At 64.2% G+C, this 57671-nt stretch carries 48 protein-coding genes and 1 pseudogene (2 of these 49 only partly in view); 30 read left to right on the top strand and 19 right to left on the bottom strand.

What is annotated here, in order from left to right; translation table 11 throughout:
- Positions 1-841, top strand: partial view of an aminopeptidase P family protein gene (locus OM977_RS17595; protein ID WP_264355175.1) — the 3' portion only. 416 nt of this gene lie to the left of the window's left edge; only the last 841 of its 1257 coding nucleotides appear in the window; its start codon lies off the left edge, out of view; it ends in the stop codon at positions 839-841.
- An 82-nt stretch (positions 842-923) separates the two neighbouring features.
- Positions 924-1763: an IclR family transcriptional regulator gene (locus OM977_RS17590; RefSeq protein ID WP_264355174.1), complete on the top strand. Its 840-nt coding sequence runs from the start codon at positions 924-926 to the stop codon at positions 1761-1763.
- Positions 1764-1772: 9 nt separating this feature from the next.
- Here OM977_RS17590 and OM977_RS17585 read toward each other — a convergent pair whose 3' ends face one another.
- Complete coding sequence (locus OM977_RS17585) at positions 1773-3302, bottom strand: PucR family transcriptional regulator (protein ID WP_264355173.1); 1530 nt, start codon at positions 3300-3302, stop codon at positions 1773-1775.
- 107 nt (positions 3303-3409) lie between these two features.
- Here OM977_RS17585 and OM977_RS17580 point away from each other — a divergent pair, with 107 nt between their 5' ends.
- A complete protein-coding gene (locus OM977_RS17580; RefSeq protein WP_264355172.1) occupies positions 3410-4948 on the top strand; it encodes a purine-cytosine permease family protein in 1539 nt (512 codons plus the stop codon).
- Between the two features lie 135 nt (positions 4949-5083).
- Positions 5084-5887, top strand: a complete 804-nt coding sequence (locus OM977_RS17575; RefSeq protein WP_264355171.1) for a creatininase — start codon at positions 5084-5086, stop codon at positions 5885-5887.
- Positions 5888-6515: 628 nt separating this feature from the next.
- Here the strand turns inward: OM977_RS17575 and OM977_RS17570 are convergent.
- Entirely contained in the window at positions 6516-6659 is a 144-nt protein-coding gene (locus OM977_RS17570; RefSeq protein WP_264355170.1) for a hypothetical protein, read from the bottom strand.
- Between the two features lie 177 nt (positions 6660-6836).
- Between OM977_RS17570 and OM977_RS17565 the strand changes: the two genes are divergently transcribed.
- From OM977_RS17565 to OM977_RS17535, 7 genes are all read left to right on the top strand, one after another.
- Entirely contained in the window at positions 6837-7841 is a 1005-nt protein-coding gene (locus tag OM977_RS17565; protein ID WP_264355169.1) for a LacI family DNA-binding transcriptional regulator, read from the top strand.
- 151 nt (positions 7842-7992) lie between these two features.
- Entirely contained in the window at positions 7993-8988 is a 996-nt protein-coding gene (locus OM977_RS17560) for a LacI family DNA-binding transcriptional regulator (protein ID WP_264355168.1), read from the top strand.
- Positions 8989-9076: 88 nt separating this feature from the next.
- Positions 9077-10381 carry an ABC transporter substrate-binding protein gene (locus tag OM977_RS17555; RefSeq protein WP_264355167.1) on the top strand — a complete coding sequence of 435 codons (1305 nt, stop codon included), beginning with the start codon at positions 9077-9079 and terminating at the stop codon, positions 10379-10381.
- Entirely contained in the window at positions 10378-11334 is a 957-nt protein-coding gene (locus tag OM977_RS17550) for a carbohydrate ABC transporter permease (protein ID WP_264355166.1), read from the top strand. The genes OM977_RS17555 and OM977_RS17550 overlap by 4 nt, the downstream gene beginning before the upstream one ends.
- On the top strand, positions 11327-12217 hold the full coding sequence (locus OM977_RS17545) for a carbohydrate ABC transporter permease (RefSeq protein ID WP_264355165.1): 891 nt from the start codon (positions 11327-11329) through the stop codon (positions 12215-12217). The genes OM977_RS17550 and OM977_RS17545 overlap by 8 nt, the downstream gene beginning before the upstream one ends.
- Positions 12218-12248: 31 nt before the next feature.
- On the top strand, positions 12249-13613 hold the full coding sequence (locus tag OM977_RS17540) for a glycoside hydrolase family 172 protein (RefSeq protein WP_264355164.1): 1365 nt from the start codon (positions 12249-12251) through the stop codon (positions 13611-13613).
- Between the two features lie 31 nt (positions 13614-13644).
- Positions 13645-14991 (top strand): glycoside hydrolase family 32 protein, encoded by a 1347-nt coding sequence (locus OM977_RS17535; protein ID WP_264355163.1) that lies wholly within the window; start codon positions 13645-13647, stop codon positions 14989-14991.
- Between the two features lie 461 nt (positions 14992-15452).
- On the opposite strand, the gene OM977_RS17530 is transcribed toward OM977_RS17535, so the two are convergent.
- From OM977_RS17530 to OM977_RS17495, 8 genes are all read right to left on the bottom strand, one after another.
- Positions 15453-16595: an amidohydrolase family protein gene (locus OM977_RS17530; RefSeq protein ID WP_264355162.1), complete on the bottom strand. Its 1143-nt coding sequence runs from the start codon at positions 16593-16595 to the stop codon at positions 15453-15455.
- Complete coding sequence (locus OM977_RS17525) at positions 16595-17959, bottom strand: glutamine synthetase family protein (protein WP_264355161.1); 1365 nt, start codon at positions 17957-17959, stop codon at positions 16595-16597. Before OM977_RS17525 ends, OM977_RS17530 begins: the two co-directional genes overlap by 1 nt.
- Before the next feature lie 75 nt (positions 17960-18034).
- Complete coding sequence (locus OM977_RS17520; protein WP_264355160.1) at positions 18035-19885, bottom strand: glycosyltransferase; 1851 nt, start codon at positions 19883-19885, stop codon at positions 18035-18037.
- A 191-nt stretch (positions 19886-20076) separates the two neighbouring features.
- Positions 20077-21693 carry a cytochrome b/b6 domain-containing protein gene (locus OM977_RS17515; protein ID WP_264355159.1) on the bottom strand — a complete coding sequence of 539 codons (1617 nt, stop codon included), beginning with the start codon at positions 21691-21693 and terminating at the stop codon, positions 20077-20079.
- A 2-nt stretch (positions 21694-21695) separates the two neighbouring features.
- A complete protein-coding gene (locus tag OM977_RS17510) occupies positions 21696-22679 on the bottom strand; it encodes an electron transfer flavoprotein subunit alpha/FixB family protein (RefSeq protein ID WP_264355158.1) in 984 nt (327 codons plus the stop codon).
- 12 nt (positions 22680-22691) lie between these two features.
- Entirely contained in the window at positions 22692-23468 is a 777-nt protein-coding gene (locus OM977_RS17505; protein ID WP_264355157.1) for an electron transfer flavoprotein subunit beta/FixA family protein, read from the bottom strand.
- Positions 23469-23641: 173 nt separating this feature from the next.
- Complete coding sequence (locus OM977_RS17500) at positions 23642-24343, bottom strand: SCO1664 family protein (RefSeq protein WP_264355156.1); 702 nt, start codon at positions 24341-24343, stop codon at positions 23642-23644.
- A 45-nt stretch (positions 24344-24388) separates the two neighbouring features.
- Entirely contained in the window at positions 24389-25054 is a 666-nt protein-coding gene (locus OM977_RS17495; protein ID WP_264355155.1) for an MSMEG_4193 family putative phosphomutase, read from the bottom strand.
- An 86-nt stretch (positions 25055-25140) separates the two neighbouring features.
- On the opposite strand from OM977_RS17495, the gene OM977_RS17490 reads away from it, so the two are divergent.
- Together OM977_RS17490 and OM977_RS17485 are read left to right on the top strand one after the other, a co-directional pair.
- Positions 25141-26529, top strand: coding sequence for a sigma 54-interacting transcriptional regulator (locus tag OM977_RS17490; RefSeq protein ID WP_264355154.1), 1389 nt, complete (start codon positions 25141-25143; stop codon positions 26527-26529).
- Between the two features lie 30 nt (positions 26530-26559).
- Positions 26560-28563, top strand: a complete 2004-nt coding sequence (locus OM977_RS17485) for a vWA domain-containing protein (RefSeq protein ID WP_264355153.1) — start codon at positions 26560-26562, stop codon at positions 28561-28563.
- 4 nt (positions 28564-28567) lie between these two features.
- Here the strand turns inward: OM977_RS17485 and OM977_RS17480 are convergent.
- A pseudogene (locus OM977_RS17480) lies at positions 28568-28941 on the bottom strand (alcohol dehydrogenase catalytic domain-containing protein); the annotation flags it as partial.
- 87 nt (positions 28942-29028) lie between these two features.
- Between OM977_RS17480 and OM977_RS17475 the strand changes: the two are divergent.
- From OM977_RS17475 to OM977_RS17465, 3 genes are all read left to right on the top strand, one after another.
- Positions 29029-29490, top strand: a complete 462-nt coding sequence (locus tag OM977_RS17475; RefSeq protein ID WP_264355152.1) for a pyridoxamine 5'-phosphate oxidase family protein — start codon at positions 29029-29031, stop codon at positions 29488-29490.
- A 63-nt stretch (positions 29491-29553) separates the two neighbouring features.
- Positions 29554-30024 (top strand): pyridoxamine 5'-phosphate oxidase family protein, encoded by a 471-nt coding sequence (locus OM977_RS17470; protein WP_264355151.1) that lies wholly within the window; start codon positions 29554-29556, stop codon positions 30022-30024.
- Positions 30025-30068: 44 nt separating this feature from the next.
- Positions 30069-31277 carry a globin domain-containing protein gene (locus OM977_RS17465; protein WP_264355150.1) on the top strand — a complete coding sequence of 403 codons (1209 nt, stop codon included), beginning with the start codon at positions 30069-30071 and terminating at the stop codon, positions 31275-31277.
- Between the two features lie 48 nt (positions 31278-31325).
- Here OM977_RS17465 and OM977_RS17460 read toward each other — a convergent pair whose 3' ends face one another.
- Both OM977_RS17460 and OM977_RS17455 read right to left on the bottom strand, forming a co-directional pair.
- Complete coding sequence (locus OM977_RS17460) at positions 31326-31751, bottom strand: pyridoxamine 5'-phosphate oxidase family protein (RefSeq protein ID WP_264355149.1); 426 nt, start codon at positions 31749-31751, stop codon at positions 31326-31328.
- A gap of 105 nt (positions 31752-31856) precedes the next feature.
- The gene (locus OM977_RS17455) at positions 31857-33113 is read right to left on the bottom strand and encodes an FAD-binding protein (RefSeq protein ID WP_264355148.1); all 1257 of its coding nucleotides are present in this window, start codon (positions 33111-33113) and stop codon (positions 31857-31859) included.
- Positions 33114-33286: 173 nt separating this feature from the next.
- On the opposite strand from OM977_RS17455, the gene OM977_RS17450 reads away from it, so the two are divergent.
- From OM977_RS17450 to arfA, 5 genes are all read left to right on the top strand, one after another.
- Entirely contained in the window at positions 33287-34288 is a 1002-nt protein-coding gene (locus OM977_RS17450; protein WP_264355147.1) for a LacI family DNA-binding transcriptional regulator, read from the top strand.
- Positions 34289-34485: 197 nt separating this feature from the next.
- Positions 34486-35820, top strand: coding sequence for an extracellular solute-binding protein (locus tag OM977_RS17445; RefSeq protein WP_264355146.1), 1335 nt, complete (start codon positions 34486-34488; stop codon positions 35818-35820).
- A gap of 28 nt (positions 35821-35848) precedes the next feature.
- Positions 35849-36802, top strand: a complete 954-nt coding sequence (locus OM977_RS17440) for a carbohydrate ABC transporter permease (protein ID WP_264355145.1) — start codon at positions 35849-35851, stop codon at positions 36800-36802.
- A gap of 2 nt (positions 36803-36804) precedes the next feature.
- A complete protein-coding gene (locus OM977_RS17435) occupies positions 36805-37701 on the top strand; it encodes a carbohydrate ABC transporter permease (protein WP_264355144.1) in 897 nt (298 codons plus the stop codon).
- A gap of 49 nt (positions 37702-37750) precedes the next feature.
- Entirely contained in the window at positions 37751-39289 is a 1539-nt protein-coding gene (arfA, locus tag OM977_RS17430) for an arabinosylfuranosidase ArfA (protein ID WP_264355143.1), read from the top strand.
- Positions 39290-39384: 95 nt separating this feature from the next.
- Here arfA and OM977_RS17425 read toward each other — a convergent pair whose 3' ends face one another.
- Complete coding sequence (locus OM977_RS17425) at positions 39385-39984, bottom strand: PadR family transcriptional regulator (protein WP_264355142.1); 600 nt, start codon at positions 39982-39984, stop codon at positions 39385-39387.
- Positions 39985-40170: 186 nt separating this feature from the next.
- Here OM977_RS17425 and OM977_RS17420 point away from each other — a divergent pair, with 186 nt between their 5' ends.
- Positions 40171-41607, top strand: coding sequence for an MFS transporter (locus tag OM977_RS17420; RefSeq protein ID WP_264355141.1), 1437 nt, complete (start codon positions 40171-40173; stop codon positions 41605-41607).
- Between the two features lie 70 nt (positions 41608-41677).
- Here OM977_RS17420 and OM977_RS17415 read toward each other — a convergent pair whose 3' ends face one another.
- Positions 41678-42007, bottom strand: a complete 330-nt coding sequence (locus OM977_RS17415; RefSeq protein ID WP_264355140.1) for a hypothetical protein — start codon at positions 42005-42007, stop codon at positions 41678-41680.
- A gap of 556 nt (positions 42008-42563) precedes the next feature.
- On the opposite strand from OM977_RS17415, the gene OM977_RS17410 reads away from it, so the two are divergent.
- Both OM977_RS17410 and OM977_RS17405 read left to right on the top strand, forming a co-directional pair.
- The gene (locus OM977_RS17410) at positions 42564-44159 is read left to right on the top strand and encodes a glycoside hydrolase family 68 protein (protein ID WP_264355139.1); all 1596 of its coding nucleotides are present in this window, start codon (positions 42564-42566) and stop codon (positions 44157-44159) included.
- Between the two features lie 81 nt (positions 44160-44240).
- A complete protein-coding gene (locus OM977_RS17405) occupies positions 44241-46214 on the top strand; it encodes a glycoside hydrolase family 32 protein (protein ID WP_264355138.1) in 1974 nt (657 codons plus the stop codon).
- Positions 46215-46253: 39 nt separating this feature from the next.
- Here OM977_RS17405 and OM977_RS17400 read toward each other — a convergent pair whose 3' ends face one another.
- The 4 genes from OM977_RS17400 to OM977_RS17385 form a co-directional block, all read right to left on the bottom strand.
- The gene (locus tag OM977_RS17400) at positions 46254-47219 is read right to left on the bottom strand and encodes a carbohydrate kinase family protein (RefSeq protein WP_264355137.1); all 966 of its coding nucleotides are present in this window, start codon (positions 47217-47219) and stop codon (positions 46254-46256) included.
- A gap of 80 nt (positions 47220-47299) precedes the next feature.
- The gene (locus OM977_RS17395) at positions 47300-48094 is read right to left on the bottom strand and encodes an ATP-binding cassette domain-containing protein (protein WP_264355136.1); all 795 of its coding nucleotides are present in this window, start codon (positions 48092-48094) and stop codon (positions 47300-47302) included.
- Positions 48091-49137, bottom strand: a complete 1047-nt coding sequence (locus OM977_RS17390; RefSeq protein WP_264355135.1) for an ABC transporter permease — start codon at positions 49135-49137, stop codon at positions 48091-48093. The genes OM977_RS17395 and OM977_RS17390 overlap by 4 nt, the downstream gene beginning before the upstream one ends.
- A 116-nt stretch (positions 49138-49253) precedes the next feature.
- A complete protein-coding gene (locus OM977_RS17385) occupies positions 49254-50372 on the bottom strand; it encodes a substrate-binding domain-containing protein (RefSeq protein ID WP_264355134.1) in 1119 nt (372 codons plus the stop codon).
- A 163-nt stretch (positions 50373-50535) separates the two neighbouring features.
- On the opposite strand from OM977_RS17385, the gene OM977_RS17380 reads away from it, so the two are divergent.
- The 6 genes from OM977_RS17380 to OM977_RS17355 form a co-directional block, all read left to right on the top strand.
- The gene (locus OM977_RS17380) at positions 50536-51552 is read left to right on the top strand and encodes a LacI family DNA-binding transcriptional regulator (RefSeq protein ID WP_264355133.1); all 1017 of its coding nucleotides are present in this window, start codon (positions 50536-50538) and stop codon (positions 51550-51552) included.
- Positions 51553-51589: 37 nt separating this feature from the next.
- A complete protein-coding gene (locus OM977_RS17375) occupies positions 51590-51883 on the top strand; it encodes a putative quinol monooxygenase (RefSeq protein ID WP_264357464.1) in 294 nt (97 codons plus the stop codon).
- Positions 51884-52162: 279 nt separating this feature from the next.
- Positions 52163-54787 carry a GH32 C-terminal domain-containing protein gene (locus tag OM977_RS17370; RefSeq protein ID WP_264355132.1) on the top strand — a complete coding sequence of 875 codons (2625 nt, stop codon included), beginning with the start codon at positions 52163-52165 and terminating at the stop codon, positions 54785-54787.
- Positions 54788-54965: 178 nt separating this feature from the next.
- On the top strand, positions 54966-55754 hold the full coding sequence (locus OM977_RS17365) for a GOLPH3/VPS74 family protein (protein ID WP_264355131.1): 789 nt from the start codon (positions 54966-54968) through the stop codon (positions 55752-55754).
- Positions 55755-56052: 298 nt separating this feature from the next.
- Positions 56053-57048: a threonine/serine dehydratase gene (locus OM977_RS17360; RefSeq protein ID WP_264355130.1), complete on the top strand. Its 996-nt coding sequence runs from the start codon at positions 56053-56055 to the stop codon at positions 57046-57048.
- Positions 57049-57237: 189 nt separating this feature from the next.
- Positions 57238-57671, top strand: partial view of a hypothetical protein gene (locus tag OM977_RS17355; protein ID WP_264355129.1) — the 5' portion only. It continues 106 nt past the right edge of the window; the window shows 434 of its 540 coding nt (coding positions 1-434); it begins with the start codon at positions 57238-57240; its stop codon lies off the right edge, out of view.

Below are 57671 nucleotides of genomic sequence, written 5' to 3'. Positions count from 1 at the left end.
AGACGATTCACTCCCGCTGGACAACCGGAACAAGATCCAGGCAGCCTTTGCATCGGCCACCCTGGTCGACGTCGCCCAGGCGGCCATGCGCCAGCGCATGATCAAGTCAGCCGAAGAGATCGAGGTCATCAAACACGGCGCCCGCATCGGTGACCTGGGCGGCGAGGCTATCCGCAACGCCATCACCGCCGGGATCACCGAATACGAGGTCGCCCTGATCGGCACCGAAGCCATGGTCCACGAAATCGCCCGGACGTTCCCGGACTCGGAAATCCGCGACACTTGGGTCTGGTTCCAGTCCGGCATCAACACCGACGGCGCCCACAACTGGGCGACCACCCGAAGAATCCAGGAACACGACATCCTGTCCCTGAACTGCTTCCCGATGACGTCCGGCTACTACACCGCCCTGGAGCGCACCCTGTTTTACGGCGAACCCGACGCCCGTTCTCTGGAGCTGTGGAACATCAACGTTGAAGTCCACAAACGTGGCATCGAACTCATTAAGCCGGGAGCCGTCTGCAGGGACATCGCCGCCGAACTCAACGAGATCTACGTGGGCCACGGACTGCTGGCCAACCGTACCTTTGGCTACGGGCACTCGTTCGGGGTGCTCAGCCACTATTACGGCCGGGAAGCCGGACTCGAGCTCCGCGAGGACATCGACACCGTGCTGGAACCAGGCATGGTGGTCTCCATGGAACCGATGATCACCGTCCTGGACGGCCAGCCCGGCGCCGGCGGCTACCGCGAGCACGACATCCTGGTGGTCGGCGAGGACGGAGCCGAAAACATCACAAAGTTTCCCTTCGGCCCGGAATACAACATCATCGGTGCCTAACCGCCCCTGATCCGCGAAGAAGCGGCGCCACGTCCCACGTGGCGCCGCTTTTTGGCTTCTGTACGGAATGATGGAACCCACCATGAGTCAACAAGAATCTCCCGAGGGCAACGGAAACGGCGACACCAAGGGCGCCTCCGTCATCGTCAACGCCATCGCCGTGCTGAGGACATTCACCGCCGACGAGCCGCTGCTCGGGGTCACCGAGATTGCCAACCGTGTCGGCCTGCACAAAAGCACCGTTTCCCGGATCCTGGCCACCTTCGAACAGGAACACCTGGTGGAACGCGACCCGGAAACACGCCGTTTCCGTCTCGGACTGGGGCTGATCGCGATTGCTGGCCCCCTGCTCGCCGAACTGGAGGAACGCCGGGTGGCCTACCCGGTCCTACGTGAGCTCACCGAACGGACCGGCGAAACCAGTGCGCTTATGGTCTGGAACGGCGCAGAATCGATGTGCGTGGAACAGATCGCCAGCCACCACCAGATCAGGCACACCACCCCGCTTGGAGTTCGGTACACGGATGCCATGAGCGCCTCCGTGCAGGTCTTCCTGTCCGCCGAGCCAACCGAACGCGTCCGTGCACTCCTGCGCAGCGGAGCGATCACGTATCCGGGACTCGATGATGCCGGCTTGGATGGCTACCAGATCAAGCTCAAGGATGTGACGGCTCGTGGCTGGGCCGTCAACTACGGCGAATCCTCCATAGACGAAGTGGGCGTGGCTGCCCCCGTCCTCGACCACCGCGGTGACATCGTGGCGGCCGTCCTAATCTCGGCCCCCCGGTTCCGCGTTTCACGGGATCGATTGCAGAGCCTGGGAGAAGCGTGCGCAGCCGCGGCCCACAAGGTCACAACCCGGTTGGGCGGACGTCCGCTCGGGAGCGCAGGGCAAGAAGGCCCAAGCCAGAGCCCGGCCTAGTCTGGCGGCTCACGCGAGCCTGGCGAGCCGGGTGGCCAAATGCAATGCCGCCAGCCGGCCCGTGTCCCGGGGGTCACCGCCGCACAGCTCGAAGATTCGACGCAGCCGCTGGTGCATTGATTGCCGTTCCAGATGGAGTTCGCGGGCGGCGCTGGCGGTATTGCATCCGCAGTCCATCCACGTTGCCAGGGTGTCGAGCAGCCGAGAATTGCGCTGTGCATCGTGGTCCAGAAGCGCACCCAACTGCTGGCGCACGAAGTTCCGTCGCTGATAGGGGTCCAGGGACTGAACGGCGAGACGTTCCACGGCGAATACCTCCGCATCGATGACGGGATGGTGCGCGCCGTCGGCGTCCGGGCGGGACCACCCCCGGGAGGCCGCCAATTCCAACGTGAGCTTGGCTTCGGACAGCGACCAGGGAGCGTCAGAAACGCCGGCGACCAATGGGCCCACAGCCGCGAGCGTTCTGGCCAGGGCCGGAAGCTCCAGCAGACCGGTTAGGAGCTTTTGCCGGTTCTCGGCCGGGGCATCGCGGCCTACGCTGGCCACCGCGAGAAGCTCGGCATTGTCAACATAGGTGGCGTGAGAATTCGCTGCGCGGGCCAGCATCTGCTCGACCGATGCCCGCAGCTGTTGAGAAGTATCTGACCGGACCACCACGGCCACCAGCGCGTCGGAGGCCGGAATGCCTGCTGCCGAGGCCAACTGCTGAAGCCGCCACGGCTGGCTGCCTGAATCGATCGCGCGTATCAAGGCAGCGCCCGCAACCTCCCGGAGTCCGGGCGACATCCGCTGCAGCATTGCCAGGGCAAGGATATCCACGGAACGTTTTCCGGCTGTTCGGGCGAGGTTTTCGTCTTCATTAGCCGGGACCCGGAGCATCAGCTGAGCCGCGGAGATTCCGCGTACCGGCACGTCAATGTGGATCAGCCGCGCGTGATCCTGACCGGCAGTTTCGTCGTCCTCGCCGTTTCCTGCTGTTGCGCTTGCGAGGGTGGCACCCGAGAGGGACGCCAGTGTCACCTCACAACGAGTGATGCCGGCGAGGACGGCCAGGATCCGATCCAGGCTGCCTCCGTGAGCCAGCTCGACTGCCATCGCGTGGCTCGCCTCGTCGGCGCGCCGCAACTGCGAAACCGACTCGCTGACCAGTGTCGAGTTGATGGCCTGCATTATGCCGACAAACGGCACCACTTTGCGGAGCTCGATTAGCGGAAGTCCAGCCGCCTCGGCGGCCGCTACCATGGCGGACGGCAGTGCGGGGAGGGCGACGCCGGTTTCGATGGCCAAGGCCGCCACGCCCCGCTCTGCGAGCTGGTGGATGTACGTGATTTGCCGCTCCTCGGAGGCGTGAGCGAGGCCCTCCCCTCCCGTCAGCAGCAGCTCCCCGCCATCAAGCAGGGGAGCGATGTCCAGGATCTCGCTGGAGTGGATCCAGCGGAGCTGGGTCCACGCAGCCGTGCCAGCCGCGGCCCGGATCACGGGATCGGCGATAGAAAACATCGGATGGTCCAGGACCTCCTGAAGACGTATTGGCATGACACTCCGTCGCTTTAAACAGTCATTGACTGGACACATTCTATATAGGCAGATGTGGTGTATGCCACATAATCTTGAAGGACCCCCAAACTCTCACGGAGGCTCCAATGCCTGAAAAATCCCTAGCGGTTCCCGCCGGTCCAGTGGTCAACGAAGACCACGTAGACCACGAGGCCTGGCTCCAGCCCATTCCCGAATCTCAACGGACCCGCAAAGTCGCCGGTCAGTTCTGGATCTGGGCCGGCGCCAACCTCGCCCCAATCAACTGGGTGCTCGGCGCCCTCGGCATCCACCTCGGCCTCGGCTTCGCCGATACAGTCCTCGTTCTGGTTTTGGGGAACCTGATCGGCATGCTGCTTTTCGGCTGCTTTGTGCTCCTCGGCCAAAAGACCGGGGCCACCGGCATGGTCCTGGCCCGGGCTGCCTTCGGCCGGCAGGGGAACTACCTGCCAGCAGCCATCCAGGCCCTCCTGGTCATCGGCTGGTGCGCCGTCAACACCTGGATCATCCTGGACCTGGTGATGGCACTCTTCGGCACCCTCGGCTGGGTGGACCCGACGGCCCACAACTATGTCTGGAAGATCGGCGTCGCCACGGCCATCATGGCCGCGCAGGTCGCTATCGCCTGGTTCGGCTATAAGGCCATCGCGGCGTTCGAAAAGTGGACGGTTCCGCCGACCATCATCATCCTCGCCGTGATGTCCGCCGTCGCGTGGTTCGGTATGAAGATCAACTGGACCTACGCCGGCCCCGCCGGCAACATTCTCGAAGGCTCCGAGCGCATCGCCGCGATGAGCGCAGTCATGACGGCCATCGGCATCGGCTGGGGCATCACCTGGTTCACCTACGCCGCCGACTACTCCCGCTTCGTCAGCACGGAAGTCCCCAAGCGCAAGCTCTACCTGGCGTCAGTGCTGGGCCAGTTCATTCCCGTCGTCTGGCTCGGAATCCTGGGCGCCAGCCTGGCCACCAACAGCGGCGAGATCGACCCCGGCAAGCTGATCGTGCAGAACTTCGGTGTGATGGCTCTTCCGGTGCTGCTCATGGTGCTGCACGGCCCCATCGCCACCAACATCCTCAACATCTACACTTTCTCCGTAGCCACTCAGGCGCTGGACATCTCTATCAGCCGCCGCAAGCTCAACCTGTTCGTGGGAGTCTTCTCCCTCGCGGCCGTCGTCTTCTTCATCTTCCAGGAGGACTTCGCCTCCGTCCTGGATGCCTGGCTGATCGGACTCGTCGCCTGGGTGGCGGCCTGGGGCGGAGTCATGCTGGTCCACTACTTCTGGCTTGACAAGCGTTGGCCCGGCGACCCGTCCCGGTTGTTCGACGCGGTCGGTACCAAGCGCCTGCCGGCAGTGAACCCGGCAGGCATTGCATCCCTGCTCATCGGCATCTTCGCCACCTGGCTGTTCATGTACGGGCTGGTACCGGCCATGCAGGGGCCCATCGCCGTGGCCCTGGGCGGATGGGATCTCTCCTGGCTCGCCGGCGGCCTGACCAGCGCCGCGGCCTACGCCATCATGGGCCCGCGGTTCCACCGCGGCTACCTGCACCTCCGCAGCGAGACCGAATCCGCCCCCGAGGCATCCGCCGTCGGGACGGCCAACCTGTCCGCCGTCTCCGTTCCCCCCGCCAGCGTCTGATCAGGAGATCCCCCCTGGCGCCGAAACGCCACGAGGTTGCCCTTCGGCTTGGCCCACAACATCATCAGTACCTGACACCCGATGGCGGCGTCCGCCGCCACGTTGCACACGTTACTTATCAGGAGCACCACCAGCATGGACAAGTCAGTATTTCTGGAAGACCTGGATGCCTTTGCCTATCGCGAAGCCTTGGCATCCGGGGAGGCAATAGTCCTTATTCCCGTCGGGTCCCTGGAGCAGCACGGCCCCCACCTGCCGCTGGGAACAGACACCATCCTGTCCACCCACTTCGCGGAGGGTGTTGCCAGGGGGCTGGGTGCACTGGTTGCCCAGCCCATCGCCTACGGGTACAAGTCGCAGCAGAAGTCCGGCGGCGGCAACCACCTCTCCGGCACGACCAGCCTGGACGGAGCCACCCTCATCGGCGTGGCGCGAAACCTGGTCAAGTCATTCCTCAACCAAGGCGTCCGACACGTAGTCTTCATGAACGGCCACTTTGAGAACTACCAGTTCCTGTACGAGGGAATCGACCTGGCCCTGGACGAGCTTGGGATCAAGCCCGGGGCAGAGCAGAGCGTGCTGCTGCTGTCGTATTGGGACTTTGTCAGCCAGGACACTCTGACGCAGGTCTACCCCGATGGCTTCCCGGGCTGGGACATCGAGCACGGCGGGGTCTTGGAAACCTCGCTCATGCTCCACCTCGAACCGGCCCGGGTTAACATGGACCGCCTGGTCGACGGGCCTGCCGCGGTCCTGCCGCGATTCGACAGGCTCCCCGTGGTGCCGGAGAGGACACCCGCCACCGGTTGCCTGTCATCGGCCGCGGGCTCCAGCGCTGCCAAGGGCGAACTGTTGTACGGGCAGGTTGTCGGAGATCTGGCCGTCGACCTCGCAAATGAGCTGGTCCGTGATCCCTTGCCTGCAGTTGTTCCGGCATAGGGCGACAACGATCCCAGCGTGCAACACGGCTCACGAACTGCAACGAAGGCGCCGCGGGGAGACTTTCCCGTGGCGTCTTTCGTGTCAGAGTACTGCGCATGTCGGCTACGCGGAACGTCGACCAAAGGCCAGGATATCGACCGGCAGGTCGAGTATCTTCCGGCCGCGGGATTCCGGCGGGATGAGATTGCCCCGATAGGGAACCAGCGGCCCGCACGCCGGAAGTGCTCAACTACAAAACGACCCGTCCCAAATACAAGAGTCGCAGCTAACATGGTCACAATCGAACTACGAAGTGTCCCAAGAAGTGACCTAGCCGGTCGGCGGGGCGGACTTGTACTGGCAGGAGTCGTAGGTGCGCTCGGTGTGGTCCTGATGCTCGTCTCCGCGCTGGTACCTATGTGAACCGTACGGGCGAATGGCAAACCGGTAGCGGAAACCAACAGCGCTTAGCATCGGCATGGAAGGCCGACGAGTCGACGCACTGACGAACGTCGCCGGGATCATGGACAACTTCGCCCAGATCCACCAGGTGGACGACGACCTCTGAGACCGTCTTCCGGATCAACGTCACCGCCTCATGCGCCTCGCCAGCGTCGTCGTGCCTGGCCACACCCACGGTCGGTTTCTAGGCGACAGATGCACTTGTGGCCAGTATCCCGCTCAGTCCCGGCGAGATCCCGGGGTCGCCATCATCGAGGGCGGCGGCCGCATACACGCGAAGCACGATGACGTACCCAGCCACTGACACGACGATCGTGGCTACCGCCACCGCTCACCCCTGGCGCCACTCCTTGGGCCCCCTTCTTCCTGACTGCGTTTCCCAGGCGCCGTCTTCCGGACTCCCGGCAGGAAGAACGGGGCCCTTCGCCTTCGGTTGCCTGCCCGTCTGTAAACTGACGGGGGTTATGCGAAACGTTCGCGTAAACGATTCCCCGAGGTGGCGACGATGACGACGATGGTAAAAGTGGCCAGGCTTGCCGGCGTGTCCATCTCCACCGTTTCCCACGTCCTCAACGGGACCCGGCATGTGAATGATGAGACGAGGCAGCGCGTCCTGAAGGCCATCGAGGAAACCTCGTACCGGCAGGACGCCCTGGCCCGGGCCATGCGGCGCTCAAGGACGGACAGCATCGGTCTCATTGTTTCGGACGGCGGGGAGCCGGCCTTCGCCGAAATGATCCGCGGCGTGGAAGAGACCGCTGCCAGCCAGGGCATCACCCTGCTGCTGGCCAATTCCGCTGAGGACCCTAAACGTGAGGCGCGCGCAGTCCAAGCCCTCCTTGAGCGCAGGGTCGACGGTCTCATCCTGGCACGTGCGGCAGGCTCCGGTCCCGAGGCACTCTCCGAATTCGCCAATCACGATACGCCCTTGGTGCTGATGGACAGGCTTTCCGCTGACCCGTACGACCAGGTGGGCGTTGAAAACCGCGAGCCCGTTATGGAGCTTGTGGAGCACCTGGTGTCGCAGGGCCATGAACGGATTTTGCTGATCGCCGGGGACATCAGGGTTGCCACCCTGCAGGAACGGCACGATGCGTTCGCCGAGGCCATGGCCGCCGCCGGAATTGCGGCATCGGACCAGCTAAAAGTCATAGCTTTCGAACCTGCAGAAACTGACGCTGGCATCGAGGCAGCGCTGTCCGCAGCCGAGCCTCCTACCGCTGTGATAGCGTGCAGCACCGTCTTGGCGGCAGCCGCACTGCGGCGCATCCAGCAGCGCGGACTACGGATGCCGGAGGACATCGCCTTCGCCACTTTCGACGGCTTTGCCTACGCCGACCTGTTCGAGCCCCAGCTCACCACCGTCCGTCAGCCTGCATTCCAGGTGGGCGCCAGAGCGGCGGAGCTGCTGACCAAGAGGATCGCCGACAAATCAGGCAACCCCTCGATAGTCCGCCTGGCGGCCGAGATTGAATACCGGGCCTCCACCGGCCCGCGGCCGGCCGCCTAGGACCTCAGCCCTCCGGTCCGCTTCCCGCTGTCACACAGCCCGGCCGGGAAGGCTGGAGCAAACCAACATTTTCGTGTGATCTATTGCACATCGAAACGTTTGTCTCTACTATCGAAACGTTCGCGCAAACGTTTCGCTGGAAGGAGTCGCAGTGGCAACCATCGTCGATGTCGCATCCCTTGCCGGCGTTTCAACGTCCACTGTGTCGCACGTCCTCAATGACACCCGGCACGTTGAGCCGGAGACCAAGGAGCGCGTCATGAGTGCCGTGCTGGCCACCGGATACCGGCGGGACGCGCTAGCCCGTTCCATGCGGCGCGCCAGGACCGACTCCATTGGTCTTGTCGTTTCGGATGCCGGAGAGCCGGCGTTCGCGGACATGGTGCACGGCGTGGAAGAAGCCGCGGCCCAAAACGGCCTGTCCCTGCTGCTGGCCAACTCGGCGGAAGATCCTGCCCGGGAGCGCGCGGCGGTCGAGGCACTCCTGGACCGCCGCGTCGATGGCCTGATCATTGCACGGGCGGCCGGTTCCAGCGGCGGGCTGCTGACCAGAATCCGTCAGGAAAAGAAGCCCCTGGTCCTGCTGGACCGCCTCGCGGACCTGGACGTGGATCAGGTGGGGGTCAATAACGAGTCCGCCATGGCAGCACTGGTTGAACATCTCGCCGCCCGCGGCCACCAGCGGATCCTGCTGATCGCCGGGGATCTGCGGGTTTCATCGCTCCGTGAGCGCTATGACGGTTTTCACGCCGCCATGTCGGATCGGGGATTGGAGGTGCCGGCCGGCCTGCTGTGTGAGGGGACGGTAACTGCGGCATCGACGTTTGACCGTGTCCGGACACTTCTGACCACATCCAAGGATCGTCCCACGGCAATCCTGGCCTGCAGCACGCTGCTGGCCGCCGGCGCTTTGCGGGCAATGCAGCATGAAGGCCTGCAGGTGCCGGGCACCATGGCGTTTGCCACGTTTGACGGGTTCACCTACTCGGACCTCTTCGAACCCCAGATCACAACCGTCCGCCAACCGGCGTTCCAGTTGGGCGAAAGCGCTGTCAGCCTACTTCTCAGACGCCTCGAGGACCCTTCCGCTCCCACCAAGGTTCTCAGGCTTGAGTCCCAGATCGAATTCCGCCGCTCCACCGAATAACAGTCCGACCAACTGCCCCGCAGAAAGCTACACAACCCCATCGCATCCCATCAGGCCCCTTCAGGCGCCGCATGCAAAGGAGCATTACATGAGAAAAGCAGTCCGCACCTCCATCGCCACGGCGGCAGCCGTGGCCCTGCTGGCGCTCACCGCCTGCGGGAGTGCCACTCAGTCCGCCGGGCCTGCAGCGGGCGGGCCCTACGCGGCCCCCGCCAAGGACATCACCGCCACCATCTCCGTCTCGAACTGGGGCGATCCAGGGGACAAAGCCGTGTACGACGGTGTGGCCGAGCGCTTCAAGGAGAAGTACCCGAACGTGACGGTGAACAACAACTTCACCCCCATCACCACGTGGACCGAATACGTCAACAAGCTGGTGACGCAGGCCGCAGCGGGTCAGGCTCCGGACGTCATCAACATCGCCACCGAAGGCGTGGAGCTGGGCCTGGCCAACGAGCTTTTTTCGCCTTTGGACGGTTTCCTCAAGAACGACCCCGAAGCCAAGGCGCTGCGCGCAGACATCGACCCCAAGCTGCTCGCGGGATTCGGCAAGGACGGCTCCACGTACCTGATGCCCAACACCTTCAACACCATGGTGATCTACTACAACACCAAGATGTTCGAGGCCGCCGGAATCGAACGGCCGAGCGATGACTGGACATGGGACGATTTCCTGGAGATCTCCAAAAAACTGACCACCGGTTCCGGCGCTGACAAGGTCTACGGGTTCGCCATGCCGTACTACTCCTTCGGAATCACCCCGTGGCTCTACTCCAACGGCACGTCCATGATGAGTGAGGACCTCAAGACGGCCCAGCTGACCGATCCGAAAGTCCAGAAGACCGTGGAATGGGTGCGGGACCTGGCCACCAAGTACGGTGTGTCACCGCAGCCTAAGGGCTCCGACCCGTACCAGCTGTTCCCCGCCGGCAAGGCTGCCATGACCGGGGCCGGGCACTTCGTCACCGGCGGATTCGCCAAGGCCGGCTTCTCCGATTACGACATCCTCCCCTGGCCGAAGGGAACCACCAAGTCCACCGTTTTCGGCGCCGGAGCGTTCGCTATTTCCAAGACGTCCAAGAACCAGGAGCTGTCCTGGGAGTTCATCAAGATGCTCACCGACCAGCAGACCCAGAAGAAATGGGCTGACGCCGGCTCCGCCGTTCCGTCCACCAAGACTGCCGCTTCATCACCGGAGTTCCTGTCCTCCCCCAAACATGCCGAAGAGTTCTACAACTCCCTGTCGTACGCCAAGCCGGTAGCGGCCCCCGGCGCCTACAACGTGCTGGATCCGGCGTTCATGCGGGCCATGGACGAGATCATGTCCGGCCAGGACGCCGGTTCCTCCCTGGAAAAGGCCCAGAAGGATGTTGAGGAGGCGTTGCAGAAGTGACCCTGACAGCCCCCAAAACCCAGCTGCCGCCCGCGCCCCCGTCGGGGCGCGGGGGCCGCCCCGGCCGGCTCACCGTCACCCGTCGGCGGGAAGCCCTCACCGGGTACCTCTTCACCGCCCCCACCATTCTCGGCTTCCTGGTTTTCGTCCTCGGCCCGCTGGTCGCCGCGATCTACTTGAGCCTGACCAAGTACAACATCCTGACAGCCCCCAAATTCGTGGGGTTCGATAACTACGCCCGCATGTTCCGGGACGAACGGTTGGCCACCACTTACGGCAACACCGTCCTGTACGTTGGGGCGGCCGTCATCCTCATCAACGGCTTTGCGCTCCTGTTCGCCGTGCTGATTAACCAGCGGCTCCCCAAGGTCTTGACCTACGTGTTCCGCTCCGCGTACTTCTTCCCGTACCTGGTGGCCCTGGTGTACGTGTCCATCATCTGGCAGGCGCTCTTTCAGAAGGACACGGGCATCCTGAATTACTACATCACCGCGCTGGGTGGGGAACGGATTGACTGGCTCAACAGCTCCGAGTTCTCCAAAGTGTCGGTGATCATCGTCGACACATGGCGGAACGTGGGGTTCGCCATGCTGATCTTCGTTGCAGCCCTGCAGGAAGTGCCCAAGGACATGGTGGAGGCTGCCCGCATGGACGGAGCCAACGAATGGCAGGTCTTCCGCCGCATAGTCCTTCCGATGATCAGCCAGGCAACTTTCTTCAACATCACTATCACCATCATCGGCGCGTTCCAGATTTACGAGTCCATCATTGTGCTCACCAGGGGCGGCCCGGGCGATGCCAGCCGCAGCGTGGTGATGTACATCGCCGAAGTTGCCTTCAACAAGTTCGATATGGGCTACGCCTCAGCCATCGCGGTCACACTGTTCCTCATCATCATGCTGGTGACGCTGGTGCAGTTCCGCCTCAGGAAGTCGTGGGTGAACAATGAATAACACGAACGCTGTCATCAGCACCCCGCAGCAGCGCAGCGCCGCGCGCCGCAGCAGGCCCCGCCCCGGTGTCGGGAAGATCATTTCGGTGGCGCTGCTGGTTCTGGGCGCCGTCGGCATGATCGCCCCGTTCCTGTGGATGTTCACCACTTCGCTCCGGGACGCCGGCCAGGCGTACGATCTGCCGCCGCAGTGGTTGCCCACCGAATGGGACTGGTCCAACTACGCGGCAGCGGTCAGCGGACCCGTGCCGATCCTAACGAACATGTTCAACAGCGCGGTCATCGCCATCGCCGTCAGCATCGGCATGATCATTACGGCGCCCATGGCCGGCTACGCGTTCGCCAAGCTGGAATTCCCCGGCCGCAACCTCATCTTCGTGGGATTGCTGTCCTCGCTGATGGTGCCGGCCCAGGTGACCATCATTCCGCTGTTCCTGCTGATGCGGACCTTCGGCCTGCTGGACAACCCGCTAAGCCTGATCCTGCCAGGTATCACCGGTGCACTGGGCGTTTTCCTGCTGCGGCAGTTCTTCCTGGGATTGCCGCAGGAAATCATCGACGCGGCCCGCATGGACGGGGCCACCGCCTGGCAGACCTACCGCCTGATCGCGCTGCCGCTGGCCAAGAACGCCGTGAGCACCCTGGGTGTAATCACGTTCCTGGGCAGCTGGAACGCCTACTTCGCCCCCTCGATCTTCCTGAACAGCACAGACACCGCCACCCTGCCGCTGGGCCTGGTCCTGATGCTCGGCCCGTACGGCGCCGGCAACGTGGCCCAGGTCATGGCAGCCACCACCATCGCCATCGCACCGGCCCTCATCGTCTTCCTGGTGGCCCAGCGGTGGATCATCGCCAGCCTCACCCAATCAGCCGTCAAGGGCTAAACAACAACTCTTTCTGAAAGGTACAACCACCATGGCAACATCGCCGCGCTCAGGCCTGCTCTCGAGCCTGACCAAGCTCTCCACCGCCCGCACGGCCCGCGCCTCCAGCTGGGACCAGACTGGCCGAAACCGCGACAACTGGATCGTCATGCCCGGCGAGGAACGGGTCCTGGCGGACATCGAGGGCCCAGGTTCCATTACACACATTTGGATGACCCAGTCCTGCCGGATTCAGCCGGGCCCTGGCCAGATCTCCCCCGAACTGGTGGGCGTGCCGATGCTCGAAATCCACAACGCCCTCGGAGTCAGCTGGGAAGTGGTGGACCCGGACTACTACCGCAAGATCGTCCTCAAGATGTACTGGGACGACCAGGAGACCCCCAGCGTCGTTGCACCATTGGGCGACTTCTTTGGCCTCATGAATTCCCTGTCCGGCTCCTACGATTCGCTGCCGCTTTCGGTCTCAGCCAAGGAGGGGGAATTGAACACCTTCGGCGGCAGCGCGGCGTTCAACAGCTACTTTGAGATGCCCTTCAACTCCCGCGCCAGGATCGTCGTCGAAAACCAGAACGACATTCCCTACCTGCAGTACTTCTACATTGACTACGAGCTCTACACTGAGCCTCTTGAGGAGGACACCGCCTACTTCCACGCTCATTGGCGTCGGCAGAAGCCGAACGCGGGCTGGGGCCCGGACCTTCAAACCAACAGCATTGAGGTGGCGATCCCCAACCTAACGGGCGAGGACAACTACGTGGTCCTGGAAACGGAAGGCCAGGGCCACTATGTGGGCTGCAACCTGGCCGTCCGCCACTTCCAAGGGTCCTGGTGGGGCGAAGGCGACGACATGATTTTCATCGACGACGACACCTGGCCTCCCAGCCTCCACGGCACCGGCATGGAGGACTACTTCGGCCACGCCTGGGGCATGCAGCACAACGCCTTCCTCATGAACGGCACCATGGTCCACGAAGAAAACGTGCCGGGATTCCACCACAGCTACCGCTTCCACATGACCGACCCCATCAGGTTCCAGAAGCGCATCAAGGTCACCTTTGAACACGGCCACGCCAACCACCTCTCCGATGACTGGTCCTCCACCGCCTACTGGTACCAGACCCTCCCCTCCCCAGTGCTGGACATCGACGCCGTGGAAGAGCGCTTGCCGCTGCGCCCCCGCGACCAGGTGGAAGAACTGCCCCTGCCGGAACTGACACCGGCCCAGCAGGCGGCGCGGGACGCCTCCGCCGAACGAATGCAGCGGTTCACCGAAGCCCGCGACGCCGTCCGGAACGAACGCAGGGCAGAAATTGACCATTGGGAGAAGGCCAACGCCGAGCAGGCACGGGAAATCCGTCAACGGTTCCTGGCCGCAAGCAGCGTCCCGGTCCAGTAATTCCACCAGCAGACAGCACAGAAGGATCAGCATGAACGCGCAGGAACCCCGCCCCGCCTTCCACTTCACAGCCACTGAGGGTTGGATCAACGATCCCCTCGGCGTGACCTGGAAGGACGGCCAATACCACCTCTTCTACCAGTACGTTCCTGGCCGCACCACGTGGGCGTCCAACTGCCACTGGGGACACGCCACGTCCCCAGACATGATTGCCTGGACGGAACAGGACGTCGCCGTCGCGCCCGGTGAAGGTGACGACGGCGTCTGGTCGGGTTCCATCGTCACCAGCCCCGACGGTGCCGCCACCATGTTCTACACCTCGGTCACCGAACCGGACATCGGCATCGGCACCGTCCGCACCGCCACCCCGGAGGACGCCTCCTGGGATAAGTGGACCAAGGGCAGCAAGCTGATGACCGCGCCGGGCCTGGGCGTTGTGGCGTACCGGGACCCGTTCGTTTTCCGCGACGGCGGGCAGTGGCGGATGTTTGTGGGCGCCGGGCTGGAGGGCGGCACCGCCGCCGCGGTTTCGTACAGCTCCCCGGACCTGTCGCAGTGGACCCTGGACGGAATTGCCGCGCAGCGCTCCGGCACGGAAACGGAGCCCGTCTGGACCGGCACCATGTGGGAATGCCCGCAGCTGTTCGAGCTCGACGGTTCCCACGTCCTGGTCACCTCCATCTGGGAAGACGACGTGCTGCACTACGTGGCCTACGGTGTGGGCAGCTATGCCGACGGTCAGTTCACCGCCCGCTCCTGGGGCCAGCTCAGCTACGGCAAGAGCTACTACGCCCCCTCCTTCTTCCGGGACAGGGACGGTGCGCTGTCGCTGATCTTCTGGGTCAGAGGCGTCATCAGCCCGGAAGGGCAGTGGGCCAGCGCGCTCAGCATCCCGCACACGCTCACCCTCGATGGTGACACTCTGGTGGCTACCCCCCATGCCGACCTCGCGGCGTATTCCCGGCCCAGCTCTATGGAGCAGGTCAGCGCTGCGGTTTTCGAGACAGTGCTCGACGACGGTGCGGACCTCCGGTGCGCCGTCACCTCCGGGATGGCCCTCTACCTCGCCACTCTGGACGGGCCACTGGCCACCCTCCGGCACGACGGGGACGGAATCCGGGTCACCGCGGCCGGGAACGCCGAGTTCGCCGACGCGTTCCTGCCAGCCGAAGAGGGCTCCGAGCTGCGGGCCATCATCGACGCCGGGGTGTTGGAACTCTCCGGCCATCAGGGCATCATGGCAGTCCCACTGCCCATCGTGGACTCGCCAGTGAAGCTGACGGTGGCCAACACCGCCTCCACGCCCCTGCTCAACAGGGTTTCGAAGCCGATCGTGAATAGCATGGGAACTACACGTCAGGCCGTATTGTCAGGATAGCCGTGACCACCCCGTCAGGCTCCCAGCGCCCCAACCCGGATGTCGTCGTGGTCGGGGAATCCCTGATTCGACATCATCACCACAGCCGGACCTGTGGACTTCGCCGGCGGGGTGCTGGGCGCGGACCAGAGGGCCGAAGGCAGTGGACGCTACCGCAGGGTGAGCCCCACCTTCATTCCCAAAGTCCTGCACACCGGATCCCTGGCGACCTTTCTTGAACCGAGGCCACGCACATCCGGTCTGTGATGAAGTTCTTCTCCGGCGCGTCTCGAGGCAGTCCCGTTACGGGACCCATGGTTCCGCGGAATGGTGTGGGTTCGTCCGCGGCCGGCGATTCCCCTAACTATGTGTCCAAAGCCCTTGACTGAATCGGCGTAGTCACCGTTAGTTGCCAGACACATTGGAGCGATCGAATCGATAAGCATGATGTCTTCTGCTCGTTCGGGATCTCGGGTCGGCGCTCAGGGGAGCGCGTACACTCGGCGGGCGTTGTCGTGGGCGACGAGTTGCACGATCTTGCGGGCGTCCGCCTCGGAACAGTCGTCGTCGTCGATCCAACCGCCCACTACCGTGGTGATTGCGTGGCGCCACAGTCTCGCGCCGAGGTAGTGAAGTTCGGCCGGGCCGAACGCGTCGGAGGAGTAAAGAATTTTCGTGAAGGGAGCCAGTTCGAACGAGCGGGCCACCAGATCCCGGCTCCGTAAGCCGGTGAAGTTCACGGCAAGGCCCACATCGATGTACACGTTTTCAAAGGCGTGGGCCAGATAGCCGGCTTCGCGCTCGAACGGATAGCAGTGCAGCAGCATGATGGGTGTGTCCCGGACTTCGGGGGTCCGCAGGAAATCCAGGAGGTACAGGGGATTGGTCTTGTGGAGGTCCAGGTCGCGGTCACCGAATCCAACATGGAACTGCAGCGGCAGCTTCATCGAGACGGCCGTGTAAATCCCGTGGGCAACTAGCGTCACGTCGGTGAGCCTCGCGTCGGCGCCGGCGCGGAGGTTCTCCTGGCAGCGGCGGGCTGCTTCAGTGACCGCGGCCGGTGTCGGTCGGCTGAGATTCTGGTCGAATCCCGCACGGTAGGCGAGGACGGTCTTGACGCCCACGGCGCTGCGGGTGAGCTGGTGAAGCCGTTGACCGAACTCGTCGACGTAGTCCGCCGGGTTGGCGATCCCCTGGATCAGCGACTCGGCGACCCGTTCCAGCCGAACGATCTCGTGGGTTCGCCCACCGGAAACGTCAGCCGTGCCGGCCATGCCGAGGTGATCAGGTGCATCCAGTCCCGTATCGATCAGCCAGTCACTCACGCCGGCAGCTCGGGTCATGCGCCGGCACACCTCGAGTTCTCCAAGCTCGGAGCGCCGGCTCCAGTAGTCCGCTGGCGAGGCGTGCCGTGGCAGATCAAGAATGCCGCTGCACCAGCGCCGGATGGCGAGCCCGATTTGGGTGTTGTAGGCGTCCCCGGGGTGGGCCAGCGGTTCGGTGTTTCCTTCGTTGAGCGAGTTCTGAAAGCGTGCCTCATCACCGTCAGCATGAAACGCGCCATGCACGTGGTGATCAATGAGGCTGACTTGTTCGACGAAGTCCGGGAAAGAACCGCCCGCCATCAGATCGACCAGGCAAGTCGAAAGCGTTCAGCAAGCTCGTCCGGAGAGAGGTCCACGGAGATCCGCTGCTCGTAACGTCGGACGGCCACCGTGGCATCGACGATGGCGTCCCCGAGAAGCCCGCGCGCAAGGCGTGACGTGTCCAGCGTGTCGATGATGGCGGCGGGGGAGTCCGAGAGCAGCAGGACGTTGGCCCGGTCCCGCTCGCCTTCCGACAGCCGTCCGGGATCACCCGGGATCTCCGCCGGAAGCGTGCGCCGGCCGCGGATGCCGTCAAGGGCGAGCGCAAGGATGGCTGCGGAGGCCAGGTACACGTTGGCCGACGGGTCCACGATTTTCACCTCGACGTTGGCTCCGTGCGGATTGCTTTGGCCCTCGCTCAGAAAGCGCACGGAGGCCTCCCGGTTTTCCAGGCCCCAGCATAGGTAGGCGCCCGACCACGTGCCGGGTGCCAGGCGGCTTCCCGACAAGACTGATCCCGTGAGGAAACCCTGGATATCCGGGAGGCCTGCGATGATGCCGCCAATGGCAGCGCCGCCCTCGGGACGGATGCCGTGCGGTCCGCTGCCGCCGGAGAACAGCGGCACGCCGTTCTTGTGCAGCGAAAAGTGCTGGTGGGCACCGTTTCCGACGGTGCCGGGAAAGGGCAACGGGGAGAACGAGGCCTGCATACCGTGGGCCCGGGCGGCGATGCCGACGATGATCTTGGCAAGGACCACGCTGTCCGCGGCCTGAACCGGCGAAGCAGGGGGAAGGGAAAACTCGAACTGGTTTCTGCCGTACTCGGCGTGGATCTGCTCCACCGGAATGCCGGCATGGTTCAGCGCTGACAGCAGATCATCGAGGAATTCCGATCGGTCCAGAAGGCCGGTTGCCCCGTACGGAACCCAGGGTGCGGTCTCCAGCGCTGACCCGTCGGGGGCGACGAGGAAGAATTCAAGTTCGTGGCCAACGAGTGCCTGGTATCCGGCCTCGTCGAGGCTGCCTCCGACATCGGCCAGAAGGCCGCGGGCGCAGGCCGGAGACGCGGTTCCGTCTTGTTCGAAAAGGTTGCCTGGTGCCCATGCCCGGCCACCCTGCAGGACACGGAGTCCTGCGATTTCGATCTTGAGGCGCATATCGCCAACGGTGGTGATGCTGTCCGTGAACGCTATCCCGCCGTCGATGGTGAAAACATGCCAGACGGGGGCGGCGCCCATTCCGGAATGGTGGAAGGCTTTGAGCCGCGCCAACGGAACGCTCTTGGCCAGCGTGATGCCCGACGCGTTCACCACCGTGCCGATCACGGTGCGGACGCCGGCCGCTTCAAGCTCGCGCTGAGCCTTGGCAACAGCGGATTCGTCGGCTGATGCGAGTTGGGTCATGCGCCTATCATGCGGCGGCTTTCCGTCCGAGGAAAGGTTCCGGACACGGGGCTTTCGTTGTTAGCCGCCGACCTATCAGACTCGTATCTGTGGGCGCTTTCGCATCAGGTCTCGAAAGTTGATGCTCATGTTGCCGTGTGCCGTGGCGTACGGGCCCGGAATAGCCTTCTTGTCCGCAAATGGCATCCGAGTCACGTCGGTCGCCCCGCCCAGCCGGGTTCCCAGGTACACGTCCACTTTGCGACGTCCTATCGCGGCAAGAATCTCTGGATCGAAGGCGAATCCGACGGAATACGTACCGGCTGAATCCTTGGTAACGCTCCGGGCTGCAGCACGGAAGAACGCTTCAGCAGGCCTGATCCGCAGCGTGCAATAAAACTGCGGGATATCCTCCTGGCCCGTCCACTCCTGCAGCCGCAGCTTCAACGTGGCCCCGACCTCCAGCTCTCCGCCGGACTCGTAGAAACACGATGAGTCTTCAATCTCGACGGTGTAATCCGTTTTCTCGGCCCGCTTGCGCTCGGCCGCATCCTTCATCGCCTCCACCCAGAGCCGCACGATTTTGCTATCGGAGAAGTCTGCCGCCCTTCGTCGGGCGGCAGTGCGCATCTCTTCCTGCCGGGCCGGCGGCAGCTCGACGAAAGCGGCGATGCACTTGCCGAGCGCCTCGACGTTGCCGTACTCCACCAGGAAGCCGTCAACTCCATCAGTGATGACGGACGCGGGGCCGTACGGCAGGTCGTAAACGATAGGGATGCACCCCGCTGCCATGCTTTCCGGCAGAACCAGGGGTAAGGCCTCGGAAGTGCTCGTCAATAATGAAAAGGACGCTTCCCTGAAGTGGGACTGAGCGTTGGTGACATGTCCCATGAGCTGAACGTTGTCGCTTTCGTGCAGGTCGGTGATCAGCTTCTTCAATTGAGTGCGCTGGGATCCGTCACCGAAAACTTTCAGACCGACCGGAACCGGAAGGAGGGAATTCGCATGGTGAATGGCCCGGACCGAGTGGTCAACGCGCTTTCGGTGACTGAGCATCGCTGCATGCATTCCTGTCCGCGGACTCCGCGTCCCCGTGGACTCCGGTGCGGAGTCAATGGGCCTTCCGTTGGGAATGATGTAGGTGCTTCCAACGTCCGCATACCTCTTATGGACGTCAGATGCCTGCTGCTCGGTGAGGAAGACCACGCCGTCGAAGGCGTCCAGCCGCGGGAAAACTTCTTGGGCAGACGGGGTCATTTCTGAAGCAAAACCCTCGGTGGCGTCTTCCAGATGGCTTTCGTGGACCTGGTAAAGCACAACGGCCGTGTTCCGCTGATAACTGGCCATGAAGCGAGCAGTATTCTTGTTGTCCACCACGAAGTACGCTTGTTGCCCTGCCGCCACATAGTCCAGCCAGGAACGATACAAACCCCAGGCGGATCCCCAGTCCTGGATTGGAACGCCTGCAGAATCACAGAGCGTCAGTGAACGCCCTCCGGGTACCCCGAACTGATCCGCATCGTGCCGATCCGACAAGAGGAGCGAGCCGTCCGATCGAAAATGATCGATCTGCAACAGCGTCTTTCCGTCGTCCGCGTAGCGGGCCAGACGCTTATGCGGGCCCTCCAGCTCGACGAGTTTCGGAATGGTCTGGAAGGACAAGGGAAAGAACGAAGTAAACTTGTCGCCTTCAGGAACCAAGCTCTGGTCTGCCCTCGACCAAGCAAGTGCCGCCATAACTGGAAGGTCTTCCCAGAGATTCCGGATGCGCGTGCCCTCCGACAGGAAGCCCTGCTCGTTCAAGACACCGCGAAGAACGGAATAGTCCCTGAAGTCGTCGAAAGTAAGTATGTCGACCGGAGCTCCGCCTACCGATGCGAAGGATCGCGAGCGGTGCAACATGGCGTTCGTTCGACCTGCGAATTCTGCCGGCAGGCTCCACGTCACAGCGAAGTGCCTGCCGGCCGGGAGCAGTCTGACGGTTGGTGCAGCGTTCAAAACTTTGTACCTTCTTCTTTCTTGCACATCGGACCCATTAGGCCACCTTAGGGTGCGAGTTCCGATGTATGACTTCAACGCCGGAACCCGCGCGTAACGATAACGCGCTGCTCCAGTTTTCTGTCTCCGATTTGTGAAGCCTAGCGGCTGCTCACCTGACCGAATAGCTTGGCGACTGGTGCGAGCACGAGCGGGCGGGCGGCGTACCAACCGGCCGCCGTGATGGCGATTGCTGCCGCGAAGAGCCAGAACCCGACCCAGTTCACCGCGTCGGTGCCGCCGAACATGTGGTTCAGGTTGCGCAGCGCACCGGTCGCGAACACCAGGAACACGTGGATGAGAATGAACAGCACGAAAAACAGCATCGTCGGGAAGTGAAGCGCCCGCGCAGCCTCCACCGGGTAGATCTTGTTCAGCGTCTTCGCGTCCTTCGGCCAGAACTCGCTCATGCGCGCGCCCGTGATCGCCGCGAGCGGGGCCGCGATGAACACCACGAGGAAGTACATGAGCTGCTGCAGGCTGTTGTAGTTCACCCAGCCGTTCTCCACCGGCCAGTCGAGTGTCATGTACTGCAGGAGCGCGGAGAGCGCGTTCGGGAACACCTCCCAGCTGGTCGGCACGATTCGCATCCAGCGGCCCGAGGCGAACAGCAGCACCACAAAGATGAGTCCGTTGGCCAGCCACAAGATGTCGAGCGACTGGTGCAGCCACAGGTTGATGCTGATCTTCTTGCCACCGCGCTTCGGCGTCCAGAACGCCGGCGGCTTCTGCTGGGTGCGCACCTGATAGCCGGAGCGCATGATGAGCACGATCAGGAAGATGTTCAGGAAGTGTGTCCACTGCGCCCACCACGGAAAACCGGACTCGGCGGTCGCGGGCAGGCGGTACTCGCCGGGGTACCTCTCGAGAAACTCCGGCACGCCCGGCAGCGTGGTCACACCGCGCGCGGCGAGCACCAGAATCCCGGCGGCAGCCACGGCGCCGACGACGAGGAGCGCCACGCGCTTGATCCACTGGCCCAGGGTGCGCGAACCGTAGAGCCTTGGCGCGGGCTTTGGCCTCACGGGCTTTTCAGGAGCGATCTTTTCAGGAGCGACGGCGGGTGCCACCGGTGCCGGGGCGGTGACCGCGGGGGCGGTGACCACGGGGGCGCTCGGGGCCACCGGTGGCTCCACCTCTGCCGCGGTCTCCACCACAGCAACGGGTTCCACCACGCTGGCGGCCGGGGCCGGGGCAATGTGTTCGGGAGCTGCCTGCAGCGCTGGGGCGGCGGCGACCGCCGGAGCAAGCCCAGCCGGCGGCCATGGTTCACCGCCAGGGACACGGGGAAGCCCGCGACGAAGCGAAGTGGATCCCGCCGCCGGCGTGACCGGTGTGGTGGCCTGAGCAGCCGCAGGCGGCGTCGCCGCCGGCACTTCCTTCTCAGCAAAATCCGCGGCCGCGCTTGCGGCGGCCGCGGGCGGTGCTGTTGTGGTCGCCGTCGGCGTGCCGGCTGCGGCGGGAGCCCCGGGCAGAGCCGGCGCGGATACCGAAAGCTGGCCCGCTGGCGGCCAAGGTTCGCCGCCCGGCACGCGCGGCAGGCCACGGCGAAGCTGCCGCGCCCCGGCGTCGACCGGTTCCACGGCGGAAACAGACGCCGACCGGTCCGCCGCCCCTGCCGTGACAAGGCGTGCGGGCGCCTCGCCTGCTGCCGGCCAGGGGTCACCACCTTCGACGCGCGGCAGGCCCCGCCGAATATTCCGAGACTGAGTTGCCATCGCTACTTCTTCCGAGCCTCAAGTGCGCTAATCAGCTGGGGCACAACCTTGAAGACGTCGCCCACCACACCGAAGTCGGCGACCTCGAAGATCGGTGCGTCCCCATCCTTGTTGATGGCCACGATCGTTTTCGCGGTCTGCATGCCCGCCCGGTGCTGAATCGCGCCGGAAATGCCCAGCGCGACATACAGCTGTGGTGACACGGAAACCCCGGTCTGGCCGACCTGATGCGCCGTCGGGATGTAGCCCGCATCCACCGCGGCACGCGACGCACCAACGGCAGCACCGAGTGCATCGGCGAGCTGTCCGACGAGGGCGAACTGTTCCTCTGACCCTAGGCCGCGACCACCGGCGACAACCTTCGCGGCACCACGCAGCTCCGGCCGCGAGGTGGCGACAACTGCCTCGTCGAACGAGTCGATCCGCGCGGCCGGCTTCCCTGAGGGCGGCACTGCCAGGGTCTCCGACGCCTGCGGCTGGGCCGTGGTACGCGCCTCGACGGAGCCCTGGCGAACCGTAATCACCGGTGCTCCAAACGTGGACGTTGACGTGACATCGTAGGCGCCGCCGTAGACGGAGTGGTGTGCCACGACGCCCTCGTCATCACGTGAGACTCCGATCGCGTCGGCAGAAATCGCTGCCCGCGAGCGGGCAGCGTAGCGGCCAGCGAGGTCGCGCCCATTCAGGGAATGCGAAATCAGGATCGCGTCTGGCTGCACGTGCTCCACAGCGGCGGAAAGCGCGTCAACGCTCGGCACTCCGAGCGCGGACGGATCCGGAGTCTCCGCGATCAATACGCGCGCGGCACCCAGGGCCGCGGCCTCGGCGGCGGCGGCGTTTCCGGCACCGGATGAGGCCAGTACCAGTGCAATCGGCGTGCCGACTGCAGCGGCAGCGCCGAATAGCCCGGCCGCTGCTTTCTCGAGTTCACCAGAAGCCAGGGTTTCCACGACGACGAGGATTGCGTCAGGAGGGAATTCAGTCATGTCCGTTGCTCCTTACGCCAGCCGGTTTTCAACAAGGAAGTCAGCGAGTTTCTCGCCGGCATCACCCTCGTCAATGATCTTTACGCCCGCCGCACGCGGGGGCTTTTCTGCCACGCTCAGCATGATCGAACGCGCCGCGTCCGGGCTGTCGGCCGTGATCCCGAGGTCCGCAAGGGTCAGCACCTCCAAGGGCTTTTTCTTCGCGGCCATGATTCCTTTGAAGTTCGGGAAGCGCGGCCCGGGAAGCGCCTCGGTAATGGAGATCACCGCGGGCAGGTTCGCGGATACCTTTTGCACGCCGGATTCAACGGGCCGGGTGCCGGACACCGCGGCGTCGCTGATCTCTACGGAGCTCAGGCCGGTGGCAAGCGCCACGTCAAGCAACTCTGCAAGCATCGCGGGAATCATGCCGCCGGATCCATCGGTGGAGACGTTGCCGGTGATCACGAGGTCAAACCCAACGCGACGGATTGCTGCTGCCAGGGTTTCAGCGGTAAGTCCAAGGTCCGCACCCCGCAGCGCCTCGTCAGAGATGTGGGTGGCACTCACCGCGCCCATCGCGAGGCCCTTGCGAATCGTTGCCGTCGCACCCTCGGGGGCGAGGGAGAGGACTGCGACCTCAGTGCCCTCGTTCGCGTCGGCGTACGTCAGTGCCAGCTCCAAGGCCCGCTCACCGATCTCATCAATGACTGTCTCGCTGGCTTCGCGATCGGCGAGGCCTGTTTCAAGGTTCAGTTTTCGGTCCCCGTACGTGTCGGGGACCTCCTTGACGAGGACGATAATCTTCATTGATGGCTCTTCCTGTGGCGGGCCTGTCTCTGTAGAGGAGACAGGTCGGATCTCCATTGAGTCTACGAAACTGCGGGCCTTCCTGGCGGACACCGCCCATGTCGTGAGTTGCGGTACCTAGTCTTCGCCCTTGGCGTGCTCACGCCGGAGGGGATCAGCAGTGACGTTTCGGCTCACACGAGCGGCCAGGGGTAACGCATGCCGGTGCGGTCTACCGGCAGCACCCGCGCGTGCAGCAGGCGCTGCACGCGCTGCTGCAGGGCGGCGACCTCCGCATCGTCGAGGAGCTCGGCCACCCCTGGAGGCGCGGCCTCTGCGAGCGGGGCGATGTCCTCGAGCAGGGCATCGGGGATGGGATCACCCGCGAAGTCCCAGATCACGGTGCGCAGTTTGAAAGCTGCCGAGAAGCACAGCCCGTGGTCGATGCCCCACACCCGTCCGTTAAGTCCGCGGAGCACATGCCCGCTTTTGCGGTCGGTGTTGTTGGCGATGTAGTCAAACAGGGCTATCTGCGACAGGTGGCGGTGGGTCTCGGGTGCGTCGGCGTACAGCGTGAAGTAATGCTCGCGGAAATCGCACTCTATGAACCACTGCAGTGATCCGATTCCCAAGGGGGCTTCCTCGCGGATCACAGTGGTCGGTACCAGCCCCCATTCCAGGGACTCGCTGAGCAGGTAGGCGGCGCGTTCCCGCCGGTATAGCCCGGGTTCGAAATCGGACAGCGGGATTTCCCCGGCCTCCGGCTTGTAGACCGCATACGCGGCGTCGTCCCCGCAGGAGACCTGGACGAGGAACGTTTCGTTACTGCTGCGCGGGAGGCGTCCGAGCAACTCGACGCTGCCGCGGTCGAGCAGAGTCAGCTCCCGGCCGGACACCGTCTGCCCCGTTTCACCGGATGTCCCAGCACCGGATGTCCCAACTCACTGGACCCTCAGCGTGCTCAGGGGCTCAGAGGTTGAATTCACCATGAGCACGGCGGGTGCCTGACCTTCCACATACGAGATAGCCGAAACCGAGCCCGGGCTGATGACGATGCGCTGGAAGAGGTCCAGGTGCGTGCCCAGGGCGTGGGCGACGGCGGACTTGATTGGATCGGCGTGGGAGAAGCACACCACGACGCCCCCGGCGTGGGCTGCGCGCAGGAGCTCCAGCGCTCCGACGATCCGCGCCTGCATCTGGGTGAAGCTCTCGCCGTTCGGGAAGCGGAAGGCGGACGGGCTGTGCTGGACGGTCTGCCACTGCGGCAAGGCCGCCACTTCGGCGATCGTGGCGCCGGTCCAGTCGCCCTTGTCGCACTCGTGCAGGCCAACGTCCTGCTTCACTTCCAGTCCCGTACGGGCCGCTGTGGGCTCTGCTGTCTCGCGGGTGCGCTCCAGCGGCGAGGAATAGATGGCGTCGACCGGCAGACCCGCGAGCCGTTCCGCGATGCGTTCGGCCTGGGCCCGGCCGCGGTCGGAAAGATGCAGACCCGAGGCCCGCCCCGGCAGCACTGTGCCGGTGGTGGGCGTCTCCCCGTGGCGCACCAGAAGGAGGAGCGTGCCCTGGGGCCCCGAGGGTGCCGGCGGAGTTGCTTCAGTCATCAGCATCAAGCGTAGGTCGCACGACCGTCTAACGCGCGGGTATCGGAAGAATTTACTCGATTCCCGGCACGGCGGAGGACTACCGTAGAGGAGTGAGTGATCGCCCCGATATCTTCACTGTTGGTGAATTGCGTGCCTCCGGCCACGTTCACAAGGACCTGCGCCGCGAAATCCGCGACAACCTGCTCGCCGCGCTCGCCGTCGGCCGCGATCCCTGGCCCGGGATGTTCGGCTTCAGCCGGACGGTCCTGCCCCAGCTCGAGCGTGCCCTGATCGCCGGCCACGACGTCGTCCTGCTCGGCGAACGGGGACAGGGCAAGACGCGGCTCCTCCGCACCCTGTCCGGGCTGCTGGACGAGTGGTCGCCGGTGATCGAGGAATCCGAACTGAACGAACACCCGTACCAGCCAATCACGGAGCACTCCCGGGCCCGTGCCCTCACCGAGGGGGACCGGCTGCGGGTGGCATGGCGCCACCGCTCCGAACGCTACGTCGAGAAGCTCGCGACGCCGGACACCTCCGTCGCCGACCTGATCGGCGACGTCGACCCGATGCGGGTGGCCGAGGGCCGCCGTCTCGGGGACCCGGAAACCATCCACTACGGCCTGGTCCCGCGCTCCAACCGCGGAATCATCGCCATCAACGAACTGCCCGACCTCGCCGAGCGGATCCAGGTCTCCATGCTCAACGTGATGGAGGAACGCGACATCCAGATCCGCGGCTACGTGCTGCGGCTGCCGCTGGACGTACTGGTGGTCGCCTCCGCCAATCCGGAGGATTACACGAACCGCGGCCGGATCATCACGCCCCTGAGGGACCGCTTCGGTGCCGAGATCCGCACCCACTACCCCATAGAGCTCGACGACGAGGTCGCCGTCATCCGGCAGGAGGGGCAGCTGGTGGCCGGCGTCCCGCCCGTCATCCTCGAGATCCTGGCCCGCTACACCCGGGCGCTGCGGCAATCCCCGGCGATCAACCAGACCTCCGGGGTTTCCGCACGGTTCGCCATCGCCGGTGCCGAAACCGTCGCCGCGGCGGCCCTGCGCCGGGCCAGCGTGCGCGGCGAGGACGAGGCCGTCGCCCGGATCATTGACCTGGACGCCGCCGTGGAAGTCCTCGCCGGGAAGATCGAGTTCGAATCCGGCGAGGAAGGCCGGGAACAGGACATCCTCGATCACCTTCTGCGCATGGCCACTGCAGAAGCCGTGCGGGCGCACTTCCACGGCATCGACATGGGCCCCCTCGTGGCTGCGCTCGACGGCTCCGCCACCGTGACCACCGGGGAGCTGGTCACCGCACGGGAGTTCCTCCAAAACCTCCCCGCCCTCAACGGATCCAGTCTCTACGACAAAATCACTGAGCGCCTGGGCGCGACAAACGACGGGCAGCGCGCCGCCGCCGTCGAACTTGCACTGGAAGGTCTCTACCTTGCCCGGCGGATCTCAAAGGAGTCCGACGATGAGGCGACCATCTACGGCTAAGTAGTTCTGAGGCAGAGAACAGGAGGGCCCATGAGCGCTCACAACCGGTCCAGGTACGGCCGGTACAGGGGAGGGCCGGATCCGCTCGCCCCGCCGGTGGACCTGGCGGAGGCGCTGGACGCCGTCGCCGAGGACGTCATGGCCGGCTACTCGCCTCGGCACGCCCTCCAGGAGTTCCTGCGGCGCGGCGGCCGCAACCGGGAAGGGCTGGACGACCTCGCTGCCCGGGTTCAGCAGCGGCGCAGTGAGCTCCTGGGCCGCCACCGGCTGGACGGAACCCTCAATGAAGTCCAGAAGCTGCTCGAGACCGCGGTGCTGGAGGAGCGCAAGCAGCTCGCCCGCGACGCCGGAATGGACAACACCGATCGCGCCTTCCGGGAGATGCAACTGCAGAACCTGCCTTCATCCACGGCAGCAGCGGTCAACGAACTGGCCTCCTACGACTGGCAGTCGAGCACCGCCCGGGAAGCCTACGAGCGGATCAAGGACCTCCTCGGCCGCGAAATGCTTGACCAGCGGTTCGCCGGCATGAAGCAGACACTCGAGAGCGCGACCGACGAGGACCGCGCGGCCGTGAACGAGATGCTGCGCGACCTCAACGAGCTCCTCGGAAAACACCGGCGCGGCGAGGACACCGACGCCGAATTCCAGGAGTTCATGGCCCGGCACAGCGATTTCTTTCCGGAGAACCCACAATCGGTTGAGGAACTGGTGGACGCGCTCGCCCAGCGCGCCGCCGCCGCCCAGCGGCTCCTGCAGTCCATGTCCGCCGAGCAGCGCGAGGAGCTGATGCAGCTCTCCGCCCAGGCATTCGGTTCGCCCGAGCTTATGGCACAGCTGGGCCAACTCGACGCCAACTTGCAAGCGTTGCGCCCCGGCGAGGACTGGAGTGGCTCCGAACGCTTCGAAGGCGAGGAGGGGCTGGGACTCGGCGACGGCACGGGCGTGCTCCAGGACATCGCCGAACTGGACGAGCTGTCCGAACAGCTCTCCCAGGCCTATAACGGGTCCCGCCTCGACGACCTGGACCTGGACGCCCTCGCCCGCCAGCTGGGACAGAGTGCCGCCGTGACGGCCCGCACCCTCGCCGAAATTGAACGGGCAATGCAGGACGGCGGCTATCTCCGGCGCGGGGCGGACGGCGATCTCCGGCTGTCCCCTCAGGCCATGCGGCGGCTCGGCAGGTCGCTGTTGCGGGACACCGCCAAGCAGCTCTCCGGCCGGCAGGGACGCCGGGACACGCGCGTTGCCGGGGCCGCCGGGGAACAGACCGGCTCCAGCCGCGAGTGGGAGTTCGGCGATGCCGAGCCGTGGGACGTCACCCAAACCATCACCAACGCGATCCGCCGCACGATGGCCGACGGCGGTGAACCTGGCCGCGGATTGCGCCTCGCCGTGGGTGACATCGAGGTGACGGAGACGGAGGCGCGCACACAGGCCGCCGTCGCCCTGCTCGTCGACGTGTCCTTCTCGATGGCGGCCGAGGGACGCTGGGTGCCGATGAAACGCACCGCGCTCGCCCTGCACCACCTCGTTTCAACCCGGTTCCGCGGCGACCGGCTGCAGCTGATCACGTTCGGCCGCTACGCGCAGTCCATGGACGTTGGCGAGCTCACGGCCCTGCGTTCCCTGCGGGAGCAGGGCACTAACCTGCACCACGGTTTGCTGCTGGCCGGCCGGTTCTTCCGCAAGCACCCTTCGATGCAGCCCGTTCTCCTGGTGGTGACCGACGGCGAACCCACCGCGCACCTGCTGGCCGACGGCGAGTCGTGGTTCTCCTGGCCGCCGGACCCGGAGACCATCCGCGTTACGGTCGCCGAGCTGGACCGACTGGGGCGCGCCGGCACGCAGGCCACGTTCTTCCGGCTCGGCGACGACCCGGGCCTGGAACGGTTCGTCCAGCGGATGGCGCGCCGGATCGACGGCCGCGTCGTGGCGCCCGAAACCGGCGATCTGGGAGCTGCCGTGGTGGGGGAATACCTCCGCGCCCACTTCCGCGGAGGCCCATACGCCGACGCCGACTGGGCGAAGTAGACGTGTGGCTCACGAATTGGTCGACAGGCAATTTCTTTTGCGCGACGAGCTTGAGTAGCGTCCCGGTCGTGTTGGTATTCACCAAGCCCGTGGTGATGGTGATGTTCGAGATCCAGAGTTTGTCCAGCGGCAGGTCCACATCTTGGCCGTGTACCCCGGCGTTGGCGACGTGACCGGCGGGTCGGACGATGTCCAGGACCATGGCGAAGGTCTCTGGGGACGGGACGCGCACGAATTCGGCCTGTGTCCCGTCGATAAGGTGCCCAAGGATCCAACCGATGCCCGGGCGCCCTCTTCGCCCAGGCAGTGGGAGAAGACTCCCTGCTTGCAGTAGTCGCAATGACCGCACGCGGAGATGCTCGAGATGATCACGCGGTCGCGGCTAAGCGCATACGTTCGCTGACGCGCGGGGCGGCGGAAGCAGGTCATGGAGAGCAGCCTCCGCTGACAGTAGTATCTGTGTACATGGACGATGCACCGAAAGTTGGCAAGCTCAGTTTCGACGAGTGCTGGGAGCTCTTGGCCTCTTCCATTGTGGGAAGACTGGCGCTGATCGTAGACGGCCACCCCGAGATCTTCCCGGTGAATTTTGTCCTGGAACGCCGGAGCATCGTGTTCCGCACAGATCCAGGGACGAAGCTGTGGGAATCCAGAAAGGAAGAGCCTGTAGCCTTCGAGATCGATGGCTACGATCCCGCGACCCAGGAAGCATGGAGCGTCGTGGCAAGGGGCACCACGGCTCTGATCGAGGATCCGGACGAACAATCCGCCGTGGACGCCCTGGGCCTGGAGCCCTGGGAACGCGGTACAAAATCCTACTACGTACGCCTGTCACCGGTTGCGCTGACGGGTCGGCGGTTCAAGGTCAACGCTCCGGATGTGTGGAAAACGCGGCTCAATGATCAACGCCGCGCGTCGTTCGAATAGCGCCGGATGAAGGCTGGCTTCAGAGGCCTGTCCGTTGACGAGGGTTGAGCCTAGGATCGGCTTATGGACAACAAGCCGGAAGAGCCCGTTACAGAGCTGTTGGAAAGTCATGAGTGCTGGAGTCTGCTGCGGCAGGTGTCTGTAGGCCGCTTGGCCGTCTGGCATGAAGACGGGCCCGATATTTTTCCTGTCAACTACACCACGGACCATGGAACGGTAATCTTCCGGACAGGGGCAGGGACCAAGCTTCAAGCCGCGTTGGCTGAGTTCCCGGTAGCCATGGAAGCCGACGGAGTTAACCCCGAAACAGGAGTGGCCTGGAGCGTCGTGATCAGGGGCAAAGCCGAGGTTCTAACCAAGACCGACGACGTTTTGAGCACCTTTTCACTGCCGCTGTTTCCGTGGCAGGCAGGCAAGAAAGACCACTTTGTACGGGTAGTGCCCGCAACGATCTCAGGGCGCCGCTTTATTGTCGCTCCCCCCAACATGTGGTGGACCCCTACCGAAGGCGCCAAGCCCTCAGCCGTTGAATAATTCAGGGCAATTCCGTATTTGCACTACCTGTGAAGGAGCCAGTCGTGCTGTCCGATACTTCACTTCCTGTCATTAAAGCGACCCTTCCCGTGGTCGGGGAGAACATCCAGGAAATCGCCCGGCGGTTCTATGACCACATGTTTACCGAGCACCCCGAACTGCTCGACGGACTCTTTAACCGCGGCAACCAGGCGGACGGACGCCAGCAGCAGGCCCTGGCCGGATCCATCGCCGCGTTCGCCGGCTCTCTGGTCAACACCCCCGGCCAGCTCCCGGACCACTTGCTCTCCCGCATCTCCCACAAACACGTGTCCCTCGGCCTGCGCGCAGACCAGTACCAGATCGTCCACGACAACCTGATGTGGGCCATCGTCGATGTCCTGGGCGAGGCTGTCACCCCCGAGGTTGCCGCCGCATGGGACGAGGTCTACTGGCTCATGGCGAACATGCTCATCAACAAGGAACGCGGACTGTACAACGCCGTCAAGCTCTCACCGGAGACCATCTGGCGTACCTGGCGGGTGGTGGAGCGGATCCAGGAAACGGACGACGTCGTCACCTTCGTCGTCGAACGCGTCGATGAGCGAATGGTGAAGCAGTCACTTCCCGGACAGTACGTCACGCTCAAGGCGCGGATGCCGGACGGGACCCACCAGCCCCGGCAGTACAGCCTGACCCGGGCGGATGACGGGCAGCACCGCCAGTTTTCCGTCAAGCGGGTCCACGGCCCGGACACCCCCGACGGCGAGGTGTCCAGTCTGCTGCACGCTACGGTGCAGGTGGGTGATGAGATGGTGCTCAGCGCGCCGTTCGGGGACGTGGTGCTGGAATACTCGGACCGCCCCCTGGTGCTGGCCAGCGCGGGCATCGGCATCACCCCGATGGCCGGCATGCTCTCCCATCTGGTCAAGTCAGGCAGCCAGCGCCAGGTGATGTTCCTGCACGCTGCCAATTCCCCGGACTCCTTTGCCCTGCGCGGCCAGGTCACCGGGGATCTGCAAAAGCTTGCCGATGCATCCCTGGTGACCTGGTATGCGGAACAGTCGGACTCCACGCAGGTGGCCGACGGAGAACTGGTGGGCTTCATGGACGTCACCGCGGTGGAACTGCCGCTGGACGCCGAATACTACCTGTGCGGTCCGCTGGTTTTCATGCAGTCGGTCCGCAGCGCGCTGATCGAACGCGGAGTTCCCGCCAGGGACATCCAGTACGAAGTGTTCGGGCCGGACCTGTGGCTGGCGGACTTCCAATAGGCGCACGGCCGGGTCAAATTTCGTCCGGCTTCCGGCAGCGGGAGACGCTCAGGACCGTTCCGGCTGTTCGCCGAGGTTGAAGTGCCGGCCGCTGATCCGCGACGGTTTGATTTCAACGTAGAAATCCTTGAGCGTGGGCACCCACGACTTCAGGTTCAGCGCCTCCGCATCGGCGATCTCCTGGTCCTGGGTCAGCACCCGGGCCGTGCCCTTGACCACCACGCTCCACGCCTCCTCACTGAAAATGCCGTCGGCTTCGAACAGCACGTTCGCGTTGATCGTCATCTCGGCAAGCTTGGTGCCCGGGGCGGTGCGCATAAGCAGGACGCCGTCGTGGGCGCGGTAATTGACCGGGAAGATATCGGTCTCGCCGGCGGCGCTCAGGACAATGCGCCCGTGCCGGGTGTTCTCCAGCAGCTTCCAGGACTGCTCTTCATCAAGGACAAGGACCGGGTCTTCATGTGTGAACATCATGCGCACCATCATTCTTCGCATGGCAGACAAATGTAAGGGATATCGCTCTCCTATCGCGTCCGACGGCGGCTGGTCGGCAGTCCCCCGCGCCCGTCCGGCAACCGCCTAGTGTGAGTTCACCGCCGGGACGCCGAGGATGCTGTCCAGCAGCCCGTTGCGGAATTTTTCCGCCGGGTCGTGCGCCGATGCCAGCGAGCGGAAGTCCGCCAAGCGGGGGTAGAGGGACTCCCAGTCGTAACCGCCGGGCGTGAAAAGCTTGCCCCAGTGCGGCCTGGCCCCGAACGGCCGAAGCAGGTCTTCGAGCTGCGGAAGAACGGCTTCCACCTGCGGCTGCAGCGGCTTCCAGGTGAAGTGCAGGGCAACGCTCTGCTGCCGGTAGAAGGGGCTGAGCCAGAATTCGTCTGCGGCGCCGGTCCGGATTTCGGAGACAAACAGCAGGGGTGCAAGTTTGTCCGCCAGGCTCCGCACTCCCTCGAGTGCAGCAGGTGCCTGCTCCTGGGGCAGGATGAACTCGCTTTGTAGTTCCTCACCGTTGCTGGGAGTGAACTCGTGGCGGAAGTGCGGTAGCCGGTCCAGCCATTGCCCGGGCTGGTCCATCTGGACCGTGCAGTTCTCGCCCGACATCCCCGGCAGCGGGTGCCGCGGGCGGGTGGCAGCCGTGGCGCCGAAGAGTTCACCGAGGGGAGGCTCCGAGTCCAGCGCCTTGAGCCAGACCTGGCTGATGGAATCGCCTACGTAATCGGTGAAGAGACTCACGCTGTAGGCGCTGGACACGAGCTGCGTGAAGTCCGCCAGCGCCCGGTCCCACGGGAGGTTTTCCAAAACACGCTGGCGCATCCTGAAACTCGGCCGGACGGCAAGCTGGAGACCAGTGACAATGCCCAGAGCACCCAGGCCCACCACGCTGCCCAGGAACTCCTCTCCGTCCGTGTGGGACATCGACACCTGCTCGCCGGAGGGCCGGACCAGATCAATTGCCTCCACCGCCCCGGCCAGGGACGGATTGCCCACACCAGAGCCATGGGTGCCCGTCTGGACTGCCCCTGCCACCGAAATGTGGGGCAGTGACGCCAGATTGTGAATGGCCAACCCGGACCGTTCCAACGAACGGCACAGGGCGCCGTAGCTCACTCCGCCGCTGACGCGGACCGACCGCCGTTCTGAGTCCAGTTCGATGTGCTGCGGCAGGGCGTCCAGCAGCACGTGCACGCCGTCTGTATCTCCCACGCGGTTGAAGGAGTGCCGCGACCCCAGGGCCTTGACCCGGCCAGCGCGCGCCACCACCTCGGCGAGTTCAGCCACCGAGTCCGGTCGCACGACGGCCGCTGATGAGTAATTGAGATTCCCTGCCCAGTTCTTCATGCAGTTAGCTTTCCGGTGAAGTTACGTTTCGACAACTGTGAGCGCTAACAATTTTGCTGTCAAGGCATAGCCGCCGACGCCCGCCGGGGGCGGGAGGTAACATCATCAGCAAGTCCTCCGCAGCAGCAGCCATCGGCTGCTGCCTTGGTCCTGATGACATTGAAAGGGGAGCAGTGCGCGCAACGGTCAAGGACGTCGCGCGTCGCGCCGGCGTCTCACCCAAGACTGTCTCGAACGTGATGAATGGAATCGTTCCGGTCAGCGGGGCCACCAGGGTCAAGGTGGAGCAGGCCATTCTCGAACTGGATTACGTGCCCAACCTCTCCGCCCGCGGACTGCGCAACGGCAGGTCGGGTGTGATCGCCCTGGCGCTGCCGGACCTGGCGACTCCCTACTCGGCCGAGATCGCGCACAACGTGGTGGAAGTTGCCCACGAGCAAGGCTGGAGCGTTCAGATTGAGGAAACCGGGTCCGATCCCCGGCGCGAATACGAACTGATGTCCCGCGCCCGGTCCAACCTCATTGATGGCCTGATCCTCAACCCTGTGGTGCTGGACGAGAGTGCCGTCAAGGTGGGCGTCTCGTTGCCCCCGGTGGTGCTGCTGGGCGAGGTGTCCCAAAAACTGGCCGACCGTGTGTGGGTGGACAGCTTTGCTGCCGCCCGTGACATGACCCTGGCGCTTGCCGGGACCGGCCGGCGCCGTATCGCCGTGCTCGGAACCGCAGAAGGCCGGGGCTCCGCCGCTGCAATCCTGCGGACCCGCGGCTACCAGGCGGCGCTTGAAGAACTCGGCCTTGACCGGGACGACTCACTGCTCATCCCGTGCGAAAAGTGGACACCGCAGACGGCCGCAGTCGCGCTCGCCGCCTATCTGGACTCCCACCGGCTCCCCGAGGCGCTGTTCTGCTTTACCGATTCCATGGCCATTGGCGCCATGAGCGTGTTGTGGAACAGGGGAATCAGCGTTCCTGGCGACGTTGCCGTGGCGGGCTTTGACGACATCGCCGACGGTCAATATGCCGTTCCATCTCTCACCACTGTTTCCTTCGACAAGCGCCGCGTGGCCAGCGAAGCCCTCCGCCTGCTCACCGAGCGGATGGCAGACCGTACCGGCGAACAGAGGGTGGTCACCGTCGATTACAGAATCGTGGAGCGGGACAGCACCCGCGGCTAGCCGGAGCGGCATCTAAACGAGACTGCTGCCTCATCTTGTTCACGCTAACAATTTCCCCTTGTGGGGATTTTTACATCGATGTAATGTGAGTCCCGCGTCGCATCACCCCTGCCGCTCCCGGGACCCAGTGGACCGGAACGGCACGGTTTTGTGGCCTCAGGTTTACTTTTCAGCGGACCCATCCAAAGGAGTGTCGGGTGAAGCAGATTGACTTTTTTGCCGGGAAACAAGTGTCCCGGCGGCAGTTACTGGCAGGTTCGGCGGCCCTCGGCAGCGTGTTCGCGGCCGCCGGCCTCACGGGCTGCGGCGGTGCCGCCTCGGCAGCCGCCGTGCGGGATATTTCGTTCTGGCATCTCCTGTCCGGCGGTGACGGCATCAAGATGCAGGCGATGATCGGTCAGGCGAATGCGGCCAATCCCGGGTTCAACGTGCGTCCGACCGTCCTGGCGTGGGGGCCGCCGTACTACACGAAGCTGGCGATGGCGTCAGCCGGAGGTCGCCCGCCGGAACTGGCCATCATGCACGCCAGCCGGGTTCCCGGCTACGCCCCCGGAGGACTCATCGACCCGTGGGACATGTCCCTGCTGGCGGAACACGGGGTGACAGCGGAGAGCTTCGCCCCCAGAATCTGGGACAAGAGCCAGCACAGTGGCCAGGTTTTTTCCATCGCTCTGGACTCCCACCCTTTCGTCATGTTCTACAACACGGAGGTTGCCGGCAAGGCCGGAGTGCTCGCCCCCAGCGGGCAGCTGCAGGACGTGAGCTCTCCGCAGGAGTTCCTCTCGATGGCCCGGGAGATGCAAAAGGTGACGCAGGCGCACGGCCTTTCCTTCGGCTATCTCGGCAGTGGGTCCCAGATGTGGCGTCTCTTCTACACGCTCTACAAGCAGCACGGTGTGGACCTGGTGCTCACCCCGGGACAACCGATGAAGGTTGACAGGGATGCGGCGATCGAGTCCCTGGAATTCATGGCGTCGCTGTTCGACGACACGATCGCGGCCAAGAGCGGGGACATCAGCACGGGCATCGCCGAATTTGCCCGCGGTGGTTCAGGCATGCTTTTCAGCGGCGTCTGGGAACTTCCCACGCTCAAGAAGGCCGGTCTGCCGGTCGATGCGGCAACCATCCCCACGCTCTACGGGACGCCGGCGGCCTATGCCGACTCGCATTCCTTTGTCCTGCCGCGGCAGCTGAACGCCGATGACGAGAAGCGGCGCGGCGTGTACAAATTCGTGAGTCACCTCCTCAAGGGATCGCTGTCCTGGGCGGAAGCAGGCCACATTCCGGCCTATCAGCCGATCGTGCAGTCACAGGCCTACCGGGACCTGACACCGCAGATCCACTACGCCAACGCGGCGGACATCCTCAATTACGATCCGGAATCCTGGTTCAGCGGCTCCGGCTCGGACTGGCAAACCTACTTTGCCGAAAACGTGCAGAACGTACTCCTCGGCCGCGACAAGGCAGCCGACGGCTGGGACGCCTTCGCGGAACGCACCAACACACTTCTCTCCCGGCCGAACCCGGTCTGAGCCACCCCGAGTGACAAAGGAGTCCCTGATGAGTTCCTTAGCAACATCCCGCCGGGCCGCTGAACGTACGGCAACGTCCGGTCCAGCCCGGCCCCTTCCTAATCCGACCCCGTCCCGTCGAACCAGGGAGAATCTGACCGGCTGGGGCTTCGCCGCCCCTTTCCTCGCGTTCTTCCTGGTCTTCCTCGTCTGGCCCATTCTTTACGGCCTCTTCATGAGCCTGACCGGCAAGTCCCTCACCGGCGCCAACGACAGCTTGGTTGGTTTGGCCAACTACGCTGAAGCCATGGCCGATTCGGCCATGTGGCGGTCCCTAGGCAACACGCTCTACTTCACGGTGATCAGCACAGTGCCCTTGGTGATCGTTGCCCTGGTCATGGCCGCGCTGCTTAGCGTCGGGTTGCCCGCGGAATGGCTCTGGCGCCTCTCCTACTTTGCTCCGTACCTGCTCGCCTCGACCGTTGTCTCACTCTTCTTTACCTGGATGTACAACCCGCAGCTGGGGCTGATCAACGACTCCCTGTCGAAAATCGGGCTTCCAAGAGTGGCCTGGCTGAACGACCCGAATGTGGCAATGTGGGCCGTCGTCATCGCCACGCTGTGGTGGACGGTCGGCTTCAACTTTCTGTTGTACCTGGCGGCCATGCAGAACATCCCTCACCAGCATTACGAGGCGGCATCGCTGGACGGGGCCGGAGCCTGGCGACAGTTCTTCTCCATAACCCTGCCGCAGCTGGCGCCGACCACCGTGATGATCGTCCTCCTCCAGATACTGGCGTCGCTGAAAATCTTTGATCAGGTGTACCAGATGACGGCCGGCGGCCCCAGCGGTTCCACCAGGCCGGTAGTGCAGTACATCTTCGAAACCGGGTTTACCGGCTACCGGCTGGGCTACTCCGCAGCCGTCTCCTATATTTTCTTCGGGCTGATCGTGATCGTCTCGGTCATGCAGTTCGTCATCACGCGCCGCAGGAGTGCATAACCATGGCAACCCAGACACTCACCCTCCCCGCTCCGCACGCCGCCAGCCCAGCAGCGGTCCGTAAACCCCGCAGGAAGATCACGGCCGGCAAGGCCGCCGTGACGGCGGTCGCGGCGTTCCTGGCAGTCCTGTGGCTCGTTCCCTTCGCCTGGGCCACGGTTACGGCCTTCAAGAGCGAGACCGACGCCGCAGCGAAGACGGTCAGCTGGATCCCGCCGTCGGGCTTTACAGCGGACGCTTTCGTCAAGGTGTTCCAGGACGGCAATATCCCGCTCTGGACCTGGAATTCCTTCTATACCTCGGCCGCCATCACGGTGATCACGCTGGTCATCTCAGCGCTGGTCGCCTACGCCCTGTCCCGCATCGACTTCCGCGGCAAAAAGGTCCTGATGACGGTGATCATCGCCTCGATCATCATCCCGCCGCCAGTGCTGATGATTCCACTGTTTTACCAAATGGTGACGCTTCACATGATCGACACCGCCTGGGCCGTCATCCTGCCCCAGGTCATCCACCCCGCCATGGTGTTTGTGCTCAAAAAGTTCTTTGATCAGATTCCGCGTGAACTCGAGGAAGCTGCGGTGATGGATGGTGCCAGCCGGATGCGGATCTTCCTCCGGATCATCCTGCCGCTCTCGCGCCCCATCCTCGCCGCCGTCGCGATCTGCGTTTTCATCAGCGCGTGGAACAACTTCCTGTGGCCCTTCATCTCCACGAACGACGGGTCCATCCTGACCCTTCCGGTGGGGCTGCAGACCATCAAGAGCGCCTACGGCATCCAGTACGCGCAAAACATGGCCTCCGCACTGCTCGCGGCCTTGCCGCTCATCCTGGTCTTCCTGTTCTTCCAGCGCCAGATCATCAAGGGCGTTGCGACCACCGGCCTCGCCGGCACCTAAGCCTTGATCACTTCCAACGAACCTGTTCAACCAAAAGGAGATATCCCACATGTCCCGCGCACGAATCACCCTGGACCGAGACTTCACCATCGGGGAAGTGCCCCGCCGCCTTTTTGGCTCCTTCGTTGAGCACATGGGCCGCTGCGTTTACACCGGAATCTACGAGCCGGGCCACCCGGAGGCGGACGAGAGCGGTTTCCGCCAGGACGTGCTCAAGCTCGTCAAGGAACTCGGGGCCACCGTCATCCGCTACCCCGGCGGCAATTTCGTGTCCGGCTACAACTGGGAAGACGGGGTGGGTCCCCGGGAAAACCGCCCCCGGCGGCTCGACGGCGCCTGGCACACCCTGGAGACGAATGCCTTCGGACTGCACGAGTTCGTGGACTGGTCCCGCCAGGCGGGGACCGAAATCATGGAAGCCATCAACCTGGGTACCAGGGGAGTGGACGCGGCGCGTGAGATCGTGGAGTACGCCAACCATCCCGGAGGAACCTACCTTTCGGACCTGCGCGCCAGGAACGGGCACAAGGACCCGTTCAACATCAAGCTCTGGTGCCTCGGCAATGAAATGGACGGACCCTGGCAGATCGGCCACAAAACCGCGGATGAGTACGGCCGGCTGGCCCAGGAAGCCGGCAAGGCGATGCGGTTCGTGGACCCGGACATCGAACTTGTGGCCTGCGGAAGCTCCAACTCCGGTATGCCCACGTTCGGAGCATGGGAACAGACAGTGCTGACCCACGCCTACGAGGAAGTGGATTACGTCTCGCTGCATGCCTACTACCAGGAGCAGGAGGGCGACGTCGGCAGCTTCCTCGCCAGCGCAGTGGACACCGATTATTTCATCGAATCAGTCATCGCAACTGCCGATGCCGTCCGCGCGAAGGGTAAGCACAAGAAGCACATCAACTTGTCCTTCGACGAGTGGAACGTCTGGTACCAGCGCGGCCTCGATACCGAGGACCAGCCGCACCAGGTGGCCAAGGCCGGCTGGCGTGAGCACCCCAGGGTCATTGAGGACAAGTACAACGTGACGGATGCCGTCGTCGTGGGTACCCTGCTCAACTCGCTGCTCCGCCACGGCGACCGGGTCAAGATCGCCAATCAGGCGCAGCTGGTCAACGTCATCGCCCCGATCCTCAGCGAGGAAAACGGCCCGGCCTGGCGGCAGACCATCTTCCACCCCTTCGCGCGCATGGCCGAATTGGCGAAAGGCCAGATCCTGCGCCTGTCCGTGGACTCGGACAAGTACGAAAATGCCCGCTTCGGCGGCACGGATCTCGTGGATGTCAGTGCGACGTGGAACGAGGAAACGGGCCGCGTGGCGCTGTTCTTCGCAAACCGCGGCCTCGAGGAAGCTGCTGATATTGAAGTCGCACTGCGCGGGTTTGATGCCCGTCAGGTGCTCCGCGCGGAGGTCCTTGAAATCCCCGAAGGCGGGAACCGTTTCACCGTCAACACCCAAGGCAGTCCGGACCAGGTAGGCCTCAAGCCGCTGGAAGGGGCGAAGGCGAGCGGCTCCGAACTCCGGGCGACGCTGCCGGCGCTGTCCTGGGCTGTGATTGAGCTGGAAGTCGTCAAAAACTAACCAGTTGCCCGCAAAGCTTTAAGCCGCGGCAGCTTTAGGCGGACGACGGCGGGAGGTCCCGCCGTCGTCCGCTCACCAGGATCATCACGCAGGTGCTAGTCGGCGAGGATCTGATACAGCGCGCGGCGGGTTTCATCGATTTTTTCCATCGCCGCCTTGCGTTGTTCCTCGGTAGCTGAGAAGCGGAACTGGTGGATGACCCCCATGAGCTTTCCCACGCTTTCATGGAACGCCGGACCGGATCCCTGCGGGGTGTTCCACGCGTTCCCGAGCTCCTCGGCATTATCGGCCACGTAGGCCCTGCCTGCGTCGGTGAGTGTGAACTCCGTGCGCCGACCGTCCCCAACAGGCGCGATGAGTTCTTCATCAACGAGCTGCTGAAGCGTCGGGTAAACGGAGCCCGGGCTCGGACGCCAGGCTCCAGACGTCCTCTCAGCAATGGCCTTAATCAGGCCGTAGCCGTTGGACGGTGATTCGGCCAAGAGGGAGAGAATAGCCGAACGGACGTCGCCCCTGCTCGCCCGGCGTGAACCGCCGGGACCAAACCCGGGGCCGAACCCCGGCCCGAACCCGGGTCCAAACCCGCGGCCGGGCCCGAAACCGCCGTGTCCGTGGGGTCCGCGGCGGTTTCTGCCGCGACCGAAAGGCCCCAGAGCGGGGCCGCCGTGTGTGACTTCGTCGTGCATGCCTTTCATGCTGGCATCGTCCTTCCTTTCGGTGTTTCCTTTAATCGCCGAACCTTCGGCGATAGTTAACGATATATCGGCGAATATCGGCGGTCAAGGGTCGGGGACTAATTCGGGGGAGGGTGCAGTTATGCAGTCGGAGCAGGAACCGTTTTGCCGGCAACGCGTTTTGAACGCCGATGGGAATGAGACAACGTGACTACAACGCATACTGAGGGAGTCGGCTTCCGGTCCAAGCGCGGGCCGGTCCTGATTGCCCTGATGCTCTCCACGGGACTGGTGGCGATCGATGCCACGGTTGTGGCGACAGCGGTGCCTTCCATCGTGGACGAAATAGGCGGGTTCACATCGTTCCCGTGGCTTTTCTCCGCGTACCTGCTGGCGCAGGCAGTGTCCGTTCCTGTCTACGCGAAGCTCTCCGACACTATCGGTCGCAAACCCATCATGCTCCTCGGAATCGGCCTGTTCCTGCTCGGCTCGATCCTCTGTGGAGTCGCCTGGAGCATGCCGGCCCTCATCGCCTTCCGCGTGGTGCAGGGCCTTGGCGCCGGAGCGGTCCAGCCGATGGCCATCACCATCGCCGGCGATATCTACACGCTGACGGAGCGCTCAAAAGTGCAGGGCTACCTTGCGAGCGTGTGGGCCATCTCCTCGGTGGTGGGCCCGACGCTCGGGGGAGTGTTTGCCTCACTCGGCATCTGGCGCGGCATTTTCCTCGTGAACATCCCGCTGTGCCTGGTGGCAGGGTGGATGCTGGTCCGGTCGTTCCACGAGAATATCGAGCGCGTAGAGCACCGGGTCGACTATCTGGGGGCGGGGCTGCTGACGGTCTCCCTGACCCTGCTCATCCTCGGGGCCCTCGAGGGCGGTCAGGGCTGGGCCTGGAACTCCGCCATCAGCTACGCAGTGTTCGCAGGCGGTGCGGTTTTGTTCGCCGCGTTCATCCTCGTCGAGCGGAGGGCAGCGGAGCCGGTCCTGCCGCCGTGGGTTGCGTCCCGCCGGCTGCTGGGGACGACGGCGATGATTTCCTTCGGCGTCGGAGCCGTCATGCTGGGCCTCACTTCTTACGTTCCCACGTTCCTCGAGGGAGCACTCTCCACCTCCCCGATTCTGGCGGGGCTCGCCCTGGCGGCGCTCACAATCGGCTGGCCGATCAGCGCATCCCAATCGGGCCGCCTGTACCTTCGAATCGGGTTCCGGCGGACCGCCCTGATCGGGATCACGGTCACCGTCATTGGCGCAGGAGTACTCGCCTTCACCGCCGCCTTCCCCAGCATTGCGTTAGCCGCCGGCAGTTGCTTCATCGTTGGGCTGGGACTCGGGCTCGTGGCGACCCCGACCCTCATTGCAGCCCAGACGAGCGTCGAATGGAACGAGCGCGGCGTGGTCACCGGCACCAACCTTTTCGCGCGATCGATCGGCAGCGCCATCGGCGTCGCCGTTTTCGGGGCGATAGCCAACGCCGTCTACGCAGGCACCCCGAACGGCGACACGGATCCCCATACAATCGTGTCGGCCTCCGCCGCCGTGTTCCTGGCCGTTCTGATCAGTGCCGTACTCACCGTCGTCGCCGTTATCGCGATGCCCGCCACAAAGAGTGTCCAACAGGTCCCTGCCGCCGCGCGGGGGTGATCAGGAATGGTTGCCCTTACCCCTGTAGCAGACGACGGCGGGAGGTCCCGCCGTCGTGCCCGCACCAAATTCATTCCTGGGCGCTGAGGTTCCAGTGGACTCTGATGGCCTCGGCAAACGGGCCTGCGGTGACGTCGACCCGGAAAGCAACGGGCGCGGTCCCTGTTTCCTCGATGACGGAGTCACGGTAAACGCGGCCGCATGAGGGACACAGGGTGTAGAGATCCTCATCCGCAGGCCATTTCGCCAGCTCGGCGGGGACCGGGCTGTTGTCTGCGATGTAGACGGGGACGCCTTGTGCGTTGGCCTGAATCAACCCGTCCTTGCTGACGGTGTTGCCGCACACGCAGGTGATGGTGGTGACATCATGACCGATCACATCGGCGGTTTCAGAGTCCATGATGACTTTCCCGGCGCTGGAAGAGACGTTCTGGTATTAGCTTATGCCTGCTGGAGCGTGCGGTGGCACTCGAATTAGATAGGGCCAGCCTGAAACCGCGAGGCGCTGGAGTCGTCGGTCTGCGGACGGCCAGTTACCGGGCCATGCCGGATGGCTACGGTTCCGAATGAGCAGGCGACCAACCAGCAACACTTGGGTTTACCCACGGGTAATTCCCATCTTTTTTGCGGTAGCCCCCGCAACATTTGACTGGATTTCTCTGCCGTGGCACGCGCGCGCCGACGTTAATGCAAGCGCTTACACTCGGACGGCGGCACTCGGCTGCCGGCGCCCGACGCAGGGTTTGGTAACCCAGCGAAGCCTGCCTAACGTGATTCCCGGCGCCGGGCCGCAACATTCCCCGGCTGCCATTCGGGGCCCTACCCAGGTCCCGTCCCCTCGACACGAAGGCGTCCTCGATGACGCCTGTGGTGTCGTTGGGATTGTCGGAGTTTCGGGGGACCAGGGCATATGCCCGTCTTCCACGAATGGTCTCAACTCCGCGAGAAGAGCAACAATGCACGAGCACCCCAATACACCCCGGAAGCTGCGGTGGCGTTCTGTCGCCGCCGCCCTGGCGGCGGCCGTGGCGGCCTCCGTTTTCCTTTCCGTTCCGTCCGCGCAGGCAAACACGCCGTCGGATCCGCCGAGCGGCGGGCAGATGCCCGCTCCGGCGCCCGGCTTCCCCCTGCCCACGAAGCACACCCAGCAGGCGTTCGATCCGGCCGCGGCGTTCACCTCCAAGTGGACGCGTGCGGACGCCAAGCAGATCATGGCGCAGAGCAGCACAACCGGGGCCCCTGGCCAGAACTCCATGAGCCCGAGCGTCACCATGCCGGAGATCCCCGAGGACTTCCCGGCCATGAACGACGATGTGTGGGTTTGGGACACCTGGTCCCTGACCGACGAGAAGGCGAACCAGATCAGTTACAAGGGCTGGGACGTCATCTTCTCACTCGTCGCTGACCGGAAGGCCGGCTACGGCTTCGACCAGCGGCACTGGAACGCCCGGATCGGCTACTTCTTCAGGAAGACCAACGCTGACCCGGCCAAGGACAAGTGGAACTACGGCGGACACCTGTTCCTGCCCAACACCTCCATCGGCAACACCGAATGGTCCGGTTCCACTCGCCTTATGCAGGGCAACAAGATCAACGTGTTCTACACCGCAACCACGTTCTTCGACGTCGCCGAGCGCAACGCCGGCGGCGGCGGAATCGCCCCGGATGCCGTGATTGCCAAAGCACTGGGCAACATCCATGCCGACAAGAACGGCGTGACCTTCGACGGCTTCGAGCACACCAAGCTCCTCGAGCCGGACGGCGTCATGTACCAGAACAAGGCCCAGAACCCGGGCTTCGCCTTCCGTGACCCGTATACGTTTGCGGACCCGGCGCACCCGGGCAAGACCTTTATGGTCTTCGAAGGCAACACCGGGGGCACCCGCGGCGACTACAAGTGCAAGGATGAGGATCTGGGCTACCGGCCCGGCGATCCGAATGCCGAGACACTTGAGCAGGTCAACAGCACTGGTTCCTGGTTCCAGACTGCCAATGTCGGTCTGGCCGTCGCGGACAACAAGGACCTCACCAAGTGGTCGTTCCTGCCGCCGATCCTGTCCGCCAACTGCGTCAACGACCAGACCGAGCGTCCGCAGATCTTCATCCAGAACGAGGACGGCAAGAACAAGTACTACCTGTTCACCATCAGCCACCAGTTCACGTACGCTGACGGGATGCGCGGCCCGGACGGCGTCTACGGCTTCGCCGGTGACGGTGTCCGTTCCGACTACCAGCCCATGAATAACAGCGGCCTGGCTTTGGCATCCCCCACGGACCTGAACATGCCAGCTAATGCGCCCGAGGGTCCCGATCCCCGCCAGAACGGCCGCCAGTTCCAGGCCTACTCGCACTACGTCCAGCCCGGCGGCCTGGTGCAGTCCTTCATCGACAACGTCAACGGTGTCCGCGGTGGGTCCCTCTCGCCCACGGTGAAGATCAACTTCCGCAACGGTGTTTCCGCGGTTGACCGCAGCTTCGGGCAGAACGGCCTCGGTCCGTTCGGCTACCTGCCCACGAACCTCAGAGTCGGCGGTGCCGGCCACTACAAGTAGGACAACAGTTAAGCAGTAACAGGAGGAAGCGCCCGGAATCCGGGCGCTTCCTCCCTCCGCTCATACCAGGAATGTTGAACCATGAAAAACCTCACGGAGAGCCTCGCTTCCGGACGGCTGAACGCCCGCACGATCTGGATCGTCGTGGCGGCAGTCGCCGCGGCTGTCCTGGTCGCAGTGGCGCTGATCCCGTCGGCGGGACCCCGTCCGGCTGCCCCGGGCCGGGCGGAGCAGGCACTCCTGGAAATTGCCGGCGCACAGGCTGAAGCCAAGGAATCCCACGGGCGCTACGGCTCGTACTGGCTCAGCGGTACCGACCGCACTCTTGAGACGCTGACGCATCCGCTCCGGACCGCGGGCGTAACTGACCTGCGGAGCATCGAATGCCCCGATGGGTGGGTGGCAGCTGCCCGGACTGGAGATGACGTCGAGGTCAGGTCCAGTGTGGAGGACCGTGTGGTCCGCGCCGGAGCAGGTGAGATTGTTCGTCCGGAGTGCATGACCTCCGAAGCCGTCGAGTCCATGCTCGCCGACATGGGCGTACCGCGGAAGAAGCTGGCGGCCGCGCCTTCAGCATTCGACCGGCCCGAGGGAGCATCCGAGTTCCGGCCGAGCTATCACATCACGCCCGGGAAGAACTGGATGAATGATCCGCAGCGTCCTATCCTGCTGGACGGGCTGTGGCACTACTACTACCTCTACAATTCCGGCTATCCGAGCGAGAACGGTACCGAGTGGTACCACCTGACGAGCACAGACCTGGTCCATTGGAAGGACGAAGGGGTAGCGATCGCCAAGTACAAAAACGGGCTGGGCGACATCGAGACCGGTAGCGCTGTGGTGGACCATGACAACTCGGCCGGCTTTGGCAAGGGCGCCGTTATCGCGGTCATGACGCAACAGGATCAGGGCGTCCAGCGGCAATCCCTGTTCTACTCCACCGACAACGGGTACTCCTTCACGGCGTATGCGAAGAACCCGGTTATGGAAAACCCCGGCGAACCGAATTGGCGGGATCCTAAGATTATCCGCGACGAAGCCCACAGCCAATGGGTGATGGCCCTGGCCGAAGGCGAAAAGATCGGCATGTATACGTCAACGGACCTCAAGGACTGGCACTACGCTTCCGGCGTCGAACGCACCGGTCTGGGCACCCTCGAATGCCCGGAACTCTTCCAGCTGGATCTCGACGGTGACCCGTCCAAACGGACCTGGGTCCTGGCCGCCAGCGCCAACGGGAGCGGCGAGGGACTCACCACGGGCGTCGCCTACTGGACCGGCGCGTGGGACGGTACCCGCTTCACCCCGTCCGACGCGCCGCATCAGTGGCTCGACGCCGGCTCCGACTTCTACGCCGCCGTGACATGGGATGATCCCAGGCTGACCGAAAGCCAACGGATGTCCTCCCGGCACGCCATCGGGTGGATGAACAACTGGGCCTACGCCCGGCAGTTGCCCACCGAGGACTGGCACGGCGGCGCCGACTCCATGGTGCGAGACATCAGGCTCCAAACGGTCGCGGGGAAGCCGACCCTTGTGTCGACCCCTACGACGGCCATGAAGTCCATAGAGGGCCCGGCGGCAACCACCGGGGAACGCCGAATGACCCGTGACGGCGCAGGACAGCTACCCGCTCCGGAAGGCGGGGCCTACCGGCTCGATGTGCAGCTTGAGCGGACGGCGGCCGACGACGGATCCGAAGCGAGGATCGAGCTCGGAAGCGATGGAAAAACATTCGCGACGGTCGGATATGACTTTTCCGACGGATCGGCCTACATCTCACGCGAGTCTGCTGACGCCGCCACCGGCAAGGCCGAACTCGGTCCGGACTACCGGGCAACACGGCGCACAGTCAGCCCGGCCCGTGACGGGAAAGTCGAGCTATCGATTTTCGTGGACCATAGCTCGGTCGAGGTTTTCATCAATGGCGGGGAAAAGACCCTGACGTCGCTCGTTTTCCCCACCGAAGGGACGCCGAGCCTCGGGGCCGTCACGGCTGGGGGCGCGCTGACGCTCAAGGCTTTCAGCTACAGGCGGCTGGCCTCCACACACTGACCGGCTAGTCGCGACCGCTTCCCCGGCGCGCGCTGCGTGTCAGGCCTCAACGGATGAATCCGAAGTCTCTACGGTAGCCAGCTCTGCCGTCAGTTCCTCGGCCGTGGGCGGTGTGGCGCCCGGCCTGCGGACAGTGATGGCCGCGGCCTTCGACGCCCTGCGGCCGAGGCTTTCCAGGACGTCACGCCCCAGCCCTTCGGTACTTCGGGCCAGCAGACCGAAAATCAGGGCGGCCATGTAGGAATCTCCGGCGCCGATAGTGTCCGCCACCACGGATGTGATGGCCGGGACGTGCACTGTTTCGGCGGGGGTGGTCAGCAGTGATCCCTGCCCGCCGCGGGTCACCACGGCCATCCCGGCACCCAAGGCCAGGATCCGAGCGGCGGCGTCCTCGGGCTGAAGCCCAGGGTAGAGCCAGGCGGCATCCTCGTCGCTGAGCTTGACGACGTCGGTCAGCGGAACCAGGTCTTCAAAGATGGAGCGTGCCTCGGCCTGGCTTCCCAGAAGCGCCGGCCGGACGTTGGGATCGTACGTCACCAGGCACTCACGGTGTGCCTGCTCCAGGAGCCTCTTGACGGCGGAAGCGCCGGGCGCGAGGAACGTGGCGATGGATCCGGTGTGAAGCACCCTGGGCAGGTAAGGGGGAGCGACCGGCGCCAGCTCCCAGCTGATGTCGAAGCGGTATGAGGCGGAGCCGTCCGCAGCGAGTGTGGCGGTGGCGGAGGCCGTGCGGACCGCCGACGTTGAGCCAGAGAGGAGCTCGACGCCGGCACTGCGGAGGTGGGCTTCGATCGCTGCGCCCCGGGCGTCATTCCCGAGTGAGGTGAGCAAGGCAGTGGGCACCCCCAGGCGCCCCAGGCCGTAGGCAACGTTCATCGGTGAGCCGCCCGGGTGCTCGATGATGCCTTCGGATGCGGCGACGACGTCCACTAGCGCCTCGCCAACAACAACGACGTCCGGAGTGACTGTAGAAATGGCAGTGGGTGAAGGAAAGCTGGCGGGCACGGGGAGCCTTTCATGGAGCCGTCCGCGGGCCCTGTGCAGGCCCGCGGACGGAGTTGGTGAGCGAATCGGGTGGTGCCGGGTCAGGCGGTGGCAGCACCGGTCATGATCGCAACTGCATCGGTCATGTTGTGCGATTGCGGCGTGATCGTGGCCGCGCACTTGCCCAGGCGCTGGATGTGGATCCGGTCTGCCACGTCAAACACGTGGGGCATGTTGTGGCTGATCAAAATGACTGGCAGGCCGCGGTCCCGGAGGTCCCGGACCAGCTGCAGGACCTGGTTGGATTCCCGCACACCGAGCGCCGCCGTAGGCTCGTCCAGCACGACAACCTTTGAACCGAACGCCGCGGCGCGGGCCACGGCGACAGCCTGGCGCTGGCCGCCGGACAGGTTCTCCACCGGCACGGTGACGTCCTGGAGCGTGGAAATGCCGAGCCGGGCCAGTTCCTGCCGTGCCTTCGTGCGCATGCCTTTGGTGTCAAGCATCCGGAACACGCTCCCGAGGAGTCCGGCACGCCTTTCCTCGCGGCCCAGGAACAGATTGGAGGCAACGTCCAGTGCCGGGGAGACGGCCAGGTTCTGGTACACGGTTTCGATGCCGTGGACCCTGGCGTCTTGCGGGCGTTTGAAGTGGACCGGCTGGCCCGAGACAAAGAGCTCGCCGGAGTCCGGGACTTCGGCTCCGGTGAGGCACTTGATCAGGGTTGATTTTCCGGCGCCGTTGTCGCCGATGATCGCCAGGACTTCGCCCGGGTACAGGTCCAGACTGACGCCGTCCAGGCCCACGACGCGGCCGAAGGTCTTGACAAGGTTCCTGGCCTTCAGGATGGGCTCGCGGGTGGCGACGTGGGGGGCTGCAGATTCTGTCATGGTCATGACTTGACCTTTCGGATCCACTGGTCGATGGACACAGCGAGGATGATGAGGACGCCCACGGCGAGGGTCTGGTAGAGCACGTCGAGCCCGGCGAGGGAGAGTCCGTTGCGGAAGACGCCGACGATCAAGGCGCCCAATAGGGTGCCCCAGACGGACCCGCGTCCGCCGAAGAGGCTGGTTCCGCCGATGACGACGGCGGTGATGGAGTCCAGGTTCAGGTCTACTCCGGCGTTGGGGCTGGCGGCGTTGGTTCGGCCGATCTGGATCCAGGCGCCGATGGCCAGGACGGCGCCGGCGGCGAGGTAGACGCTCATGAGCACTTTGTTGACAGCGATGCCTGCCAGACGGGCGGCTTCCTTGTCATCGCCCACGGCGTAGACGTGCCGGCCCCAGGCCGTTTTTCCGAGGATGAACGCGATGGCGATGTAGAGCAGGAGCATCACGACGACGCCCGTGGAGATTCTGACCGGCCCCACCGGGAAGGTGCTGCCGGTCCAGGTCAGCAGGTCCGGCATCGCCGAGCCGCGCACAGTAGCGCCGTTGGAGTAGAGCAAGGTCAGGGCAATGAAGATGTTCAGCGTGCCGAGGGTGACGATGAACGGGGGGAGCCGGAATCTGGTGACTAGGAATCCGTTCAGGGCTCCGGCTGCGAGTCCGACGACCAGGCCCGCGAATAGGGCGATTAGCGCGGGAAGTCCGTTGTTGACGGCGAGTTGGGCCACGACCATGGAGGAGAGGATCATCACGGCACCGACGGACAGGTCGATGCCTGCGGTGAGGATGATGAGGGTCTGGGCGATGGCGAGGGTGCCGACGACGGAGACCTGTTGGGTAATCAGGGAGAGGTTTTCAACCCGCAGGAACCTGTCGTTGAGGAGGCCGAACACGACCACGGCGATGAGAAGTACGAGGGCGGGGCTGACAGCGGGGTAGCGGTGGAGGATATTGCGTATGCGGCTGAGCGGTGTCTGGCGGTCAAGGAATTCCTCGGCCAGGTCGGCTTGCCCGGCGCTGGGCGGGCCGGCGGTCTGTTGCTGGGTCACGATGGGTCCTGATCTTCGGTGATGGTTGCTAGAGCGGAGCTAGCTCGGTTGATGAAGTGCGGGGAGGCCGATAACGGGCTCAGGCCTCCCCGCGCCGCAGCGAAAGCTGGGGGTTGTTACTTTCCCCAGCAGATGTCGGAGGCCTGGGTGGTGGTGATGCTCTTGACGCCGTCGGCCGGCTTGTCAGTGACCAGCTCGACGCCGGTGTTGTAGAAGTCCAGCCCTGGGGAGTTGGCCGGCTTCTTGCCCGTCTTGGCAAGTTCAACGATTGCCTTGACGCCCAGTTCGGCCATCTTGACCGGGTACTGCTGGGCAGTGGCTCCGATGACACCGGACTTGATGTTGTTGACGCCGGTGCAACCGCCGTCAATCGAGACGACCAGGACGTCCTTTTCCTTACCGGCGGCCTTCAGTGCCTCGAAAGCACCCGCGGCTGCTGGTTCATTGATGGTGTAGACGACGTTGATGTTCGGGTTTTTGGCGAGCAGGGTTTCCATGGCCGTGCGGCCGCCGTCCTCGGCGCCCTGCGAGGCCTGGCTGCCCACGATCTCGTAGTCGCCTCCCTTGCCGCCGGTGTACTTGCCGGTCTTGGCTTCGTCGCCGTTTTTCTTCTTGTCCGCGGTGTCGATACCGAGCCCTGTCAGGAAGCCCTGGTCCCGGTTGTAGTCAACCGAGACCACCTTGTCGTCAAAGAGGTCGACGAGGGCGATGGTCGCTTTCTTTCCGTCCAGCTGGGCGGCGGTCCATTTGCCGATCAGCTCGCCGGCGGCAAAATTGTCCGTGGCGAATGTGATGTCGGCGGCGTCGGCGGGGTCGGGCACGGTGTCCAGGGCGATGACGAAGAGCCCGGCGTCCTTGGCCTTCTTCAGGGCGTCCACTACGGACGGACCGTTGGGGGTGATCAGGATGCCCTTGTCGCCCTTGGAGATGGCGTTTTCGATGGCCTGGATCTGGGTGTCCTCGTCGCCGTCAGCTTTGCCGGCTGCGAGCTTCAGGTCCACGCCACCGGCCTCGGCCGCCTTCTTCGCGCCGTCCTGCATGGAGACGAAGTACGGGTTGGTCGTGGTCTTGACGATCAGGGACACGCCGACCTTTTCAGCGGACGCGCTTCCAGTTGATGAGGCGGACGGGGAACTTCCACCACAGGCTGAAAGGCTGAGCGTTCCCAGGGTCAGCACTGCTCCTGCAGCGAACAGGCGGGTGGCCGTTGAACGGGGTGCTTTGGAACTCAACATTGAATCTCCTGGTGTTTGAGGCCTCACTGGCCTCGACAACGATGTCATGTACGATGTAACCAGCATCACACCGGAGAGTCAATAGATGCACTTAGAAGGAGCGATTTTCTTGACAACGATGTCCGATCGTAGCCAGCCGGCCCTTTCCGTCAGTCGTCCCACAATGCGCCACGTGGCAGCACTCGCCGGCGTCGGTATAAAGACCGTCTCCCGGGTAATCAACGATGAACCCGGCGTGTCAGAAACCACCCGGCAAAAGGTGCTCAGCGCGTCCCAACAACTGAATTACCAGCTTGACATGGCGGCCGGCAGCCTCCGCCGCGCGGGCAGAAGAACGCTCTCTATCGGGCTCCTTCTTCCAAGTGTCTCCAACCCATTCAGCGGCGAGATCAACCGGGCAATAGAAGATGCGCTGGGGGCCAGAGGCATAGCGGTCTTTGCCGCGAGCCTCGATGATGACCCGCAGCGGGAGCAGGCCATCGTTACAGCATTTCTTGGCCGGCGCGTCGACGGGCTCATCCTCACGCCAATCGCCAGGAGCCAGGCGTATGTAATCCCGGAGCATTCCCGTGACCTGCCCTTGGTCTTTATCGACCGGGAACCGGTAGGAATGGAAGCAGACGCCGTCGTGACCGACAACGCCGCAGGCGCTGCGAGGGCGGCCGCTCACCTGATGAGCGGCGGCCACTCCAGGCTCGCCTACCTGGGGGACCGCACAGACATCCAGACCGCCCGGGAACGCCGGCGGGGATTCATGGAGGAGGTTGGCCGGCAGGGAGTTCCCACCTCAACGGTTCCCGTCCGCGAGAACCTTCACGACGAGGAATCAGCGCGACTGGCCGCCCTGGAGCTTCTCACTGCTGCGGAACCACCGACTGCCATCTTCTCCAGTCAGAACCTCATCACCTTCGGTGTGATGCGTGCTCTGCGAGAGCTTGGGCTGAGCAAGCGCGTGGCGTTGATAGGGTTCGATGACTTCACGCTCGCCGACATGATGGATCCCGGCGTGACGGTCATCGCCCAGCATCCCGAACGAATCGGAAAGCTGGCAGCGGAGCGGCTGCTGGCCCGGATCGACGGCGACCAGCAGCCTCCCCATACCTATGTTGTCCCGTCTGAGCTGATACAAAGGGGCTCCGGAGAGATCCGCCCCCGGCCTGACCGTGAAGAAACTTCCTGAATGCTCCGCCGAACCCATCGACCTGAAAGGGACCATGATGACCAAAACCCTGTATGCCGAGTTCACCGTCAAACCCGGCAGTGAAGCCCGTGTCGCAGAAATGATGCTTGAACTGACTCGGCACGTCCGGCGGGAGCCAGGCAATGAGTTATTCCTTCCCTATACCCGGGAAGAGAATCCGCGGGAGTACTTTGTCTTCGAGGTCTACCGGGATGAAGCCGCTTTCCAGGAACACATCGGCGCGGATTACGGCGCCAGGTTCAATGAGGAGCTGGCCCGCCACATCGAAGGCGACGGCTCGGAGCTGACCTGGCTCCTGCCGGTGGAATAGCCGGCAGCCCAGCTCCCGCCATCAAATTCACCAGGGGAGCCTGAGCTCCCCTGGTAGGGCCTAACGGAACAGCACACCGGAATATACCCCTCCAGCATTCCATTGGTGGGGAATTTTTTGGTGCCTTGTCCCCGGCCCCGCCCGCCTCTGCCACTGGACCAGTAGTCGCCTGATCCAGTCGCCAAATCCGTTGACTTGTCCGTTGGACATAACTTAGTGTCCTTCGCACTGACAACGTTGTCTATCGAAGACACGCGCGATGAAGGGCGAAACAAGCAGATGAAGAGAACGACCACCCACGGGACGCATGCCGTTTCTGCGCTGACACTCGCGGGGCTGACGCTGGCCGCGGCACTGGCAGGTTCCCTGCCGGCGTCGGCTGCCACAGGCCTCGGGGACGAACCCTACCGGCCGGCATTCCACTACACGCCCGAAAAAAACTGGATGAACGACCCCAACGGGATGGTCTTCCACAAGGGCGTCTACCACCTGTACTACCAGCACAACCCCTCCGGCAACACCTGGGGAAACATGTCCTGGGGCCACGCCACCTCCAAGGATCTTGTCCACTGGCAGGAGCAACCCCTAGCCATCTCCACCGATGCCCAGCAGGACATTTTTTCCGGCAGCGTCGTGGTGGACAAGGACAACACCTCCGGTTTCGGGACAGCAACAAACCCGCCCCTGATCGCGGTATACACCAGCGCGTATAAGGAAGCTTCTCCGCATCGTGGCCTGCAGGCGCAGTCACTGGCCTACAGCCTGGACGACGGCCAGACCTGGACCAAGTACTCCGGCAACCCGGTCCTGAACCGGAACTCCGCCAACTTCCGTGACCCCAAAGTGTTCTGGTACGACAACCCGGCCGGCGGCGGTTACTGGGTCATGACCGCCGTGGAAGCCCAGGAGCACAAGGTGGTCCTGTACAAGTCAGCCAACCTCAAGGACTGGACCGCGTTGAGTGAATTCGGGCCTGCCAATGCCACCGGCGGGCAGTGGGAGTGCCCTGACCTGTTCCCCCTGGCCGTGGACGGCGACAAGAACAACATCAAATGGGTCATGGTGGTCAACATCAACCCCGGCGGTGTGGCCGGCGGCTCCGCCGGCCAGTATTTCGTGGGTAACTTCGACGGCACCACCTTCACCTCCGAAACCACCAAGCCCGTAGCTACGCTTCCTCCCGGCACTGTCCTGGCCGGGTTCAACGACGGAACCTACGACGGCTGGACTGTGAACAACGAGCCCGGCAATCGGATGAACGGTCCCTTCACTGACGCTCCCGCGGCCGGAACAATCGGCGGGCAGCAGGCAGTCACCGGCTTCGCTGGAGCCGGGCTCGTCAACTCCTTCAACGACGGCGACTGGCCGCTTGGGTCCATGCAGTCACCAACCTTCACGGTGACCGACGACTATTTGAACTTCCTCGTGGGCGGCGGCAAGCACCCGCGAGCCTCCGACAAACTGGACAACACCCCGCCCCAGGGAGAGCTCAAATTCGACGGCTTCGAGGTTCCCCCAGGGACAACACTGGCCGACGCCGGCTGGTCCGGAACCGGCGACGTCGCACCCAGTTCCCAGCCCTCCACCAGCGGCGGGGACTTTTACATCGGAACCAAACGGATCAACACTTTCGAGACCGGCACCACGCCGGGCGATGACCGACAGGGCACCCTGACATCACCGGAATTCTCCATTACCAAGAATTTCATGAGCATGCTGGTCGGCGGCGGCAACCGCTCCGCGAACTCCGGACAGACCCTGGCGGCCCAGTTGCTCATCAACGGCAACGTGGTCCGCTCCCTAGCGGGAGACAATTCCGGAGTGCTGAATTGGAAAGGCTGGGACGTCTCCGAATTCGCGGGGCAGAATGCACAGTTGCGTGTCGTTGACCAGGCCACGGGCGGGTGGGGACACCTGACCTTGGACCACGTCATGCTGACCGACACCGCCGCTGTTCCCAGATCCGATGAAGAATCCGTGAACCTGGTAATCAACGGACAGGTGGTCCGCACGGCCACGGGAAACGACAGTGAATCGCTCGACCGGGCATCATGGAATGTTAAGGAATTCGTTGGTCAACAGGCACAAATCAAAGTTGTCGACAACAACCGATTCGGCTGGGGCCACATCCTCGCGGACGAATTCATGCTCTCGTCCAAACCGGCAGTCTCATCCCTGGAGACATATGACTGGCTGGACTACGGCCGTGATTACTACGCCGCCGTGTCCTTCGCCAACATGCCCGAAGACAAGCGGGTAATGCTCGGCTGGATGAACAACTGGGACTACGCCAACGACATCCCTACCAGCCCCTGGCGCAGCGCCATGGCACTTCCCCGCGAGGTCAAGCTAACCCAGACCCCTGACGGCCCCCGACTTACCCAAAGTGCCGTCAAGCAGGTCGACAAGCTGGCCCAAAAGCCTAGCTACTCTGCCAAGGGCGGCATCCCGATCCCGCAGGGAACAACGCCGCTGCCCGCCGCCGCCTCAGGCCAGGTCCAGCGAGTCGATATCACCCTCGCTCCGGGCACGGCCACGAAATCCGGCATCACCGTGCTGGGCGATGGAACGTCATCCACCGTTATCGGCTACGACGCTGCGACCGGAAAGCTCTTCGTTGACCGCACCAACTCCGGAAACACCGCTTTCCACCCGGCATTCGCTTCCATCGAGGACGCCCCCGTCACCCTGGACAAGAACGGCAACATCACCATGCGGATCTACCTCGACCGCTCATCAGTCGAGGTGTTCGCCCAGGACGGCCTGCGGACCATCACCGACCAGGTGTTCCCCAACGCCGGAGCCGACAAGATGGCCCTCTTCGCCGAAGGCGGGACCGCTCAGCTCAAATCACTCACCGTGACACCGCTGGAGAAGGCAATCTTCCTCCCCGAAAAGAAGTAGCCGTAGCCCACTGCACGCCTGCTCCCCATGAGGTTGGAGCCCGAGGGGCTGCGTCCGGTATTGCACCGGTCGCAGTCCCTTCGGCTTTTCCTTGCCAACGGCAGCGCATTGCAGACGCCGACGTCGACGCTTGTAAATCCTCATTGTCGCGGCTGCCCAACTGGGCCACGATATTCGTATGAACGCTGAAACACCGAAGGCGGCGCAGCTGAACCTGCCCCAGGCCTTCCTCCTGTTGGCTACGAACGACATGAACGGCAAACCTGAGGTGCCGGTGTACGCGCTCAGGACCACTCTGGCAGGGGCAATACTGGCCGAGCTGGACCTGATCGGTGCAATCGGGCTGCAGGGGAAGCGCGTCAGGGCAACAGACACCGCCCCGGAAACGGGCTTGCAGCACGAGCTGGAGCTCATCCGCGGCAAGTCTCGGCCGCATACCCCCAAGCGGTGGGTCTCCATGTTCGAGAGCCGCGCCGAAGTGCAGCGGGTGTACGAGGGGATGGCGTCCCTTGGCATCGTGGAGCATATCGGCGAAAAGCACCTGGGTCGGTTCCGGCCCGTGCGGTACCCGGAGAAGGACCACGCTCCGGAGGCGGCGATCCTGCAAAGCATCCAGACCGCGCTCAGCGGTCCGCCGTGGGAACAGGCGAAGCCTGCTGCCACGGCGCCCGTTGCCCAGCCCGATGCGGAAGCGTCTGATGCAAGGGCACCTGTTCCCGCGATGCCTGATGCCACGGTGCCTGTTGCCGGAGCGCCTGCTCCCGCGAAGCCTGATTCGAAGGCGCCCGACGCCAGAACCACCGCGTTGATCGCCCTGCTTCAGGCGGCCGGGCTGTTCGGCAAGCTCTTTCCGGCAGCAGATAGAGTCCGGGCAAGTGAACTGGCGAAGGGCTACTGGCCTTCCCGTGCAGTGGAGGACGAACTGCGCATGATCAGGCTGGCGGAGGAAGAAGCCGCAACCTTATGAGGCTGCCTCAAATCGCCGGGCGCGGGAGTCGTCGGTCTGCGCGGACTCCATGAGCCCGCCGCCAACGGTATAGCGCCGACGCCTCCTGTTAGGCTCAGCCAATAACAGGGCGAGGGGCCGCGCTATCAAGCCGCGCCAGCTGCTGTTCATCACAGCCGTAGTTGCGGGGGCAGAGATTCTCACCGGTGTGCGCCTGAGTCGGGCCTGAGAACTTCGTCAGGCGCCGCCGACCTCAACACGGCGTTTCCCGACCGCCTGCACGCGCTGCTGCAGGCCTCGGGCTATCAGAAGGAGACCCGTGATCAACCGAGCCGATGTACTCGCGGCAGAAAAACGCATAAAGGGCTACGTACGGCGCACGCCCCTGCTCCGCGCCGGTACCGATGCCGCTCCGCTATGGCTCAAGTGCGAGTTTATGCAGCACACGGGCGTCTTCAAAGCCCGCGGCGCCTTCAACCGTCTCCTCGCCGCCCGGGAGCGGGGCGAACTAAACCCCGCCATCGGCGTCGTGGCGGCCTCCGGCGGCAATGCCGGCCTGGCCAACGCCTACGCGGCAGCGGCCCTCGGAGTGCCAGCGACCGTGTTCGTGCCCGAGGCTGCTCCGCGCGTGAAGGTTGAGCGTCTCCTCGGGTACGGGGCAACCGTCCACCAAGTAGGCGCGGAGTACGCAGAGGCCTATGCCGCGGCAATACGGTACGTGGAGGAAAGCGGTGCCCTCTTCTGCCACGCTTACGACCAACTCGAAATCGCCGCGGGTGCAGGGACCGTCGCCGAGGAGATACTCGAGGACGAGCCCGGTGTCGACACGATCATCGTCGCCGTCGGCGGCGGCGGACTCTACGCTGGCGTCGCCGCGGCGGCGGAGGGCCGGGCCCGCGTCGTCGCGGCGGCGGAGGACCGGGCCCGCGTCGTCGCGGTCGAACCCTTCAACATCCCCACCCTGAACGCAGCCCTGGCCGCCGGACACCCTGTCGATGTGCCCGTTTCCGGAATCGCAGCCGATTCCCTGGGCGCCCGACGCGTCGGCGAAATCGCGTTCAACATGGCGTCGCGGGTTCCGCCCACTTCCGTGCTGGTAGATGACTCCGCAATCGCCTCCGCCCGGTCACAGCTGTGGAGCGAATATCGCATCCCCGCCGAATACGGTGCGGCCGCTGCCCTATCCGCGCTCACCTCCGGCGCGTACGTGCCCCGCGAAGGGGAACGCATAGCAGTGATCGTTTGCGGGGCCAACACCGATGCGAGCACCCTCGAGTACCTTCCCGAAAGCGATAAGCAAAAAGCCTCGCGGTGAACAGACCGGTGGGCGGCAGAGGAACGGGTCTGAGCCGTAGCCCCACCCGCCGCGGGATCTCACAGCCTCCCGACAGTTTCCGAAAGGCCATTCCTAATATTTCCCGGGCATCGTGGTGAGTGAAGCCGGGGAAAGGTAGCCGGCACTACACGGGGCCGTTTGCTACGGCCGGATTAGGGAGACCATACATTGTCACGCAAGAAGAAAATCACGCTCGGCGTCTCGGCTGCGGCACTGGCACTCGGACTTGGCCTGGGAGTCACGGGGATGGCTTCGGCGACCACCACGCCAACCCCCACGCCCAGCGCCAGTTCCTCTGCTGCCAGCGACACATCTGTTGACGCCACCGGCAAGCACGGGCGCGGCGGGGATCGTGGCCAGCTCGCTGCCGATTTGGCAGCGAAGCTCGGCGTTGACGAAGCAAAGGTGACCGCACCACTCCAGACCTTCCGGGATGCCAACAAGCCCACCACGGAAGCCGCTGATGGCGAGTCGGACCGCGCCGCCAGGGACGCTGCTCTGGCCACCTCCCTGGCTGCCGCCCTGGGTGTGGAGGAATCCAAGGTCACTGCCGCTCTCACAGAGATCCGCGCCGAAGGACAGGCGGAGCGCGCGGCCACCCT

This window comes from Pseudarthrobacter sp. MM222, from assembly GCF_947090775.1.
Taxonomy (GTDB): Bacteria; Actinomycetota; Actinomycetes; order Actinomycetales; family Micrococcaceae; genus Arthrobacter.
This window is presented reverse-complemented; position numbering and strand designations above follow the sequence as displayed.

Coding starts and splice junctions, on each gene's coding strand:
- OM977_RS17590 (WP_264355174.1), top strand. CDS start 924: ATGAGTCAACAAGAATCTCCCGAGGGCAACGGAAACGGCGACACCAAG.
- OM977_RS17585 (WP_264355173.1), bottom strand. CDS start 3,302: ATGCCAATACGTCTTCAGGAGGTCCTGGACCATCCGATGTTTTCTATC.
- OM977_RS17580 (WP_264355172.1), top strand. CDS start 3,410: ATGCCTGAAAAATCCCTAGCGGTTCCCGCCGGTCCAGTGGTCAACGAA.
- OM977_RS17575 (WP_264355171.1), top strand. CDS start 5,084: ATGGACAAGTCAGTATTTCTGGAAGACCTGGATGCCTTTGCCTATCGC.
- OM977_RS17565 (WP_264355169.1), top strand. CDS start 6,837: ATGACGACGATGGTAAAAGTGGCCAGGCTTGCCGGCGTGTCCATCTCC.
- OM977_RS17555 (WP_264355167.1), top strand. CDS start 9,077: ATGAGAAAAGCAGTCCGCACCTCCATCGCCACGGCGGCAGCCGTGGCC.
- OM977_RS17545 (WP_264355165.1), top strand. CDS start 11,327: ATGAATAACACGAACGCTGTCATCAGCACCCCGCAGCAGCGCAGCGCC.
- OM977_RS17540 (WP_264355164.1), top strand. CDS start 12,249: ATGGCAACATCGCCGCGCTCAGGCCTGCTCTCGAGCCTGACCAAGCTC.
- OM977_RS17535 (WP_264355163.1), top strand. CDS start 13,645: ATGAACGCGCAGGAACCCCGCCCCGCCTTCCACTTCACAGCCACTGAG.
- OM977_RS17530 (WP_264355162.1), bottom strand. CDS start 16,595: ATGGCGGGCGGTTCTTTCCCGGACTTCGTCGAACAAGTCAGCCTCATT.
- OM977_RS17525 (WP_264355161.1), bottom strand. CDS start 17,959: ATGACCCAACTCGCATCAGCCGACGAATCCGCTGTTGCCAAGGCTCAG.
- OM977_RS17515 (WP_264355159.1), bottom strand. CDS start 21,693: ATGGCAACTCAGTCTCGGAATATTCGGCGGGGCCTGCCGCGCGTCGAA.
- OM977_RS17510 (WP_264355158.1), bottom strand. CDS start 22,679: ATGACTGAATTCCCTCCTGACGCAATCCTCGTCGTCGTGGAAACCCTG.
- OM977_RS17505 (WP_264355157.1), bottom strand. CDS start 23,468: ATGAAGATTATCGTCCTCGTCAAGGAGGTCCCCGACACGTACGGGGAC.
- OM977_RS17495 (WP_264355155.1), bottom strand. CDS start 25,054: ATGCTGATGACTGAAGCAACTCCGCCGGCACCCTCGGGGCCCCAGGGC.
- OM977_RS17485 (WP_264355153.1), top strand. CDS start 26,560: ATGAGCGCTCACAACCGGTCCAGGTACGGCCGGTACAGGGGAGGGCCG.
- OM977_RS17475 (WP_264355152.1), top strand. CDS start 29,029: ATGGACGATGCACCGAAAGTTGGCAAGCTCAGTTTCGACGAGTGCTGG.
- OM977_RS17470 (WP_264355151.1), top strand. CDS start 29,554: ATGGACAACAAGCCGGAAGAGCCCGTTACAGAGCTGTTGGAAAGTCAT.
- OM977_RS17460 (WP_264355149.1), bottom strand. CDS start 31,751: ATGATGTTCACACATGAAGACCCGGTCCTTGTCCTTGATGAAGAGCAG.
- OM977_RS17455 (WP_264355148.1), bottom strand. CDS start 33,113: ATGAAGAACTGGGCAGGGAATCTCAATTACTCATCAGCGGCCGTCGTG.
- OM977_RS17440 (WP_264355145.1), top strand. CDS start 35,849: ATGAGTTCCTTAGCAACATCCCGCCGGGCCGCTGAACGTACGGCAACG.
- OM977_RS17435 (WP_264355144.1), top strand. CDS start 36,805: ATGGCAACCCAGACACTCACCCTCCCCGCTCCGCACGCCGCCAGCCCA.
- arfA (WP_264355143.1), top strand. CDS start 37,751: ATGTCCCGCGCACGAATCACCCTGGACCGAGACTTCACCATCGGGGAA.
- OM977_RS17425 (WP_264355142.1), bottom strand. CDS start 39,984: ATGAAAGGCATGCACGACGAAGTCACACACGGCGGCCCCGCTCTGGGG.
- OM977_RS17415 (WP_264355140.1), bottom strand. CDS start 42,007: ATGGACTCTGAAACCGCCGATGTGATCGGTCATGATGTCACCACCATC.
- OM977_RS17410 (WP_264355139.1), top strand. CDS start 42,564: ATGCACGAGCACCCCAATACACCCCGGAAGCTGCGGTGGCGTTCTGTC.
- OM977_RS17405 (WP_264355138.1), top strand. CDS start 44,241: ATGAAAAACCTCACGGAGAGCCTCGCTTCCGGACGGCTGAACGCCCGC.
- OM977_RS17395 (WP_264355136.1), bottom strand. CDS start 48,094: ATGACCATGACAGAATCTGCAGCCCCCCACGTCGCCACCCGCGAGCCC.
- OM977_RS17385 (WP_264355134.1), bottom strand. CDS start 50,372: ATGTTGAGTTCCAAAGCACCCCGTTCAACGGCCACCCGCCTGTTCGCT.
- OM977_RS17380 (WP_264355133.1), top strand. CDS start 50,536: ATGCGCCACGTGGCAGCACTCGCCGGCGTCGGTATAAAGACCGTCTCC.
- OM977_RS17375 (WP_264357464.1), top strand. CDS start 51,590: ATGACCAAAACCCTGTATGCCGAGTTCACCGTCAAACCCGGCAGTGAA.
- OM977_RS17370 (WP_264355132.1), top strand. CDS start 52,163: ATGAAGAGAACGACCACCCACGGGACGCATGCCGTTTCTGCGCTGACA.
- OM977_RS17365 (WP_264355131.1), top strand. CDS start 54,966: ATGAACGCTGAAACACCGAAGGCGGCGCAGCTGAACCTGCCCCAGGCC.